Source organism: Dyella choica, assembly GCF_003977665.1.
GTDB classification, from domain to species: Bacteria; Pseudomonadota; Gammaproteobacteria; order Xanthomonadales; family Rhodanobacteraceae; genus Dyella_B; species Dyella_B choica.
Window position 1 is genome coordinate 1 of record NZ_RYYV01000009.1, and the last position, 56676, is coordinate 56676.

At 62.9% G+C, this 56676-nt stretch carries 54 protein-coding genes and 1 tRNA gene (1 of these 55 only partly in view); 19 read left to right on the plus strand and 36 right to left on the minus strand.

Annotated elements, in window-relative coordinates:
* Positions 1-190: 190 nt before the first annotated feature.
* The 5 genes from EKH80_RS12900 to EKH80_RS12920 form a co-directional block, all read right to left on the minus strand.
* Entirely contained in the window at positions 191-1477 is a 1287-nt protein-coding gene (locus EKH80_RS12900) for a sensor histidine kinase (RefSeq protein WP_126685186.1), read from the minus strand.
* Complete coding sequence (locus EKH80_RS12905) at positions 1461-2147, minus strand: response regulator transcription factor (RefSeq protein ID WP_126685187.1); 687 nt, start codon at positions 2145-2147, stop codon at positions 1461-1463. Before EKH80_RS12905 ends, EKH80_RS12900 begins: the two co-directional genes overlap by 17 nt.
* A 583-nt stretch (positions 2148-2730) precedes the next feature.
* Positions 2731-3624, minus strand: a complete 894-nt coding sequence (rimK, locus tag EKH80_RS12910) for a 30S ribosomal protein S6--L-glutamate ligase (protein ID WP_126685188.1) — start codon at positions 3622-3624, stop codon at positions 2731-2733.
* A complete protein-coding gene (locus EKH80_RS12915; RefSeq protein ID WP_126685189.1) occupies positions 3621-4079 on the minus strand; it encodes an ATP-dependent zinc protease family protein in 459 nt (152 codons plus the stop codon). Before EKH80_RS12915 ends, rimK begins: the two co-directional genes overlap by 4 nt.
* Before the next feature lie 54 nt (positions 4080-4133).
* Positions 4134-4207, minus strand: a tRNA-Gly gene (locus EKH80_RS12920).
* 214 nt (positions 4208-4421) lie between these two features.
* Here EKH80_RS12920 and EKH80_RS12925 point away from each other — a divergent pair.
* The 6 genes from EKH80_RS12925 (at position 4422) to EKH80_RS12950 (ending at position 12095) form a co-directional block, all read left to right on the plus strand.
* Positions 4422-6524, plus strand: coding sequence for a DUF6600 domain-containing protein (locus EKH80_RS12925; RefSeq protein WP_126685190.1), 2103 nt, complete (start codon positions 4422-4424; stop codon positions 6522-6524).
* A 356-nt stretch (positions 6525-6880) separates the two neighbouring features.
* Positions 6881-7081 carry a sulfur carrier protein ThiS gene (gene thiS / locus EKH80_RS12930; protein ID WP_126685191.1) on the plus strand — a complete coding sequence of 67 codons (201 nt, stop codon included), beginning with the start codon at positions 6881-6883 and terminating at the stop codon, positions 7079-7081.
* Between the two features lie 20 nt (positions 7082-7101).
* Positions 7102-7902 (plus strand): thiazole synthase, encoded by an 801-nt coding sequence (locus tag EKH80_RS12935; RefSeq protein ID WP_126685192.1) that lies wholly within the window; start codon positions 7102-7104, stop codon positions 7900-7902.
* Positions 7903-7950: 48 nt separating this feature from the next.
* Entirely contained in the window at positions 7951-8661 is a 711-nt protein-coding gene (trmB, locus tag EKH80_RS12940) for a tRNA (guanosine(46)-N7)-methyltransferase TrmB (RefSeq protein ID WP_126685193.1), read from the plus strand.
* Positions 8662-8934: 273 nt separating this feature from the next.
* Complete coding sequence (locus EKH80_RS12945) at positions 8935-10752, plus strand: SLC13 family permease (protein ID WP_126685373.1); 1818 nt, start codon at positions 8935-8937, stop codon at positions 10750-10752.
* A 59-nt stretch (positions 10753-10811) separates the two neighbouring features.
* Positions 10812-12095 carry a nucleotide sugar dehydrogenase gene (locus EKH80_RS12950; RefSeq protein ID WP_126685194.1) on the plus strand — a complete coding sequence of 428 codons (1284 nt, stop codon included), beginning with the start codon at positions 10812-10814 and terminating at the stop codon, positions 12093-12095.
* Between the two features lie 56 nt (positions 12096-12151).
* Here the strand turns inward: EKH80_RS12950 and EKH80_RS12955 are convergent, their stop codons facing one another.
* The gene (locus EKH80_RS12955) at positions 12152-12496 is read right to left on the minus strand and encodes a Rieske (2Fe-2S) protein (RefSeq protein ID WP_126685195.1); all 345 of its coding nucleotides are present in this window, start codon (positions 12494-12496) and stop codon (positions 12152-12154) included.
* A gap of 76 nt (positions 12497-12572) precedes the next feature.
* On the opposite strand from EKH80_RS12955, the gene EKH80_RS12960 reads away from it, so the two are divergent.
* The 4 genes from EKH80_RS12960 to EKH80_RS12975 all read left to right on the plus strand — a co-directional run bounded on the left by EKH80_RS12960 (position 12573) and on the right by EKH80_RS12975 (position 16337).
* Positions 12573-12848, plus strand: a complete 276-nt coding sequence (locus tag EKH80_RS12960; RefSeq protein ID WP_126685196.1) for a hypothetical protein — start codon at positions 12573-12575, stop codon at positions 12846-12848.
* A gap of 70 nt (positions 12849-12918) precedes the next feature.
* The gene (locus EKH80_RS12965) at positions 12919-13788 is read left to right on the plus strand and encodes a methylated-DNA--[protein]-cysteine S-methyltransferase (protein WP_126685197.1); all 870 of its coding nucleotides are present in this window, start codon (positions 12919-12921) and stop codon (positions 13786-13788) included.
* Positions 13789-13948: 160 nt separating this feature from the next.
* Complete coding sequence (gene yedA / locus EKH80_RS12970) at positions 13949-14833, plus strand: drug/metabolite exporter YedA (protein ID WP_230473683.1); 885 nt, start codon at positions 13949-13951, stop codon at positions 14831-14833.
* Between the two features lie 115 nt (positions 14834-14948).
* Positions 14949-16337 (plus strand): short-chain fatty acid transporter, encoded by a 1389-nt coding sequence (locus EKH80_RS12975; RefSeq protein ID WP_126685374.1) that lies wholly within the window; start codon positions 14949-14951, stop codon positions 16335-16337.
* Positions 16338-16415: 78 nt separating this feature from the next.
* Here EKH80_RS12975 and EKH80_RS12980 read toward each other — a convergent pair whose 3' ends face one another.
* The 4 genes from EKH80_RS12980 to EKH80_RS12995 form a co-directional block, all read right to left on the minus strand.
* Positions 16416-17732, minus strand: a complete 1317-nt coding sequence (locus EKH80_RS12980; protein ID WP_196240391.1) for an ABC transporter permease — start codon at positions 17730-17732, stop codon at positions 16416-16418.
* 14 nt (positions 17733-17746) lie between these two features.
* Positions 17747-18916 (minus strand): ABC transporter permease, encoded by a 1170-nt coding sequence (locus tag EKH80_RS12985; RefSeq protein WP_126685199.1) that lies wholly within the window; start codon positions 18914-18916, stop codon positions 17747-17749.
* Between the two features lie 10 nt (positions 18917-18926).
* Positions 18927-19613: an ABC transporter ATP-binding protein gene (locus EKH80_RS12990; protein ID WP_126685200.1), complete on the minus strand. Its 687-nt coding sequence runs from the start codon at positions 19611-19613 to the stop codon at positions 18927-18929.
* A gap of 70 nt (positions 19614-19683) precedes the next feature.
* A complete protein-coding gene (locus tag EKH80_RS12995) occupies positions 19684-20949 on the minus strand; it encodes an efflux RND transporter periplasmic adaptor subunit (RefSeq protein ID WP_126685201.1) in 1266 nt (421 codons plus the stop codon).
* Between the two features lie 284 nt (positions 20950-21233).
* Here EKH80_RS12995 and EKH80_RS13000 point away from each other — a divergent pair, with 284 nt between their 5' ends.
* The 3 genes from EKH80_RS13000 (at position 21234) to EKH80_RS13010 (ending at position 23945) form a co-directional block, all read left to right on the plus strand.
* Entirely contained in the window at positions 21234-21920 is a 687-nt protein-coding gene (locus EKH80_RS13000; RefSeq protein ID WP_126685202.1) for a fumarylacetoacetate hydrolase family protein, read from the plus strand.
* Between the two features lie 91 nt (positions 21921-22011).
* Positions 22012-22413, plus strand: a complete 402-nt coding sequence (mscL, locus tag EKH80_RS13005; protein WP_126685203.1) for a large-conductance mechanosensitive channel protein MscL — start codon at positions 22012-22014, stop codon at positions 22411-22413.
* A gap of 86 nt (positions 22414-22499) precedes the next feature.
* Positions 22500-23945 carry a M20/M25/M40 family metallo-hydrolase gene (locus EKH80_RS13010; protein WP_126685204.1) on the plus strand — a complete coding sequence of 482 codons (1446 nt, stop codon included), beginning with the start codon at positions 22500-22502 and terminating at the stop codon, positions 23943-23945.
* A 111-nt stretch (positions 23946-24056) separates the two neighbouring features.
* On the opposite strand, the gene EKH80_RS13015 is transcribed toward EKH80_RS13010, so the two are convergent.
* Positions 24057-24575, minus strand: a complete 519-nt coding sequence (locus EKH80_RS13015; RefSeq protein WP_126685205.1) for a MarR family winged helix-turn-helix transcriptional regulator — start codon at positions 24573-24575, stop codon at positions 24057-24059.
* Between the two features lie 44 nt (positions 24576-24619).
* On the opposite strand from EKH80_RS13015, the gene EKH80_RS13020 reads away from it, so the two are divergent.
* Positions 24620-25141, plus strand: coding sequence for an O-acetyl-ADP-ribose deacetylase (locus EKH80_RS13020; protein ID WP_126685206.1), 522 nt, complete (start codon positions 24620-24622; stop codon positions 25139-25141).
* On the opposite strand, the gene EKH80_RS13025 is transcribed toward EKH80_RS13020, so the two are convergent.
* From EKH80_RS13025 to EKH80_RS13075, 11 genes are all read right to left on the minus strand, one after another.
* The gene (locus tag EKH80_RS13025; RefSeq protein ID WP_230473666.1) at positions 25128-26864 is read right to left on the minus strand and encodes a BatD family protein; all 1737 of its coding nucleotides are present in this window, start codon (positions 26862-26864) and stop codon (positions 25128-25130) included. The two genes, EKH80_RS13020 and EKH80_RS13025, sit on opposite strands and share 14 nt — an antisense overlap.
* Positions 26861-28813: a VWA domain-containing protein gene (locus EKH80_RS13030; RefSeq protein WP_126685207.1), complete on the minus strand. Its 1953-nt coding sequence runs from the start codon at positions 28811-28813 to the stop codon at positions 26861-26863. The genes EKH80_RS13025 and EKH80_RS13030 overlap by 4 nt, the downstream gene beginning before the upstream one ends.
* Positions 28810-29787 carry a VWA domain-containing protein gene (locus EKH80_RS13035; protein ID WP_126685208.1) on the minus strand — a complete coding sequence of 326 codons (978 nt, stop codon included), beginning with the start codon at positions 29785-29787 and terminating at the stop codon, positions 28810-28812. The genes EKH80_RS13030 and EKH80_RS13035 overlap by 4 nt, the downstream gene beginning before the upstream one ends.
* Positions 29780-30280 carry a DUF4381 family protein gene (locus EKH80_RS13040; RefSeq protein WP_126685209.1) on the minus strand — a complete coding sequence of 167 codons (501 nt, stop codon included), beginning with the start codon at positions 30278-30280 and terminating at the stop codon, positions 29780-29782. The genes EKH80_RS13035 and EKH80_RS13040 overlap by 8 nt, the downstream gene beginning before the upstream one ends.
* Positions 30277-31209 (minus strand): DUF58 domain-containing protein, encoded by a 933-nt coding sequence (locus EKH80_RS13045; RefSeq protein ID WP_126685210.1) that lies wholly within the window; start codon positions 31207-31209, stop codon positions 30277-30279. Before EKH80_RS13045 ends, EKH80_RS13040 begins: the two co-directional genes overlap by 4 nt.
* On the minus strand, positions 31206-32201 hold the full coding sequence (locus EKH80_RS13050; RefSeq protein WP_126685211.1) for an AAA family ATPase: 996 nt from the start codon (positions 32199-32201) through the stop codon (positions 31206-31208). The genes EKH80_RS13045 and EKH80_RS13050 overlap by 4 nt, the downstream gene beginning before the upstream one ends.
* 129 nt (positions 32202-32330) lie before the next feature.
* Positions 32331-34502, minus strand: a complete 2172-nt coding sequence (locus EKH80_RS13055) for a type IV pilus secretin PilQ (protein ID WP_126685212.1) — start codon at positions 34500-34502, stop codon at positions 32331-32333.
* Positions 34503-34557: 55 nt separating this feature from the next.
* Positions 34558-35091 carry a pilus assembly protein PilP gene (locus EKH80_RS13060; RefSeq protein ID WP_126685213.1) on the minus strand — a complete coding sequence of 178 codons (534 nt, stop codon included), beginning with the start codon at positions 35089-35091 and terminating at the stop codon, positions 34558-34560.
* Positions 35088-35756, minus strand: a complete 669-nt coding sequence (locus tag EKH80_RS13065; protein WP_425481147.1) for a type IV pilus inner membrane component PilO — start codon at positions 35754-35756, stop codon at positions 35088-35090. The genes EKH80_RS13060 and EKH80_RS13065 overlap by 4 nt, the downstream gene beginning before the upstream one ends.
* Positions 35753-36463, minus strand: coding sequence for a PilN domain-containing protein (locus EKH80_RS13070; protein WP_126685215.1), 711 nt, complete (start codon positions 36461-36463; stop codon positions 35753-35755). The genes EKH80_RS13065 and EKH80_RS13070 overlap by 4 nt, the downstream gene beginning before the upstream one ends.
* Positions 36463-37521: a pilus assembly protein PilM gene (locus EKH80_RS13075; RefSeq protein ID WP_126685216.1), complete on the minus strand. Its 1059-nt coding sequence runs from the start codon at positions 37519-37521 to the stop codon at positions 36463-36465. The genes EKH80_RS13070 and EKH80_RS13075 overlap by 1 nt, the downstream gene beginning before the upstream one ends.
* A gap of 251 nt (positions 37522-37772) precedes the next feature.
* Here EKH80_RS13075 and EKH80_RS13080 point away from each other — a divergent pair, with 251 nt between their 5' ends.
* Positions 37773-40304, plus strand: coding sequence for a penicillin-binding protein 1A (locus tag EKH80_RS13080; RefSeq protein WP_126685217.1), 2532 nt, complete (start codon positions 37773-37775; stop codon positions 40302-40304).
* Positions 40305-40359: 55 nt separating this feature from the next.
* Complete coding sequence (locus EKH80_RS13085) at positions 40360-41037, plus strand: hypothetical protein (protein WP_126685218.1); 678 nt, start codon at positions 40360-40362, stop codon at positions 41035-41037.
* Positions 41038-41100: 63 nt separating this feature from the next.
* Here the strand turns inward: EKH80_RS13085 and EKH80_RS13090 are convergent, their stop codons facing one another.
* The 7 genes from EKH80_RS13090 to rpoZ form a co-directional block, all read right to left on the minus strand.
* A complete protein-coding gene (locus tag EKH80_RS13090) occupies positions 41101-42396 on the minus strand; it encodes a citrate synthase (protein WP_126685219.1) in 1296 nt (431 codons plus the stop codon).
* 239 nt (positions 42397-42635) lie between these two features.
* Positions 42636-42881 carry a type B 50S ribosomal protein L31 gene (locus tag EKH80_RS13095; protein WP_126685220.1) on the minus strand — a complete coding sequence of 82 codons (246 nt, stop codon included), beginning with the start codon at positions 42879-42881 and terminating at the stop codon, positions 42636-42638.
* Positions 42882-42991: 110 nt separating this feature from the next.
* A complete protein-coding gene (locus EKH80_RS13100; RefSeq protein WP_126685221.1) occupies positions 42992-43924 on the minus strand; it encodes a nucleoside hydrolase in 933 nt (310 codons plus the stop codon).
* A gap of 46 nt (positions 43925-43970) precedes the next feature.
* Positions 43971-46085, minus strand: a complete 2115-nt coding sequence (gene recG / locus EKH80_RS13105; RefSeq protein WP_126685222.1) for an ATP-dependent DNA helicase RecG — start codon at positions 46083-46085, stop codon at positions 43971-43973.
* 59 nt (positions 46086-46144) lie between these two features.
* Complete coding sequence (locus tag EKH80_RS13110; RefSeq protein ID WP_126685223.1) at positions 46145-46528, minus strand: RidA family protein; 384 nt, start codon at positions 46526-46528, stop codon at positions 46145-46147.
* A 267-nt stretch (positions 46529-46795) separates the two neighbouring features.
* Positions 46796-48988 (minus strand): RelA/SpoT family protein, encoded by a 2193-nt coding sequence (locus EKH80_RS13115; RefSeq protein ID WP_425481148.1) that lies wholly within the window; start codon positions 48986-48988, stop codon positions 46796-46798.
* A 112-nt stretch (positions 48989-49100) separates the two neighbouring features.
* Positions 49101-49391, minus strand: coding sequence for a DNA-directed RNA polymerase subunit omega (rpoZ, locus tag EKH80_RS13120; RefSeq protein WP_126685225.1), 291 nt, complete (start codon positions 49389-49391; stop codon positions 49101-49103).
* Positions 49392-49740: 349 nt separating this feature from the next.
* Here rpoZ and EKH80_RS13125 point away from each other — a divergent pair, with 349 nt between their 5' ends.
* Positions 49741-50610, plus strand: coding sequence for an MlaA family lipoprotein (locus tag EKH80_RS13125; protein WP_126685226.1), 870 nt, complete (start codon positions 49741-49743; stop codon positions 50608-50610).
* 78 nt (positions 50611-50688) lie between these two features.
* Here the strand turns inward: EKH80_RS13125 and EKH80_RS13130 are convergent, their stop codons facing one another.
* The 7 genes from EKH80_RS13130 to EKH80_RS13160 form a co-directional block, all read right to left on the minus strand.
* Complete coding sequence (locus EKH80_RS13130; protein ID WP_126685227.1) at positions 50689-50997, minus strand: STAS domain-containing protein; 309 nt, start codon at positions 50995-50997, stop codon at positions 50689-50691.
* The gene (locus tag EKH80_RS13135; RefSeq protein ID WP_126685228.1) at positions 50984-51676 is read right to left on the minus strand and encodes an MlaC/ttg2D family ABC transporter substrate-binding protein; all 693 of its coding nucleotides are present in this window, start codon (positions 51674-51676) and stop codon (positions 50984-50986) included. The genes EKH80_RS13130 and EKH80_RS13135 overlap by 14 nt, the downstream gene beginning before the upstream one ends.
* A 23-nt stretch (positions 51677-51699) precedes the next feature.
* Positions 51700-52569 (minus strand): outer membrane lipid asymmetry maintenance protein MlaD, encoded by an 870-nt coding sequence (mlaD, locus tag EKH80_RS13140; protein ID WP_126685229.1) that lies wholly within the window; start codon positions 52567-52569, stop codon positions 51700-51702.
* A 37-nt stretch (positions 52570-52606) separates the two neighbouring features.
* The gene (gene mlaE / locus EKH80_RS13145) at positions 52607-53380 is read right to left on the minus strand and encodes a lipid asymmetry maintenance ABC transporter permease subunit MlaE (protein WP_126685230.1); all 774 of its coding nucleotides are present in this window, start codon (positions 53378-53380) and stop codon (positions 52607-52609) included.
* Positions 53377-54213, minus strand: a complete 837-nt coding sequence (locus tag EKH80_RS13150; RefSeq protein WP_126685231.1) for an ABC transporter ATP-binding protein — start codon at positions 54211-54213, stop codon at positions 53377-53379. The genes mlaE and EKH80_RS13150 overlap by 4 nt, the downstream gene beginning before the upstream one ends.
* An 88-nt stretch (positions 54214-54301) precedes the next feature.
* A complete protein-coding gene (gmk, locus tag EKH80_RS13155) occupies positions 54302-54949 on the minus strand; it encodes a guanylate kinase (RefSeq protein ID WP_230473668.1) in 648 nt (215 codons plus the stop codon).
* Positions 54946-55803: a YicC/YloC family endoribonuclease gene (locus EKH80_RS13160; protein ID WP_126685232.1), complete on the minus strand. Its 858-nt coding sequence runs from the start codon at positions 55801-55803 to the stop codon at positions 54946-54948. The genes gmk and EKH80_RS13160 overlap by 4 nt, the downstream gene beginning before the upstream one ends.
* Before the next feature lie 71 nt (positions 55804-55874).
* Here EKH80_RS13160 and rph point away from each other — a divergent pair, with 71 nt between their 5' ends.
* Positions 55875-56603, plus strand: a complete 729-nt coding sequence (rph, locus tag EKH80_RS13165; protein ID WP_126685233.1) for a ribonuclease PH — start codon at positions 55875-55877, stop codon at positions 56601-56603.
* On the plus strand, positions 56603-56676 hold the beginning of the coding sequence (rdgB, locus tag EKH80_RS13170) for an RdgB/HAM1 family non-canonical purine NTP pyrophosphatase (protein ID WP_126685234.1). 526 nt of this gene lie beyond the right edge of the window; 74 of the gene's 600 nt are visible here — the first part of the coding sequence; the start codon lies at positions 56603-56605; the stop codon falls past the right edge of the window. The genes rph and rdgB overlap by 1 nt, the downstream gene beginning before the upstream one ends.

The following is a 56676-nucleotide window of genomic DNA, read 5'->3' on the forward strand; positions in this document are numbered from 1 at the left end:
CATCAAGGCTCGCGATGGCCTCGCTCCGGCTGATGCACTTGGAGGTTGAATCTGCCGTTACTTTTCTTTGGGCCAGCAAAGAAAAGTGACTCGGTCGCTTGCGACCGAAAGCGCCGCAGGCAATGTAGCCATCAGCGAAATGCAGCAATCGTGCGATTAGGGGGGTGTTGGGGCACACCCCAACCTGCTTTCAGCGCTCGAAGACGATACTGGCAATTGCCCCATTGGCATCCGTGCGCGGCCTGATCGAAACATCCCAGCCGTAGAGTTCGCACAGGCGCCTCACGATCGCCAGTCCCAAACCGGCGCCGCTGCCGCCGGCACCTTCACCACGGACGCCGCGCTGGAACAAACGTTCGGCATCCTCGGGCTTGATGCCCGGGCCGGTGTCGATCACCTCGATGCGCCCTTTTTCCACCTGTACGGTTACCCGGCCCTCCAGCGTGTACTTGATCGCATTGCCGATCAGATTGGTGAGCGCCACCGACAATACGGACGCGGGTGCATTGACGGTGACCGGAGCGTTCTGCGCCAACTCCACCTCGATAGGTTTGTCGCGGATCTGCGGACGCTGGCTTTCGATCACGTCGGCAGCGACCTTGGCGACCTCGGTGGTTTCGCCACGAGTCGGACCGCGGCGCTCGGCACGCGACAGCAGCAAGAGCGCTTCGATCAGTTCCGTCGCCTGGCGCGACGCGCGTTCGATGCGCTTCAGGCGCTCGCGCAGCTTTTCAGTGAGGTCCGGCGAACCTTGCAGCAGCTCGGTGGTGCTGGAAATCACTGCCAAAGGGGTGCGCAGTTCGTGGCTGACATCGGAATTGAATTCGCGGTCGCGCTCGACCATCGCCGTGAGGCGCGTGGAGTATTCGTCCAGCGCCAAGGCGAGTTCCCCCACCTCGTCGTCGGCAAAATGGGCTGCCAGCGGCTCGGCGCGCCCGGTCTTGCGGAAATCTCGCAAGCGCCGCGCCAGTTCGGTGACCGGCTTCAATACCTTGCGCGACAGCCACAGGCCGATCGCCAGCGACAAAAGGCTGAACAAGATGACGGATGCGACCAGCGACGTGACGAGCTGACGCTTGCCCAGATCCTCGCGGCTGATGTCGTAACTGATGAAGCCGATCAGACCGTACTTGCGTGAAACAGCCAGCTTGTAATGCCTGGCGCGGCCATCCTTGTCCACGTCGTGCATGTCATACACGCCGGGGGCGAGGTTTTGCCAGCCAAGCGGTGCCCGGTAAACGGTACGGTCGCTAAACATCCAGGCATCGATCAGCCTGGAGCCAACCGGTTTGCTGGGGTCCGCGTGCGTGGACTCCACCGCCTGGTTGACGTCGCTTTGCAGGCTGGCATTGACCAGCTGATTCTCGACCTTGGCCCGCACGTACAACGACGCCATGGCAAACAGCGCGCTGAGGCCGAAACCGAACAGCGCGAAGGAAATCAACAGGCGGAACCGCAGCTTACGCCGGGACTGCATCCGGATCGACCATGCGGTAACCGATGCCGTGCCTGGTATGGATCAGGGCTTTTTCGAACGGCTTGTCGATCGCCGCGCGTAGGCCGTGGATGTGCACACGCAGGCTGTCGCTGTCGGGCAACTCCTCGCCCCATACTTTCTGTTCCAGGTCCTGGCGCGTGACCACCGAGGGACTGGCTTCCATCAGCGCCTGCAGCAGCTTCAGGCCGATTGGATTGAGCTGGATGGATTTGCCGTCGCGGGTCACCGTGAGGGTGTCCAGGTTGTAGGTCAGGTCAGCCACCTTCAGCACCCGGCTCTGCGGGCCCTTGCCGCGGCGTGCCAGCACCTCCAGGCGTGCCGCCAGCTCCTGCAAGGCGAAGGGCTTGGTCATGTAGTCGTCCGCCCCGGACTCGAAGCCAGTGAGCTTCTGTTCAAGGGCATCGCGGGCCGTCAGCATCAGCACCGGGGTCTGCTTGTGGGCTTCGTGGCGCAGCTTGCGGGCCACGTCCAGCCCGTCCATGCCCGGCAGGGTCAGATCGAGCACGATGACGTCGAAGTCATGCACCACGGCCAGATGCAGTCCGGTAACGCCATCTCCTGCAAAATCCACGACATGGCCACGATCTTCCAAATAATCGCCAATATTGGTCGCGATGTCGCTGTTGTCTTCAATCACTAGAACGCGCATGCGTCTCTCCGCTACGCAACCGGCACACAGGCCGGGGATGGGGCCAAGCTTAACGAGTGCGCGGCGCAATTGTTAAGCGCCAGGCTGAACGTCGGCCTGCGGGAGGGGATGGGATGGGGCTCAAACCCAAGAAAAAGCCCGGATACGGCGACTGGACGTCGCTGCATCCGGGCTGAAGCTACTGCCCCGATACCGTCGTCTGCTGTCGCACTTGCGATTTGAAGTGGCGAGCAAACGAACAGTGACGCCTTTATAGGGGCGAGGCGGTTACGCGGTAGTTAACGGGCTGTTGAGAAAACAGCCCGTTAATGCAGGCCATGGATGGCCTGCCGCGAATCAAGCACTGCAAGTGCTTGATTTAAGCGTAGCCGCGTTCGGACAAATCCGCATGGAGCGGATTTGGACAGCCGTAGGCTGGCCCGCAGGGCTTGCTCCAGGGATGGAGCAAGCACATGTGCCGAACGCGGCGCGTTGAGAATGTGCAGGACAGCACTTTCTCAAAACCTAAATACCGTCCCAGCACTCACAGCTTGCTTAATGGCGATACGCATCGTGACTTTGTATTCGCTACGTGAAAAGACGGCTACGCGCGTTTCGATGTCTTGGCGACATGCCGCTCCAGATGACGAATGATGTGCTCGGCCACGTTCACGCTCGAAGCCGCCTCGATGCCTTCCAGCCCCGGCGATGCATTGACTTCCAGCACCAGCGGACCGCGCTTGGAGCGCAGCAGGTCGACCCCCGCGATACCCAGCCCCAGGGCCTCGGCGGCATCTACCGAGATGCGCTTCTCGGCCGCGGTCAGTTTGGCCGCCACGGCGGTGCCGCCACGGTGCAGGTTGGCGCGGAATTCGCCAGCCACCGCTTCGCGCTGCATGGCCGCCACCACCTGTCCACCCACCACGAAGCAGCGCAGATCGCTGCCCTTGGCTTCGGCGATGAACTCCTGCACCAGGAAGTTGGCGTACAGGCCACGGAATGCCTCCACCACGCTTTGCGAGGCGCTGCGTTTTTCCGCCAACACCACGCCGGTACCCTGGCTGCCTTCGTTGAGCTTGATCACGTGCGGCGGATCACCCAGCAGATCCAGCACATCAGTGGTGTCATCCGGGTTGTCCCCAAACACCGTCACCGGCATGTCCAAACCTTTCGCGGCAAGAATCTGCAAGCAGCGCAACTTGTCGCGAGCCCGCAACACCGCGTCGGAGGAATTGGGCGTATACACCCCCATCATCTCGAGCTGGCGCAGCACCGCCGTACCATAGAACGTACTCGACGTGCCGATGCGCGGGATCGCCGCATCGATATCGTGCAAAGCCTTGCCTTTGTGGCGGATCTCCACCTCGCCCGGCGCAATGCGCACATAGCAGCGCAGCGGATCGAGCACGCGCACTACGTGTCCGCGCTCGCGTGCCACCTCGACCAGTCGCTGGGTGGAATACAAGCGCGCATTGCGCGAGAGGATCGCGATTTTCATGGCTTGGGCACCATCGTTTGCGTATGCGCAGGTTTGGGCAGGGTGTAGGAAAGCGCCGGATCGACCTTGAAGCGCCCGACCAGGGCGGTGCGCCCCAACAGCATGGGAAACAGCATGTGCCGACGATCCGTCAGGTTTATGTCAACTTCGAAACGCTCACCAGCCAGCATTACTTCGGTGCGGATGAACCAGCGTTCGCTGCGTCCACCGCCGGTATCGACTACCACCCGCCGGTCGCACGCCTGTGCCTCACACCGCACCTGTCGTATCGAGCGACGGCCGAGTCCGACCACGAAACGCAGCCAGGTGTGCCCATCGCGGGTGAAGGCCTCCAGCTCGTCCACGTGCAACGAGCTGCTGCGCGCGCCGGTGTCGAGCTTGACCTTGAGCGAGGCAATACCGAACTGCGGCAATGCCAAGCGTTCCCGCCAACCGAGGGTGATCACGTCCGCCATGTCAGCTCACGCTGTCGGGTTAGGAAAGTCTCGGAGGGAACCGGAGAGGGGGGATGGAGCGGGTGAAGGGAATCGAACCCTCGTCAGTAGCTTGGGAAGCTACAGCTCTACCATTGAGCTACACCCGCAGCGCCGGGCGATGGTAACCGGCGAATGCGGCTTTGGGAATCCTGGGCAGCGCCCCGCGTGCTTTTCATCGATACCAGCGACCTCGCAGTTAAACCGCAGGCAACGGCCGTTCCCGCCCTAAGCGGGCGCTCATAATCCATGCGCAAGATGATCCCCACATACAGGGATGACGGCGGGCGCGACCGTTTCGCGTGCAGCGGCCTGGAGTGATTTATGCGTAGGCTCAATGGTGTCGTGTCATCGGTGCGCGGCTGGCGCGCGCTCATGGGTGTTTTATTGCTGTTGTGGACCGGACTGGCCCTCGCCCAGTCCGACGATGGCCAAGGCAGCGATAGCGCGGACCCGCCGGCGCGGGTGGCGCGGCTTTCCTACACTTCCGGCGACCTGGGGCTGATGCCGGCGGGCGGTACCGAATGGGCTGCCGCCGACATGAACCGGCCGTTGACCAATGGCGACAAGCTGTCCAGCGGACCCGACGCGCGCGCCGAGCTGGAACTGGGCGGGGCCGCGTTGCGGATCAGCAACCAGACCGACATCGGGGTGCTCAATCTCAGCGACCAGATCGGTCAGTTCGAGTTGACGCAGGGTACGCTCAGCATCACGGTGCGCAACATCGATCAGGGCGCGAGCTACGAAATCGATACGCCAACCCTTGCGTTGGTGATCAATCAGCCCGGCACATTCCGCGTCGACGTCGGTGCCAACGGCAACGGCACCTCGCTCACCGTGATCGACGGAGGCGGCATTGTCTACGGCGAAAACAACGCCCAGCGGGAAGTTTTCAGCGGACGCAGCTATCAGTTTGGCGATTCCTCGTTGAACGACATGACGGTAAGCGACATCGAGGGACGCGACGAATTCGACGCCTGGTGCAACGATCGTGATGCGCAATACGCCAATACCGCCGGCACGCAGTACGTGTCGCCCGACGTGGTCGGTTCGCAGGACCTGAACCAATACGGCGATTGGCAACAGGACGAGGATTACGGCACCGTCTGGTATCCCACAACGGTGGTCGCCGGCTGGGCCCCGTATCGCCTTGGCCACTGGGTATGGATCGGTCCCTGGGGCTGGACCTGGGTGGATCAGATGCCGTGGGGTTTCGCGCCCTACCACTATGGCCGCTGGGTGTATCTGCACGAGCGGTGGGGCTGGGTCCCGTGCGCGCCACGCGTACGGCCGGTCTATGCACCGGCACTGGTTGCCTTCGTCGGTATCGGCACCGGCGGTCCGGTGGGCTGGTTTCCGCTCGGTCCGCATGAGGTCTACAACCCGTGGTATCGCGCGTCACGCAACTATTACACCAACGTCAACGTCACCAATATCCAGGTCACTCGCAACATCAACCAGGTGACGGTGATCAACAACATCCACAACCAGTACGACCTCTATCGCGCAGGCCGGCCGATGACCGGTGTGAACTATGTCAACCGCGCCGCGCCGCATGCCTTCACTGCCGTCTCCGCGCAGGACTTCGCCAGCGCACGGAACGTGCAAGCCAACCAAGTGCGCGTGGACCCGCAACAGCTCGCACGCGCGCCAGTAATGGCGGCCGCGCCGCTGCAGCGCCCCTCGTCGGCCAGCTTCGGCCAGCCGCGTGGCGAGAACGCGCGCCCGTTGCCGGCTGCCGGGTTCAATCGGCCGGTGGTGGCGGTACGTGCGCCAGCCGCAGGCGTCGCATTCCATTCAGCCCCGCCCTCCAATGTGAGGGTACTGAATGTGCAACCGCAGAACGCGCCCCGGGTGGTCTCGGGACAATCGTTCCCGCGCTATGGCACGCCGGCCCAGCCACCCATTGCTCCGCGACCGGCCGCACCGGCTCTGCCGCAGGTGCCGCACTTCGCTCCGGCCCAGCAAATGCAGCAAGTCCAACAAGCGCCGCACTACCCGCCTGAACAGCCCGAGGTGCGGCAGGCTCCGCGTTCGCAACAGCCTGTCGTGCAGCAAGCGCCGCGCTACGAACCACAGCAGCCCACAATGCAGCAGGCGCCACGCTACATGCCACCGCAGCCGTCCGTGCAGCAGCAGCAAGAGCGCGAGCGGCAGGCGATCCTCGAACAGGAACAACAACGCTTTGAGGCTGCGCAACGCACCCACCAATACGTACCGGAACAGCAAGCGCCACGCCAGTACGCGCCGGCGCCTCGCGAGATGCCGTCCCAGCCGGCCTACCAGCCGCAGCCGTATCGCTATCAGCCGCCGGAGCAGTACGCGCGACCGGAGATGGCTCGCCCCGTCGAGCAGCAGCCTCACCCGCAGGCTGCACCGCATCCACAGCATGCGCCCCCGCCCAGGAGCGATAACCAGCAGCACTAGGGATGCTCTGATCTATTCCACGTACCCGTCACCGCACTGTATGCGCGTCTGGCTGCGCCCCAGGGGCGAAGGCAGACTGGCTGTCTGTCTAGGCGCTGGGGCGCAGCCAGACGCGCATACAGTGCCGCCCGAAAGCGTGCGGCCCCAACATTTGGAATTTAAAGACGGGGTGACGTCCAGAAGGCCCGCAGGCCGTGCCCCGCGGCTTGAACAGACGGCCAGTCTGCCCTGTGCCGCGCGACACACCCTGCGGGCCTTCTGGACGTCATGCCGGGTGCGCGGAATAGATCAGAGCATCCCTAGAGATGCTCTGATCCGGGCGGGATAAAGCGCAGGCCCGGCGCTACAATAGGTCGATGCAGATCACCCTCAACGGCCACCCGCACGACTGCGGCGACACCCTCACCCTCACCGAACTGCTGCACGAGGCCGGCTACGCCGGCCGACGTGTAGCCGTGGAGGTGAATCAGGAGATCGTGCCACGCAGCCAGCACGGCGCCTACTCGCTGCGCCAAGGCGACAAGGTGGAAATCGTCCATGCCATTGGCGGCGGCTGAGCGCGCCCCCATCCCCAACCATGAATATCAAGACTCAAGACACCGTCGACACCCTGGTCATTGCCGGCAAAAGCTATCGCTCCCGCCTGCTTACCGGCACCGGCAAATACAGGGATCTGGAAGAAACGCGCAGCGCCACCCTGGCCGCCGGTGCGCAAATCGTCACCGCCGCGATCCGCCGCGTGAACCTGGGCCAGGATCCCAACGCCCCCAGTCTGCTCGATGCCCTGCCACCCAGCGAGTTCACCCTGCTGCCCAACACCGCCGGCTGCTACAACGCAGTGGATGCGGTGCGCACCTGCCGACTGGCACGCGAACTGCTGGACGGCCACAAGCTGGTGAAACTGGAAGTGCTGGGCGACGAGCGCACACTGTTTCCAGACGTGGTGGAAACCCTCAAGGCCGCCGAGCAGTTGGTGGCCGACGGCTTCGAGGTGATGGTCTACACCAGTGACGATCCCATCCTGGCCAAGAAGCTGGAACAGATCGGCTGCGTAGCGGTGATGCCGCTGGCGGCGCCGATCGGCTCGGGACTGGGCATCCAGAACAAGTACAACCTGCTGGAGATCGTCGAGAACGCGAAGGTGCCGGTCATCGTCGACGCCGGCGTAGGTACCGCCTCCGACGCAGCCATCGCCATGGAGCTGGGTTGCGACGGCGTGCTGATGAATACCGCCATCGCCGGGGCAAAGGATCCGGTGCTGATGGCGCACGCCATGCGGCTGGCGGTCGAAGCCGGGCGTGCGGCGTTCCGTGCGGGACGGATTCCACGCAAGCGCTTTGCGTCCGCATCGAGCCCGATCGACGGAACGATTGGCTGACCCATTTGGCTTCCTCTCCCCTCCCGGGAGGGGAGTAGAGCGCTCTGCATGACTGATTCCCCCGACCACGACAGCCACCACCTCCGCCGCATTCGCAGTTTCGTCCTGCGCGAAGGCCGCATGACCCCCGCCCAGCAGCGGGCTTTCGAAACGCATTGGGCGCGGTTCGGCATCACCTACAGCGGCAAGCCGCAGGACTTCGACGCCCATTTCGGCCGCCGCGCGCCACGCGTGCTGGAGATCGGCTTCGGCAACGGCGAGGCGCTGGCCTGGGCGAGCGAGCACGACCTGGCGCGCGACTACCTCGGCGTGGAAGTGCATGGCCCGGGGGTGGGCCGGCTGATGAATGCCCTGGCGGCGAGGGACGCCGGCAACGTACGCCTCTACAAGCACGATGCCGTAGAAGTGCTGGAGAACGAGATCCCTCCCGGCGCACTGGCCGAGGTGCGCATCTGGTTCCCCGACCCTTGGCACAAGAAGCGCCACAATAAGCGCCGCATCGTGCAGTCCGATTTCGTAGCCCTGCTCGCCTCGCGCGTAGCTCCGGGTGGGTTACTGCATCTGGCTACCGATTGGGAGCCGTACGCCCAGCACATGCTGGAAGTGATGGAAGCCGCCCCAGCCTGGCGCAACCCGCTTGGACCCGGCCAGTTTGCCGAGAAACCGGCCTGGCGCATCGAGACACACTTCGAACGGCGCGGCTTGAAACTCGGCCACGGTGTGTGGGATTTGCTCTATAGACATCAACCTCGCGCGTAGGCTGGGATGGCAATCCCAGCATTGCCATGCATGCAACGGGCGATGCTGGGGTTGCCATCCCGGCCTACGCTGTGGCGCTGGCCGGAGCATAGAGGGTGTGATTGACGCTCCCAGAGTGCGGCAACGGTTAACCAGCGCCCCCGCACGCACGCTTATACTTCCTCGTTAAACAGGGATGAGTCACCGCGTGAAGCCACTGCCGCCCCATCGCATTCGGTCTTGCCAGGCGTCCGCCAGGGATGTTCTACAGTGGCGCTGACCCTTACCCCCGAAATGATCCTGGTGCTGGGGCTGGTGGGCTTCACCATGGTCATGTTGGTGCTGGAGTGGGTCCGCGCCGACATGGTGGCGCTGCTGGTGGTGGTGGTGATCGGCCTAACCGGCCTGATTCCGTCGGAAAAGGTCTTCCAGGGCTTCGCCGGCAACGCCGTGATCGCCATCATCGCGATCATGATCATGGGCGCCGGGCTGGACCGTGCCGGCGTGCTCGGCCTTACCGCGCAGTTCGTGATGCGCATGGCGCGCGGCAAGGAGTCGCGGCTCGGCGTGGTGATCAACTCCGTCACCAGCCTGTTCAGCGCGGTAATCCCTAGCCAGGCGCTGGCCGCACTGATGATTCCCGTCACCAGCCGCCTGTCCGCACGTACCGGCGTGCCGATCTCGCGCCTGCTGCTGCCGATGGCGTTCTGCATCCTCACCGCCACCAACACCACGCTGATCGCGAACTCGCCGCTGATCGTGCTCAACGACCTGATCGCGAGCGCCAACGCGAACCTGCCGCCCGGCGCGCAGACGGTGCCGAAGTTCGGGCTCTTCAGCGTGACGCCGGTGGGCCTCGCGCTGGCGGTGGCCGGCGTTCTGTTCTTTTACCTCTACACCAGCAAACTGCTGCCGGAGCGCGAGGACGAACGCCAGAAGGTGACGCCCGGCCGTACCGAAAGCTACTTCGCCGAGACCTATGGGATCGTGGGCGAAACGGCGGAGCTGACCGTGACCGCCGAAAGCCCGCTGGTCGGCATGAGCATCGGCGAGGTGGAACAACTGCATGGCGCACCGCTGATCCTGGCGATCAGGAGCGGCAACGAAGCGCGCATGGCGCCTCCGGCAGACCAGGTGATCTGGGTGGGCTCGGTGCTCGGCGTGCTCGGGCCGCGCGAGGAACTGAACCGCTTCGCCAACAATCAGCTTTGCCGCGTGTCGCCGCGCATGCGCCAGTTGGGCGAGCTGTTCAATCCCACACGCGCGGGCATTTCCGAAGCGGTGATTCCGCCCAGCTCGCGCTTCCTCAAGCAATCGGTCGGCGAGCTGCGTTTGCGCAAGCGTTACGGCATCTCGGTGCTGGCGGTAACCCGCGGCGACCAGGTTTACCGCGACGATTTGCGTTCCGTGAGCTTGCGCACCGGCGATACGCTGGTGCTGCATTCCAGCTGGAAAGCCCTGCAGGACGCCACCGAGGACAAAGACCTGGTGGTCGTCACCGACATTCCCCGCGAAGAACAGCGTCCAAACAAGATCTGGCAGGCGGTAGGCTTCTTTCTGCTGGCGAAGGGACTGGCGCTGTTCACCAACCTCGATTTGTCCATCGCGATGATGACCGGTGCCATCGGCATGCTGCTGTCCGGGGTGCTGAACATGGACGAGGCCTACAAGGCGGTGAACTGGAAGACCATCTTCGTCACCGCGTGCCTGATTCCGCTGGGCTGGTCGATGGATTCCACCGGCACTGCCGCCTGGCTGGCGCAGGAAGTGCTGCTGCACCTGGGTCGTGCCTCACCGTGGATCCTGCAGCTTTCGTTGGCGATCCTGACCTTGTTGTTCTCACAAGTGATGTCGAACGTGGGCGCCACGGTGATGATGGTGCCGGTGGCGATCAGCGTCGCGGTGGCTACGGGCGGCAATCCTTCCGCCTACGCGCTGATCGTGGCGGTGTCGTCGTCCAACACCTTCCTGCTGAGTTCCGGCCACCCTGCCTTGATGATGGTTACCGGCCCGGGCGACTACAGCAGCCGGGACTTCCTGCGCGCGGGCGTGCCGCTGACCTTTATCGTGCTGGTGATCACGCTGGTAGCGATCAATCTTATGTACCGTTGATGGAATGCGTCCTGGCGGTACCATCAGCGCCGTCCTTCTAGCGACCTAAGCAGACACCTGTGACCAGCTATCCTCACGCCCCTCGCCTTGCCGTGATCGGACTCGGTTATGTCGGCCTGCCGCTTGCGGTGGAATTCGGGCGACTGTTCGACACGCTCGGCTACGACATCGATGCCGCTCGCGTGGACGCCCTGCGACGGGGCACGGATGGCAACCAGGAATCCTCTGCGGAGGAACTTTCGGCCGCGACGAAATTGCACTTCACCACCGAGGTGGAGGCGTTGCGTGATCGCAACGTATTCATCATCACCGTGCCCACGCCGGTGGATGAGCACAAGCGTCCCGACTTCACGCCGCTGGTCCGCGCCAGCCAGATGGTCGGCAGTGTGCTCAAGCAGGGCGACGTGGTGATCTACGAATCCACCGTGTATCCGGGTGCGACCGAGGAAATCTGCGTGCCGGAACTGGAGCGCGCTTCCCGGCTGCGCTTCAACCTCGACTTCACCGTCGGCTACAGCCCCGAGCGCATCAATCCCGGTGACAAGCTGCGCCGTCTCACCACGATTCCGAAGATTACCTCCGGTTCCACGCCGGAAGCGGCGGATTTCGTCGATGCGCTGTATGCGCGCATCATCACCGCCGGCACGCACAAGGCACCGAGCCTGAAAGTGGCTGAGGCCGCCAAGGTGATCGAGAACACACAGCGCGACGCCAACATCGCCCTGATCAACGAGTTCGCGCTGATCTTCCATCGCCTGGGGATCGACACGCAGGATGTACTCGATGCCGCACGCACGAAGTGGAACTTTCTACCCTTCCAACCCGGACTGGTCGGCGGCCACTGCATTGGCGTCGATCCGTATTACCTCATACAAAAAGCCCAATCGACCGGCTATTACCCGGACATCCTGCTGGCCTGCCGCCGTATCAACGATGCGATGGGCCAGCATGTGGCCGCCGAAGTGATCAAGCTGATGGTCGGCCAGGGTCACGCGATCCGCGGCAGTCGCGTACTGGTACTGGGCCTCACTTTCAAGGAGAACTGCCCGGATCTGCGCAATACGCGCGTGGTCGACCTGGTACGGGAGCTGGAAAGCTTCGGTGCCGCCGTCGACGTGCACGATCCATGGGCGGACGCCGAGGAGGCATACCGGCATTACGGCCTGCGCTTGCTGTCAAACGTGGATGCCAAGGGAAGCTACGCGGCCGTAGTGCTCGCCGTGGCGCACCAGCAGTTCAAATCGGGCGGCGCGTATGACGTGCGTGCGCTGACCATGCCCAATGGCGTGGTTTACGACATCAAGGGCGTGCTGCCGAAAGAGCTGGTCGACGCACGCTTATAGGCTGGCGTGGCAATCCCTTCATGGGATCACGGCGAAGCTGAGATGGGCATCCCAGCCTAGCCATCCAGCAAGACCTCACCCTGCTCCACCCGGATCGGCACGGTGCGCAGGCTTTCGCCCCGGCACGGGCCACTCACGCATTCACCCGTATCCAGGCCAAAGCAGGCCCCATGCGCAGCGCACACCAGCATGCCTTTGGAAAGCAGGAACTTGCCCGGCGCCCAATCCAGCCGGCGGCCGGCGTGGGGGCAGATGTTCAGCCAGGCGTTCACGCGATCACCACGCCGCAGCAGGATCAGGCTTTCCTCACCGTCCGGCAGCCTCACGTCCAGCGCCATGGCCTCGCCATCGGGCATATCGTTGAGTCGGCAGAGGTGGCGGGGCGGGATGGCTGTTTCCATGGGCACTTGCCTTATGGGCCTTATGGCCTCATCGTTACGCGCGTAAGTCCTTGATTTTACCATACGGATTTTTAACATGCGCGTCGTTCTACCGCTCCTGCACCGCCGCCGCCATCCACTCGCCCAGGCCCTGTCCGTGGTGCTTGGCCTGATCGTGGTCGGCGTGCTGATGGTGTTCGGGCTGGTCGTGGCTGGCGTGCTGGCCGTCGGTGGTGTCTTTTGGCTGGTATGGCGGCAGTGGAAACGCGGTCGCGTTGCCGTATCGGGCGCCGCCCGGAAAGCGCACCAGCCGGAAGTGCTCGAGGGCGAGTACGTGGTGATCCATAGCTCGCGTCCGGTAACCCATCACTGAGCAAATTCCGGATAGCTGCCGATCAGGTGGCGCCCTAAGCTGCCGGCAACGTTCCTTTCCGGGTACTGCCATGCGTAACACCTTTGCCACCCTTGAAGCCCCGCTGGAACACGTCCGAGCGATGATCGAGCGTGCGACGGAAGCGCCGACGCTCACCACTCTGGCCGATGCCGCCAAGCTCAGCCCCAGCCATCTGCAGCGGGCATTTCGCCGCCGCTATGGCATGAGCCCGGCCGAATACCACCGCGCACGCCGCTTCGGCCAATTCAAGACGGCCTTGCGCAAAGGTGCCGCGGTGACTGACGCGGTGTACGACGCTGGCTTCGGCTCCGGCAGCCGCGTGTACGAACACACCAATCGATTGCTCGGCATGACACCGGCCAGCTACCGCGCCGGCGGCGCCGGCGCGCATATCCGCTACACCACTACCAGCACGCCCCTGGGACAATTGCTGGTGGCGGCGACGGCCAAGGGCATCTGTGCCGTCACGCTGGGTGCAAACGAAAAGGAGTTGGAGCAGCGGCTGCGGGATGAATTCCCGCAAGCCAGTCGTGAGCGCGTCGACAACGGCCGGGAGGAATGGCTCGACGCCGTGATCGCCCGTATCTCCAGCGAACTGGGCTGGAGCGAACAGGAGGCACCGGACATGCCGCCGCTCGATATTGCCGCCACGGCGTTCCAATGGCGCGTGTGGGAAGCGCTCACGCGCATTCCTGCCGGTACTACCAAGAGCTATGGCGAACTCGCCGCAGAGCTGGGCAAGCCAGGTGCAGCACAGGCCATCGGGCAGGCTTGCGGCAGCAATCGCCTGGCCTTGATCGTCCCCTGCCATCGCATCGTGCGCGAGGATGGTTCGCTCGGCGGCTGGCGCTGGGGAGTGGAGCGCAAACGTGCCTTGTTAGAGCGGGAAGAACGGCGCAGCGCGAACAGCGCTGCGTAAGCCCCTGCGGGGAAGGGAAGTGGGCCGCGAGCCCAGGTTGACTCCCGATCAACGCCACCTTGCAAGGCTTTCGCTACTGGAACGGCGGCTGTGCAGGTATCGTTAGCATTGCCATCCCGCAGACTTATCCATGAACGATTCCGCAGACCACACGCTTGCCATGGCAGGCGACGAGAGCCGTGCCGGCAAGTGGGTGCCACTAGCGATGTTCGCGCTGTACATCGTCTGGGGTTCCACCTATTTGGCCATACGCGTCGCCCTCGAAAGCTACCCGCCGTTTTTGCTGGCTGGCGTGCGCTTCGCCATCGCAGGCTGCCTGCTGTTCGGCTATCTGCGCTTGCGCGGCACCGCCATGCCGACCCCACTCCAATGGAGGAATGCGGCATTCACGGGCGTGCTGCTGCTGGGCTTCGGCAATGGCCTGGTGTGCTACGCGGAACAGAGCGTTAGCTCGGGCATCTCGGCGGTGGCGGTAGCGAGCCTGCCTTTATTCGCGGCCATATTTGCCGGCCTTTACAAGGACTGGCCGACACGCCGCGAATCGATCGGGTTGATCATTGGCTTCCTCGGGGTGATCGTCTTGAATCTCGGCAATGCGTTGTCCGGCTCGCACGTTGGCGCGGCGGCATTGCTGGTGGCGGCGATGGCGTGGGCTTTTGGCTCGGTGTGGAGCAAGCACCAGGAGATGCCGCAAGGCATGATGAATACCGCCGCACAAATGCTGTGCGGAAGCGTTGCCCTGCTCGCTGCAGGGTTCCTTGGCGGCGAAAAACTGCCCGCCCATCCCATGCTGCACGCCAACTTGGCGGCAGCTTACCTGGTGGTGTTTGGCTCGCTGGTGGCATTCAGTGCCTATCTCTACGCGCTCAAGCACGCACGCCCCGCGTTCGCAACCAGCTATGCCTATGTCAATCCGCCGGTGGCAGTGCTGTTCGGCGTGTTGCTGCTGGGGGAGAAGGTAGGCCCTTACGATGTGGCGGGTATGGCGGTGATCCTGTTCGGCGTGGTGATCATCACCCTGGCCAAGCAGCGCCGCGCGCGTTGATTGTCATAGAAGCGACACACGCACGGTCTCTTGCCGTTGCGCTCATTGGCGCATCACCATAGCTGCACTGCTGGCGTAGGGGCATGCACGCATGGGCAAGGTAAGCGATGGCTGGATGGCACGTGCGGCCTTGCGCAGTGCCGCATGGGCGGAGCGCTGGTTTCCCGATGCATGGGTCTTCGCGGCCTTGGGCGTGATGGTTGTTGCCGCTGCGGTATTGGGTTTCGGCTGCCCGCCGGCTGTGACGGTCAATGCATTCGGTGACGGTTTCTGGAGCCTGATTCCCTTCACCATGCAGATGGCCTTCGTGGTGATTGGTGGTTATGTGGTGGCCAGCGCCCCGATCGTGGCGCGTTTCATCGATTTGCTTGCGCGCGTGCCGCGCACGGGCCGCAGCGCGATTTGCCTGGTGGGAATGATCAGCATGCTCGCCTCGCTGTTGTCGTGGGGCTTTTCGCTGGTATTCGGAGGTTTGCTGGTGCGCGCGCTGGCGCGCCGCGAAGCCTTGCGCATGGATTATCGCGCAGCGGGTGCGGCAGCTTATCTCGGCCTGGGCGCGGTATGGGCGATGGGCCTTTCTTCCTCGGCCGCGCAATTGCAGGCGAATCCCCAAAGCATGCCGCCGGGATTGCTAAATATCTCCGGTGTGCTGCCTTTCAGCCAGACGATTTTTCTGTGGCAGTCGGTCCTTCTCACCGCCACGCTGATCGCGGTGTCGCTGGTGGTTTGCTGGTTCACGGCACCTTCCGGCACACAGGCGCGTACCGCGCGAGACTTCGGTGTTGTGGACACGTCCACACCTGTCCTGCAAGCACGCAGCCGCCCCGGCGAATGGCTCGAATATAGCCCTCTGCTGTCCATCCTGATCGGCGTGCTCGGTCTGGGCTGGCTCGCTTATGAGTTCACCAGCAAGCCGGTTGTCACTGCGATCGCCAACCTCAATACGTATAACTTCCTGTTCCTCACTGTCGGCCTGTTGCTGCATTGGCGTCCGCGCAGCTTTCTCAACGCGGTGACTCGCGCCGTGCCGAGCACCGCGGGCGTAATGATCCAGTTTCCGCTGTATGGCGGCATTGCCGCACTGATGACGCACGCGGCGGGGACGGATGGACAAACGCTCGCCCATCGCTTGTCCGGCCTGTTCGTGCATATCGCTTCCACCGGCACCTTCCCGTTGGTCATGGGAGCCTACTCGGCCGTGCTTGGTTTCTTTGTCCCTTCAGGCGGCGGCAAGTGGTTGATCGAAGCGCCGTACGTGATGCAGGCGGCCAATGATCTGCACGTCCATCTAGGTTGGGCAGTGCAGGTCTATAACGCCGCCGAAGCGCTGCCGAATCTGATCAATCCGTTCTGGATGCTGCCGCTGCTCGGCGTGCTGGGCCTGAAGGCCCGCGACGTAGTCGGCTTTACCTTCATCCAGTTGGCGGTGCATGCACCGCTCGTCCTGGGCTTGCTGTGGCTGCTCGGGCTTAGCCTGCCCTACGTGCCGCCAATACATCCTTGATAGTGCAGGTGGGATGACAACCCCAGCATCGCCATGCATCGCGACGCCGGGGTTTGCGCTTCAGGCTACGTCGCAGGTTCAGAGCTCGCGCAAAGCCGTTGTTACCGGCAAACGTGCCGCGCGCAGGGCCGGGAACAAGCCGCCGACAAAGCCGATCGCCAGCGCCCACTTCAAGCCTTCCCACAGCAATTGCGGCGTCACTTTGAAGGTAAACGCAAGTTGCCCGGTTGTACCGGCGGCCAGGGTGGAAGCGGTGAATCCGTTGAAGATCAGCCAGGCCAACAGACCGCCAACCAAGCCGCCAATCAGGGCCAACAGCATGGTTTCCAGCATCACCGCCACCACCACCGGCACGCCGCGAAAACCGATGGCGCGCAAGGTAGCTATTTCACGTGCACGCACGGCTACCGCGGCGAACATGGTATTGAGCGCACCGAAGATGGCGCCGATCGCCATGATCGTACCGACGGTGAGTCCCATACGTCGCATCACAATGCTCATACCCTCGGATTGCTTGCTGAAATAATTGAGCGTGGTGTCCACATCCACTTGTAGACGCGGATCGCCCGCAAGTGCCGCCTTGAAGGTATCGAGCGCCTTGGCATCGGTAAGCTTCACGAACACCGAAGTGCGGCTGCTGCCACGACGGTAGGTGTCGGCGACGACACTCTCGTCTCCCCAGATCTCCGAATCGTAGGCATCACCGGAAGCGAACACGCCGACAACCTTCCACGTTTGCGTGCCAAGCTTTACTTCGTGCCCTGGCTGCAAGCCGATGAATTGCCGCTGCGCACCCTGCCCTACCACCAGCTCGCGCATGCCGGGCTGGAAAGTGCGGCCGGCGATGATCTTGGCATTCGGGCGCAGTACCCACGCCTGCTCCCCTACCCCACGCACCTGTACGCTGCCTTCATCATCCGCAGCGCCGCCTTTCACCGGCAGATTGGCCGCCACCACAATTTCGCCCGAAGTGAGGGGCTTGCCCTGCTTGTCACGGGCAATACCTGTTGCTTGCTCGATGACCACGATACCGTCGCGGTTCAGCACGGAACTGACCTCACTGGCCGAGCCGCCGCGCATCACGATGGCTGTATCCGCGCTACCGGTCTTGCTCAGGGTCTCGGTGTAGCCCTCGCCCATCGCGAGCAGAGCTACAAGTACACCAACCACGCCGGCAATGCCGATCACCACCACCGATGACGAGCCCAGGCGCTGCCTAAGTGTACTGATACCCACGCCGGTCACGGATGCAGCCTGTTGACCGCGTCGACTGAGCAGCATCCATCCGGCAAATACCATGGCGAGTGCGAGTACCGCGGACCATGGCAATAGCGCCCATACCGCCAGCGCCAGGATTAACAGGAACAGCACGCGAAGATTGAATAGGAAATTCATGATCCAGACTCCTGTCAGCGGCCAGCGAAGGCATCGACGATATTCAAGCGCATGGCCTGCCATGCGGGAATGGCTCCTACCACCAGACCAATGGCTAGCATCAGCCCGATACCCAGCGCCCAACTGTCCGCTCCAACCGTCGGCAGATTCAGCATGCCTCCGGTGCTGGCGCTGACAAGAGGAATAAGTACCGCCGCTATTCCGATGCCAACCAGACCACCTATCAACACCATCAACACGGATTCGGCCAGCACTGTGGCCAGTACGCTTTGGTCGGAAAATCCCAGCGTCTTCATCACTGCCAATTCTGATGTACGTTCGCGCACAGCCTGCATCATGGTGTTACCTGTCAGCAGCAGTAATGTGAAGAACACCGCTCCCATGATCGAGCCTACGATCAACCCGATATCAGCCATCTGCTTCATCCATGATGCGGTAGCGGCCGCCTCAGTTTGTGTGCGCGTCTCATGATCGGAATTGGCCGACACCGCGTCGATGGCCTTGGCCACCTGATCGGCCTGGCTCACATCTTTGACGCGTATGACATACCAGCCCACCTGGCCGTTGTTGTAGCCCTTCATCACGCCATCGTCGAAATACTTCCAATGCATCAGGATGATCTGGCCATAGAAGGCCACGCTCTGGTCCGTGGGATGCAGCACGCCGACAATGTCGAAGGTCCAGTTCTTGCTGCCGTTTTGCTGCGGAAAGATGTTCGATTGCAGCGGAATCTGTTGACCCACCTTCCAGTGGTATTTCTGCAGCAGGTTTTCGCCCACCAGAATCCCGGTGCGAGTGTTCGTGAACGCCTTGCGCGCATCATCGCCGACCTGCACCTCCGGAAACTGGTCGATGTAGTTGTCGCTCACTGCGAACGTGAACACCTGGTTGTGCGGGTCCTGGTACGCGCCGCCGAACCAGTTGGCGTACGCCACCGACTTCACGCCGGGCACGATGGCGATCTTCTCGCCCAGGCCTTGCGGCAGCGGCTGGATGAACGACAGCTTGGAGCCGGTCTGCAGGCGCTGTGCGCCATTGGCGCTCTTGCCAGCCTGGTCGAACGAGATGCGTACCGCATCCAGCATGCCGAATAGCAGGAACGCCGCTGTGATCGACACCAGCGTCAGGAAGGTGCGGGTCTTGCGCCGGAACAGCGCCGCCCAGATCAGATGAAAGTATTTCATCGCCAGTTCCTCACGCCGTAGCCTGCTCGACCAGCGTGCCCTTGTCGAGGTGCAGAGTGTGGTCGGCGTATTCGGCCGCTTTGGGATCGTGCGTGACCATCACGATGGTCTTGCCGTGTTCGCGGTTGAGCTGGCGCAGCAGGCCCAGCACCTCTTCCGCCGAATGACGATCCAGGTCGCCGGTAGGTTCGTCGCACACCAGCAAGGCCGGATCGGACACGATGGCGCGCGCAATGGCCACGCGCTGCTGCTGGCCGCCGGAGAGCTCGGTCGGCTTGTGCGAGGCGCGTTCGGCCAACCCCACCAGCTGCAGGGCGATGGCTGCGTTCTTGCGTCGCTGCGCAGCCGAAAGTTTGGTCAGCAGCAGCGGCAGTTCCACATTCTTCTGCGCGCTCAAGGTCGGCATCAGGTTATAGAACTGGAACACGAAGCCGACGTTCGAAGCACGCCAGCGCGCCAGCGAACCTGCGCTCAACTGGTCGATCCGCTGGCCGGCCACGCTGATGCTGCCGCCGGTTGGCGTATCCAGGCCGCCAACCAGGTTCAGCAGAGTGGTCTTGCCCGAACCGGACGGCCCCATCAGGGCGAGGAAGTCACCTTCGGCGATGTCGAGGTTGATGTGATGCAACACCTCGACTTTCTGCCGGCCGCGTTCGTAGACCTTGGAAAGATCGCGAATCTCGATCAACGTACCCATTGCTACATCCTCCTGATTGGAACTGTTTTGGTCGCGCATAAGTGGAGCGCTCCGCTGGTCCTGTAACTGGTTATTGGGCTTGCACGCTTACGGCCGAGCCGTCGTGCAGATCATCGGGCGGCGATATCACCACGCTGTCACCCGCATTGACCGACGCGGGAATCAGACGCATGTCACCAAGCTGTTGCGTCGCTGGCTGCACCGCCTGCCGGCGTGCCTGGCCGTCCGCCACGACAAACACGCTATCGCTACCGTCACGCTTCACGATGGCCTTGGCTGGCACCAGCACGCCCTTAGGCGCCTGTTGCGTGGCGACGGCCGGTTTCGCTTCGAGGAAGGATACGCGCACGCCCATGTCGGGCACGACGCGGCCATCCTTCTTTTCGATGGCAACGCGCACTTTCACTGTCGCTTTGCCGCGGTCGGCCGCCGGCACGATGGCGATCACATGTGCAGGAATGCGCCAATCCGGGTAGGCATCCAGCACAGCTTCCGCGGGCATGTTCGGTGTGACGCGACCGATGTAGGCCTCATTGACATCCACGTCCACTTCCAGCGAATCCATGTCCACGATGGTGCCGATGCCAGTGCGCGTGAAGCCGCCGCCGGCAGAGAACGGTGAAACCACTTCACCCACCTGCGCATCCTTGGTGGTGATCACGCCGTCGAAGGGTGCGCGGATGAGGCAATAGCCATAGTTGACCTGCGCCTGCACCACCAGCGCGTCGGCGGCCATCGCTTGCTTTTCTTGCGATGCCAGCTGTGCACGCGTGCTGCTGGCCAGGGTGTGTGACTGCTCGGCGGCCTGCTTGGACATCAGCCCACGCGTGGCCAGCTCCTCGTTGCGCGTCGCATCGCGCTGGTTCTGCGCCAATTGCGCCTGGTATTGGTTGATCAGCGCATGGGCAGCCTTGGCTTGCGCGGCGGCGGTGTCGAGCGCAGCCTTGTATTGACTGTCGTCCAGCTTGGCCAGGATCTGGCCGAGCTTGACGCGATCGCCTTCTTCGATCAGCACGGCCGTCAAGGTGCCGGTGATCTGCGCGGAGACCGTCGCTTGGCGACGCGCGGTCACGTAGCCTGTAGCCTGCAACACCGCACCCGCTGATGGGTCGCTGCTCGCTGCGACGGCTTGCGCGACGTGGACAGGTATGGGCCGATGGGCGAACCACCACCAGCCGCCGGTGCCGAGCGCCAGCAGCACCAGCACGGCACCGCCGACGATCCATGGCCAAGGCCCTGGCCCTCCACCCACCCTCGAGGCCGAACTCGAACCCGAATGGTGTTCGCGCTGATGACGCTCGATCTTCAGTTCCTTAAGTAGATCGGTATTGCTCACGCTTGTGTCCTATTGTCCCCGACGTATGCACGATAACGACCCGGGCTATGCCCCGCCACGTGCGCCCATCAACCTATGCCAATGACAGCTGTCATGTCCTAACGACGTGCGGGCGGCCACGGAATCGACAATGCCGATGGCACCCGCAAAAGTTGCATAGGGTCTACATTCTTGCTTGTGTACCGCTAACTTCGCATCGAAACCGGCGCGGACTGCTGACGAAATGGAGATACCTGTCATGTCCACCTTCTTGCCAGGTGCATGAAGCTGCTACCCTTTTTGCCATGCGCTACCTCATCGATCCTCCTGCCACTCCCAGCCTACCGGTCGTCGGCCGCGAAGAGCGTTTCCCGATCCGCCGCGTGTTCTGCATCGGCCGCAACTATGCCGAGCATGCGCGCGAAATGGGCGCCATGGTAGACGCTTCAGCTCCCATGTTCTTCTGTAAACCTGCTGACGCGGTAGTGGCTGATGGCGCGGACGTACCCTATCCGACAGCCACCCATGAATTGCATCACGAAGTGGAGATGGTGGTGGCTTTGCAGGCGGGCGGTCACGACCTGGACGCGGTGCAAGCAGCCCATGCGATCTTCGGCTATGGCGTGGGACTGGACCTCACCCGCCGTGACCTGCAGGCCGCCGCCAAGGCCAAGAGCCATCCCTGGGACGTGGCCAAGGCCTTCGACCACTCCGCGCCCGTTTCGGCCTTGATGCCGGCGCATGCGGCCTCGCCGCATGCGGATACGCGCATCAGCCTTCAAGTGAATGGCCAGCTGCGCCAGACGGGTCGACTCGGCGAAATGGTGCATGGCGTGACAGACATCATCATGGCGCTGTCGAAGCTGTTCGAGCTGAAGCCCGGGGACCTGATTTTTACCGGCACGCCGGCTGGGGTAGCGGCACTGCAACGCGGCGATCGCTTCCACGCCGAACTGCAAGACATCGCCGTGTTGGAAGGCAGGATCGTATGAGGCTTATGGCCCTCGATTCTTGCCTCATACTCAACACACCCATGCATGACAGTCCACAACGCCATTCGGCGCAAAACCTCGGGAGACGACAATGAGCGTGCTGCAGGAATTCAAAGAATTTGCCATGCGCGGCAACGTGGTCGATATGGCGGTAGGTGTCGTCATCGGTGGCGCATTCGGCAAGATCGTCACGTCCCTGGTGAACGATGTGATCATGCCGCCCCTTGGCTGGGTCACCGGCGGCATCGATTTCTCCGCCATGAAGGTGGTCATCCGGCAAGCCGACAACAGCAATCCCGCCCACAAGATTCCTGAAATCGCCGTCGCCTATGGCAGCTTCATCAACAGTATCCTTGCCTTTCTGATCGTCGCCTTCGCGATCTTCATGCTGGTAAAGATCATCAACCGGTTCTACTCCAAAGCCGCCGCCGCTACGCCACCGGAGGTGGTGCTGCTGACGGAAATCCGCGACCTATTGAAAAACAAGCAATAGGCCATTGTCGCAACAAGCATGACTTTCGGCCTAAGCGTGCCTGGTGATGAGCCCCATAATGCGAGGTTCGTCACCAGGAGCCGCCCATGCATCGCCCCTCCCTCACCCTGCTCGCCGCCAGCCTCATGCTGGCTTCCGGACTTGTTTGCGCCAAGGATGCCGCTACCACGATTCCCGCCTCCGCCGTGCAGACAGCCGTGCAATTGCGCAGCAAGGCGATGCACGACGACACCGCCTACAAGGTGGTCGAAGGCCTGACCACGGAAGTGGGGGCGCGCCTCGCCGGCGGCACCAATGATCAGCGCGCTCGCGACTGGATGGTGGCGAAATTCAAGGCGCTGGGATTCGACAAGGTCTACACCGAACCGGTGACCTATCCGTTGTGGGTGCGCCGCAGCGAGCATGGCGCCATCGTGGCACCGTTCCCGCAACCGCTTGCGCTTATCGCACTGGGCTATTCGCCCGGCACGCCCCAGGGCGGGCTCACCGCGGAAGTGGTGCAGTTTGCCAATCTGGATGCCCTGAAGGCGGCTGATCCGGCCAGCGTGAAAGGCAAGATCGTGTACATCGGGGAGCGCATGCAACGGCACAAGGATGGCATGGACTACCCCCGCATCGGCTCGGCGATCCGCGTGGCCGGGCCGGTGATGGCCCAGGAAAAAGGCGCCGCAGGTTTCCTATTACGCTCGGCCGGTACGGATGCCGATAGCCGCACGCCACATACCGGCGTTACGGGCTTCAGGGATCCTGCCAAGGCGATTCCCGCCGCCGCGCTGTCCAATCCGGATGCCGACCAGCTTGAGCGAGTGCTTGCCCACGGCCAGCCCGTCACGGTGAAGCTCGATCTGGATTGCGGTGTCGAAGGCCAATACACCGGCGCGAACGTGATCGGCGAGATCACCGGCAGCAAGTATCCCGACCAGGTGATCCCGATCGGCGGCCACCTGGATTCCTGGGATCCGGGCACCGGCGCCATTGACGATGGGGCGGGCGTGGCGATCGCCGTCGGCGCCGCGAAGCTGATCCACGACCTGCCGCAACGTCCTGATCGCACCATCCGTGTGATCGCGTTCGCCAACGAGGAAATGGGCCTGTGGGGCGGCCGCGCCTACGCCGACAAGCACGCGGCGGACGTGGGCAAGTTCCAGCTCGGCACCGAGTCGGATTTCGGTGCCGGCCCGGTGTGGCGCATGACCGCCAGCGTGAAGCCGGAGGCACGTGGCGCGATCGAGCAAATCGCCAAGGTACTGGCGCCGATCGGCGTGAACTATGACCCGAAGCAGCCAGGCGGGGGCGGTTCGGATCTATCGCAGATGCACGGCAAGGGCATGGCCGCGCTGACCCTCACCCAGGACGGCACCCACTACTTCGACTGGCACCACACCGCCAACGACACGCTGGACAAGATCGATCCCAAGGAGCTGGCGCAGAACGTGGCGGTTTACGCCGTGTTCTCGTATATGGCAGCGCAGGCTAACGGTGATTTCGGCTCGGCACCGGGTGCGTTTGCGCATGACGGGGCCGAGGACTGAGCCTTGCGTCCCTATCCCCAAACAGGCTGTTGCGAAACAGCCTGATGGGACCGGCCACGGACGGTCTGCCGCGAATCGAGCACGGCAAGTGCTCGATTCGGCGTCGTGCTATCAGGGAGAGGGGGCCTGGCCTTCCTCGCTGAGGGGCGATGGCATGGCTGCAGCGTCCCCCTCCGGCTCGAACGGCGTTTCGGCCCCATCCAGGGCCTGCAGGTTCTCCTTCAGCCGCGTCAGCACATTCATCGCCTGCGCCATTTCCTCGTAGCTGATACCCACGGTGCATTCCCGCCGCAAGTCGCGGGCGATGCGCTCCATGTCGTCGATCACCTCGCTCGCCTGCGCGGTGGTGTAGAGGCGCCAGGCGCGACGATCCTTGGGATCCGGCCGCCGTTCCACGAAGCCCGCGGCCTGCAGGCGGTCGATGACGCGGCCGACCGCAATCGGTTCCATTTCCAGGAACTCGGCCAGTTCGGTCTGGCGCAGACCCTCGCGGTGATGCAGCATCTTGGTGGCGCGCCACTGGGCTCGCGTCAAGCCGAATTTCACCGCCCGCCGATCAAAATGCTTGCGAAACAGCAAGGTAATGTCGTTCAGCAAGTAACCGAAGGAAATATCTTCCGTCTTTGGCATGATGAAAACGCCCGGGCCCACGTTGTGCAAGCATAAGCCCAAATATGCCTATTAGCGTTGTCACTTCCGACCTGACCCGGTTGGTCCTGGACGCCATCGTGGACGCCGCCAACCCCACCCTGTTGGGCGGGGGCGGCGTGGATGGCGCTATCCACCACGCTGCCGGCCCCAGCTTGCTGGAGGCTTGCAAGGCCTTGCCGCAAGTCGCCCCCGGCGTACGCTGCCCAACGGGCGAGGCGCGCATCACGCCTGGCTTCCTGCTGCCGGCGCGCTATGTGATCCATACGGTGGGACCGGTGTGGAAGGGCGGTGATCACGGCGAGCCTCAGCTGCTGGCTCAGTGCTACCGCTCATCGATCACACTGGCTGCCAGACACGAGGTCCGCAGCGTCGGCTTTCCGGCGATCAGTTGCGGAGTGTACGGCTACCCGCCGGAACAGGCCGCAAGCGTAGCCGTCACCGCCTTGCGGGAGGTGCTCAAGGCCCACGCTGCGATAGACGTGCAGCTTTGCTGCTTCGACGAGCGTATGGCGTCGATTTGGCGAGACGCGCTCAATCGAGCTTGAACGGATAAAGCGGCGGCAACGGCAATTCCGGCTCTGCCTCGTCTTCCTGCCGCCACGCCAATCCATGGTCGAAAGCCGCAGCCAGATCGATGCGCTTTTCCACGCGAACGTCGGCATATTGCGCGCGATGCAACAGTTCAATGGCGGCACGCTGCTCGCCGGAGTCCAGAGCACTGGCGACCTGTCCCAGATTTCGTAATCCCGGCCGTTCGGCGCGCGCCCAGGCGAGCAGGCGCTGGGCCTGGACAGGACGATCTTCGCCACGCGCCGCATCAAGGAATGCCTGGCGCTGCGCTCGGGAGGAGTCGATCGATTCGACATGCTGTTTTGCCGGAGGCGGCGTCGGAGAATGCCTGCGCCGGTAAAGCCACGCGAATGCTGCCGCGCTGAGCAGCCACAAAGCGATGCTGCCCAGAGCGATCCAGCGCCAGGGCGTAGATGATCTTGCTGGCGCGGATTGTGCGTTGGCTGGCGAAGGCATACTGACAGTCGTTGTGGGCGGAGCAACCACATCAGGCTGCGTACCTGGGGCAACCGCAGCCTGGGTGCCATTCGCCGCCAGCACGGTCAGGGTGTGCGACGGAATAGTGGCGACACGCTTCTGCCCGCTTTGCACCTCGAACCAGGTAAGGGTGATTGGCGGAAGGGTCAGCGAGCCCGCATGCTGCGGGAAAATCGCAAATCCACGTTCGCTATGCCCGATCAGCCATTCGCCATCGTCATGGGTGCTGGTGCTGGGCTGATCGGGATAAACCGTGGCGCCATCGATCGCCGGCAAGCTGAGCGTAGGCAGCGCATCGCCCGACAGGCCTTGCGCATCCACGCTCAGGCGCAGGTTGAGCGGCTGCCCGGCGGAAATTTTGTCGTCGCCCGGCAGGCCTTGCAGGCTGAGCGACAACGAGCGCGCGGGAAGCCAGCTGGTTTCTCCCCAATTCGCGAGCGGTGCCTCAACGTCGATCTTTACTTGCGGCGAATCCGCGCTGACGGGCGTCGTGTTGCCGAACAGGCCACCGGGATTGAAAAAGCCGCCCGGATCGCTGGGATTGCCGCGATCGATCATCTCGCCCTGGAATTCGATGGCCGGGATGGTCAGTGCGCCGGCATGTCGCGGCGTAAGCGCATAGCGGCGCTCGACGACATGGTAGCGGCGGCCATGGCGAACTGATTCGTAGCTGATGTCGTTGCCGAGCTGGCGCAGCTCTGCGTCGCCGGCATCCGGATTGGGCAGGCTGCCGCCGTCAAGATCGCCGCTGTAAAAGAGGCGTACGGTATAAAGAATCTGCTGCCCGGCGTAGACGCGATTGGAGCTCGCGGTTGCTTCCACGAATACGTCCTTGCCCGCATCGGCGCCCGCAGAAATATCCGCTGGCCCGACATGCAAATTCAATGGATTGGTCTGGCTGCCGGCGACGGTCAAGGACGGAATCTTGAGATCGCCCTCATGCCTGGGACGCAATGCGACACCTATGATCAATTCGGCCCTCTGACGGCCGTTGATCAGGCTTAGCGAACTGTTGGTGGAAGTACGCAGCACTTCGAAATCGCGAACCAATGCGCTGAGATCGGGCGTACTGGCGCTGACGGCGTCCCCGATGTGCAAGTTGAGCGTGACCGTTTCGCCAAGATGCACGTCGGTGCGATCCAAGGTGGCCTGCACCTTGGCGGCCATGGCCATCCACGGCCACAACAGACAGAAAAGACTCAGCAACCAACGCCGCCTCACGGCCGATCTCCTTCCACCGCCTGCCCGCTCATGCGCGTGCGGTATTCCAACTCGAACTTCTTTCTCAACAATCCGCCTGGATCGTCGGGCACGCGCTGCAGGTCATGGCGCACGTCGTTGGGTAGCTTGGACAGCGGATCGTCACTATCGACGCCTCCCAGTTCATACGCGGGCGCAGCTGTGGATTTGCGTTGCGCGCCAACCAAGGCTTGATCCATTTGAGCCCGCAACCCCTGCTGTGCTTCGGCTGCGCGTGCCCGCTCGCTGGTCGACGCAGGAGCAGGGGCTTGCTTCGATGCGCTCTGTGGCGATGAAGCATTCATATCGCGCTGACTGTCTTGCATTGGCCTGCCGTTGGCTGCAGGCGACTCGTTTTGCGCGCCATTATCTTTTTGCGCATTAGCTTGTTGTTCTTGCCCTTTCCGCGCTTGCTCTTGGCTTTGCTTGTCGCCCGCTGGGGGCGGCGGCTGATCAGACTGACCATGCTGCTGGCCTGGCGATTGCCCGGCCTGGCCGCTGGAGTTGTTCCGGCCGCCCTGCCCGCCCGAGTGCTGTTGTGGCGAAGACGATTGCGCCTGCTGCTGTTGTTCGCGCATCGCTGCCTCTACCAGCTTGCGGTTAGCTTGCGCATCTGCATTGCGCGGATCAAGTTGCAACGCGTAGTCATAGGCTTTGATGGCGTCTTGATAGCGACCCAACTGGGCAAGCGAGTTGCCCAAGTTGTATTGAGCATCTGTGCCGTTGACGTGCTGCAGTGCTTCTACTGCCGCAGCGAAATCCTTGGCGCGGTAGGCCGCAGCACCTCGCAACGCTGGGTCCTGAGCGAGCCGCTGTGCCTTGCCAGCGTCCCCCTGACGCAACGCACTGGCCGCCTGCTGATCCGGGCGCTGCCACCAATCGCGCCAATCCGCCGCCCTGGCGGGAGCGGGCAGCAGCGGCAGCAAGACCAGCGGCAGCAGCAAGATCCAGCCACGCCGGAATGCCGTGGCGGTAACCAGCAGCAGCGGCAACAACAACCAAGGGCCGCGGTCTTGCCACGCGTCCGCTTGCTGCCCCTCCGCAGCAGATGCGTGCTGTGCGGGATGCAATTGAGCATGCAACGAAGTGACGTCCTCGTTGCCTGCACCCATCGTCACATAGAGGCCGCCACCCGCTTCGGCGAGGGCGCGCAAATCCTGGTCGTTGCGACGGGCGATGGCGATATTGCCCTGATCGTCGTGCACGAAGCCGCCATCGGCCTTGGAGATTGGCGCGCCTTGCATAGTACCGATGCCCAGCACAGAAACATGCACGCCGCCAGACAACGCCGCACGCGCTGCTGCTTGCGCGCCGACATCGGCATCGTCGGTCACCAAAACGATCGAGCCGCTGTCCAGCTTGGCGTCGTGCATCAGTTTCACGCCCTGGGCAATGGCTTGCGCGGCATTGTCGCCATCGACCGGCATCACGTCCGGCGACATGGCCTCAAGCAATGCATCCAAGCTGTGGGCATCGCTGGTCAGTGGCGCCACCACGAAGGATTGGCCGGCGTAGCCAATCAGTGCGTTCAAACCATTTGGGTTGGCCGCCAGCAGATCGCGTGCCTTGTAGCGCGCACGGTCAATGCGGTTCGGCAACACGTCGCGCGCCAGCATATGTTGCGATAGGGACAGCGCGACAACCTGCGCAGCGCGATCATTCAACATCGGCTCCGTCATCCGGCTCCAGCTCGGCCCTGCCAAAGCCAGTACGCCCAATGTCCACCCAAGGGCGAGCAAACCCGAGGGTGCTCGGCTGTAACGCTCGCGGCCGCTGAGCAAGTGCGGCAGCAGTGCTGGATCGGCCAGTCGACCAAGCGCACGCTGAGCAACGTCACCACGCGTGCCGAGCCACACCAACAGCGGCAACGCCAGCAGTCCCAACAACCATAACGGCTGCAGGAAATGAAATTGGTGCAGCGCCTCGCTCATACGCCCGCCTCTCTCCAGCGAGACCAAAGCAACCCGAACAGCAAACAGGCGCCGGCCAACACCAACGGCAAGCGAAACAATTCATGATGCAAGCGGAACTCGCGTCCCTGCTGGGGCATGGGTTCCAGGGCGTCGATGGCACGATAAGCATCGGCGAGCTGGTTGCCATCGGTAGCGCGATAGAACTGGCCGCTGGTTTCATGCGCGATGTAAGTGAGCATGTCCGCATCCAGGTCGGCCGAAGGATTGATCACCCGATCGCCTAACAACCCTGGAACGACCATGCGGTTTGCACCAATGCCGATGGTATAGATGCGTACCCCGGCGGCTTTGGCGGCACGTGCGGCATCCTGCGGCGAGATGCTGCCGGAGTTGTTCACGCCATCGGTCAGCAGGATCAGTATGCGGGCCTGTTCCGGCAAGCCGGCCAAGCGCTTCACCGCCACGGCGATCGCATCGCCGATGGCGGTCTCGGTACCTGGCAGTCCCACCTCGGCGCCCTCTAGCTGCGCACGTACTGCGCCGAGGTCGTAGGTCAGTGGCGTCACCAGAAATGCACGAGTACCGAACAGCACCAGGCCGAGTTCGTCCCCGCTACGGCGTGAAATGAAATCGCCCGCAATCGCCTCCACCGCACCAAAACGGCTGAGCTGCTGGCCACCCAGCACCATGTCTGGCGTCTGCATGCTGCCGGAAAGATCGAGCGCAAGCATCATCGCTCGGCCGCTACGCGTTTGCGCTTGCGGTGGCCCCACGATCTGCGGCCTCGCAGCGGCAACGAGCAAACTCAACCAACCGAGCGCCAGCAGCCAGGGGGCTAAGCTGCGCGTAGAGACTTGGCCGCCTGCGTTCCATGACAGTGATGCATACGGCAGGCGTAGCGCCAGCCCCGGCGCGACCGGCCCCAGGATGCGCCATACCAGCCACGGCAGCGGCAGCAGTGCGAATACCCAGGGCCATGCGAACTCAGGCATCTCCGCTCTCCATCGGCTTCACGTGCCGCCATGCTGCCTGCAGCCAGCGCTGTACCGCAGTTTCGGCGGCAACCCGATCGAATCCCGCACGAGGTTGATACATGCACGCTTCAAGGGTCATCAGCGTATCGAGCGTAGCGTTGTCGACCGGCACCCGTGCCAACACTCTTCGCCAGGGTTCGCCCTGCAAATGGTGGGAGTCAGCTGCGTAACACCGCGCGGCCCGACGTAGAAGCTGATGCAACGCTGTGGCGTGTGCAACATCATCGCTGGCGTGACGGCCCGCCAGTTGCCTGATTTGGGCCAGCACGCGTGCCCGCCAGATCCGCGCCCTGCGCACCCGGCGAAAGAACAGATAGCCGGTCGCCACAGCCAGGCATATCCCGCCAAACAATAGCCACCATCCCGGTGCAGGCGGCCACCATGGCGGGGCGGCTGGCAGATGGATGTCGCGCAGCGGCAAGCTGTCCTGCTGCGGGAACCACGTACTCATCGCCGCCCCCCCGCATTGCGCAGCAGCGCACTGATCGCATCCAGTGGATCGGCGGCAGTATCGATGACGCGATGAGGAATCCCGAGCGATGCCGCCATCGCTGCAAGCCTCGCCTGCCCTTCGCCCAGACTTTGCTGGAACGCCAGTCGTTGCGGCTCGGATTGTAGGTTCAGCCGCTGCCGCAGGCCTCCATGTTCAATGGGATAGCTGCCCGCCGGTGCCGGCTGCAGTTCCAGCGCGTCGGCGACGATCAAAATACGTATTGCCGTATGGCGAAGCATTTCCAGCAGACGATCGCGCGACGCTGGATCGCTGCTCTGCCCGTCGCTGATGAGCAACACGCGATTGGCGCCATGCTGCAGTTTGATCACGTGCTGCAACGCCTGCGATAGCGGCTCGCTCTGGCCGGATGTCACGGCATCAGATGTTGCCAATGCGCCACAGACATCCAACGCTCCACGCAAACCCGCACGGGGACGTTGCAGGTGGCTGCTCTCGCCGAACACCATCATTCCCACACGCTCACCGGCCTTGACCGCATGCCATGCGGCCAAGCCCGCAGCACGGGCGGCCTGCACGGACTTGAAGCGCACGCGTGTACCAAAGCGCATGCCTGGATGCTGATCGAACAAAATCAGCAATTGCCCCTCGCGCTCCTCCTGAAACAACTTGGTGTGCAGACGGCCGCTGCGCGCGGTCAGGCGCCAATCCAGCCGGCGCACGTCATCGCCGGGCTGGTAGGCGCGGGATTCGGCGTAGTCCATGCCTCGACCATATAAACGGCTGGTTTGTGTGCCCACTCGTGTTGCGCGACTATCCTGCGGCGGCATGCGCAAACGTGCCACACGACCGCGCAGGGCGATCAGTTCCGCCAGGGAAACGCGGACGCGCCCGTCGCCATCCACTTGATTGGCTGCGACAATGTTCACGGCAACGGAACGAGATCCAGCAAGCGATCGATGACCTTGTCGCTGCGGATGCCTTCGGCTTCCGCTTCATAGCTGAGCAGCACGCGGTGACGCAGCACTTCATGGACGATGGCGTGCACGTCTTCCGGCAGCGCAAAGTCACGTCCGGCCAGCCACGCGTGAGCGCGAGCACCGCGGTCCAAGGCAATGGTGGCGCGCGGACTCGCGCCCCAGGCGATCCAGCGTTTGAGTTCGGGGCCGTATTGACCAGCATCTCGCGTGGCCAGCACCAATTGCGCGAGGTATTGCTCCAGGGCGGGCGCCACGTGCACCCCCAATACGGCTTGGCGCGCGGCAAAGACATCTTCCTGCGACAGCAATGGCGTGGTGGCAACGGATGTGCATGCCGGCTTGGCAGCCTGCTCGCGCGCCAGGCGCAGTATCGCCAACTCGGCCGCCGCATCGGGATAGCCGATCGTCACATGCAGCAGGAAGCGGTCGAGCTGTGCCTCGGGCAACGCGAAAGTACCTTCCTGCTCGATCGGGTTCTGGGTCGCCATCACCATGAACAGTTCCGGCAGGCGCCAGGTGTTGCGTCCCACGGTGATTTGCCGCTCCGCCATCGCCTCCAGCAGCGCCGACTGCACCTTGGCAGGCGCGCGATTGATTTCGTCGGCGAGCACGATGTTGTGAAACAGCGGCCCGCGTTCGAACTCGAAGGTAGCGGACTGCGGGCGGAATACATCGGTGCCGGTGAGGTCGGCGGGCAGCAGGTCCGGGGTGAATTGCACGCGATGGAAATCGGCGTCGATACGCGTGGCCAGAGCCTTCACCGCGGTGGTCTTGGCCAGGCCCGGCGCGCCTTCAACCAGCAGGTGGCCATCCGCCAGCAGGGCGATCAGCAGGCAATCGATAAGCCGCGGCTGGCCGATGATCTGTTGCCGCAATCCGTCGCGGAGACGGGAAAACACTGTTTGCAGATGCCCGAGGGTGGGGGCGTGGGGCATGTCCATCCGAAAATCCTGTACCGCTGGGTGGGGTTTGAGACCACGCTGCCGTAGGAAAGTTTGGCCGCTTGCCTGTTGCAAAGCAAAAGGGGCGGCACACAGGCCGCCCCTTTTCGCTTTAAGTGAATCCCACGCTTATTGCAGGCTGTCGCTGAGGATGCGCGGGGTCACGAAGATCAGCAGTTCGCCCTTGTTGTTGACGCGCTGAGTACTGCGGAACAGGAAACCTACCCCGGGAATGTCGCCCAGCCACGGCACCTTGTTCAGGTTGTCGGTCTTGCTGATTTCGTAGATACCGCCCAGCACCACTGTCTGCCCGTTGTCCACCAGCACCGAGGTATTGAGCGAGCGAGTATCGATCACCGGCACCTGGCCACTACCCGGCACGGTGATGTAGTTGTGCAGCGAATCCTTGTTCACGTTGATGGCCAGGAAGACGCGGTTGTCGGCGGTAATGGTCGGCGTGACCTTGAGCTCCAGCACCGCATCCTTGAATGCCACCGTGGCCGTACCGCTGCCGCCACCGCCACCCACGCTGTTCTGGAAGGTGACGTAGCCGATTTCCTGACCCTGGCGAATATCGGCTTCCTGCTGGTTGGCAGTGATCACGCGCGGACTGGAGACCAGCTGGCTGCGCCCTTCGGACTGTGCGGCAGACAACTCCAGATCCAACGCGTAATTCTTGCCAAGGATCGCGGCGGCGATGGTCGAGGCGGTGCCGGTACTCGGCGTAGCCGGCAGATTGACTGACTGGTAATTCTGCAAACCGTTGTAAGTGGTGGTGGTGGTGCCGCTGGTCGTCGCCGGCAGCAAGCCGCTGCCCAGTGACAGTGTCTGGCCGCTCGGGTTGATGTGCCGGCCGTTGATACCCCATTGAACACCCAGGTCACGCTCGAAGTCGTCGGTCGCGATCACGATGCGCGACTCGATCAGCACCTGCTGCACCGGACGATCCAGCTGCGCGACGATCGCACGGACCTCGGCGGTTTTTTCGGCCGTATCGTTGAGCAGCAAGGTATTGGTGCGCTGATCGAAGGTCACGCTACCGCGCGGCGAGAGGAAGCCACGATGCTGGGTAGCCGCACCGCCCGCTCCACCGCTACTGCCACCCTGGCTTTGCTGGGCACCGGTGGTCAGCAGCTTGGTAATCTCCTGAGCCTTGCCATAACTGATCGGAATGTAAGTGGTGATCAGCGGCGCGTTGTCTTGCGCCTTGAAGCGCGCGTCGGCAAGGCTCTGCTCGTAATCGGCCAGCTCCTTCTGCGGCGCAATCCAGATCACGTTGCCGTCGCGGCGCTTGTCCAGATCCTTGGCGCGCAGCACCACATCCAGCGCCTGATCCCACGGCACGTTGACCAGACGCAGTGTCACACTGCCGCCCACGGTATCGGAAGCAACCAGATTCACGCCCGACACGTCAGCCAGCAATTGCAGAGCCGAACGCACCGGGATGTCCTGGAAGTTGAAGGTCACGCGGTTGCCCGTGTAGACCGGCTGCGCTTCGGAAGCAGGATTGGTGTTCTTCGCTTCCTGTTTCTTCGGCATCACCTCTATGACGTACTGGTTGCCGGTCTGGTAGGAGGAAGTTTCCACGTCGCCACTATAGGCGATGTCGATATGCGCACCGCTCGGCGTGGCCTTCGGCGAAATCGACTGCACCGGCGTGGCGAAGTCGAGCACATTCAAGCGCTGCGCATGGTCCGCTGGGAGCTGTGCGTTGACGACATCGACGGTGATGTTGCCGTTTTCGCGATGCATGTTCGCATTCGCGCCGCTACCGTTGAAATTGATCAGCACGCGGCCGGAACCGTTGGCACCGCGCTGGAAGTCGATGTTGCTGATCGCCGGCCCATTCTGCGCCGACGGCAACGCCTTGGAAGGATCGATGCTGGCCGCCGTGGTCACCGGCTGCGACTGCGTGCCGTTGTTGACCACCAACACCAGGCTGTTGCCTTCCACTCGCGACTTGTACGTGGATGCCTGCATCAGTTCGACCACGACGCGCGTACGTCCGCCGGCCGCAATGGCCGACACGCCGGTCGTGGTGCCCACGCCGATGTCCTGATGGCGTGCAGCGTCATTGGTGGTATCCGGAAAGTCGATCGCGATACGCGGCGGGGTTTCCGTCGTGAAGATGTTGGGCTGCGGCAGCTGGTTGCTGTCGAAGTTCATACGCACTTCGACCTTACCGCCGGACAAAGGCTTGTAGGTGATGTTTTGCAGCGTGCTGGTTGCTGCAGCGGTGGTCGCCCAGGCTGCAGCGCCCAGCACCATCACGGTCATCAGGCAACGGCTGGCCAGGTGCATGGCGCGACTCCGGACTGTTTGGTTGGGATTGGTCATGGCATCAGCCCCTGTATTCCTATTTCGCCTCAAGCGCGATGCTGGCCGGACGTTCCATCCAGCCGCCATTGCCGTTGGAAACCAATTCGACCAGCTCGACGTGGTCACCGCTGATGGCGGAGACGCGGCCGTAGTTCTGGCCCATGTATTCATTGATGTGCACGCGATGGATCACGCCGCCCGGGTCCTTGATGAGTGCCTCCGTGCCGGATCCGGCACCGATCGTGCCAACCATCCTCAAGCTATCCAGCGCGTAGGCCTCGAGCGGCTGGCGCGGGCGGCCTTCGTCCGGTCGCGGACCGTTGCCCTGATTCAACTCGTCCTGGCTGGGGCTGAACGGATCGCGCTTGTCCTGATCGTTGTAGGTGAAACTCTCGAAAGTCTTGATCACCGGCAAGGCCGGGATCGGAGCACCACGCTTGGCTTTTTCCTGCGCAACCCAGTCACGCAGATCGGACATGCCGCGCGTGCAACCGCTCAGGACGAGCGCGGTTGCGACCACCAGCGACAGCTTCGCCAGGCGGGCCGGCTTCATGGCAGTCATGGCTCTCATTTCTGCCCCCCGGGCTTCTTCGCCTTGTTGCCGGCCTCGCTGGTTTCGGAGTCTTCGAGGTAGCGATAGGTCTTCACCGTACCCTGCAGCACGAGCAACTGGTTGGAAGCGGGCTCGGCGCCCTTGCCCGGCGGATTGAGCGGTGTCAGCGAAACGTCATGCATGGTGAGAATCACCACACGCGGCAATGACGCTACACCGCTGATGAAGGAGCCGAATTGGTGGTAGGTGCCGACCATTTTCAGCTGGATGGGTTTTTCCGCGTAGAAATCCTTTGGAATTTCGGTACCCGGCTGGAACAGCTCCTGCTGCAGGCCTGCCGACAGTGCCGTCTGCGATACATCCACCAGCAGTTCGGGCATTTCGGTCTTGCTGGGCAGCTGGCGCAGCAGCTGGCGCAGCATGTCCTTCATTTCATCCAACTGCTGTTGCAGGGCTTCGAGATTGACCGATTTGGCCTGCTTGTCGGAGAACTCCCGCTTGAGACCCTCCTCCTTGCCGGCAAGGTTCTGCAGCGTGTCCTGCTGATCGCTGATCACCATGTACCAGCCGATCAGCATGATCACCAGGAACAGCAGCACCGTGAAAAACGTCTTGACTGACTTCGGCCAGCCGCCGATGTTGTTGCGGTCGAGACTGCGCAGATCGTCGAAGAGTTTCATCAGTGAGCCCCTCCCTTGGCTGGCGCGGCGCTCGGCTTGGCCGGGACGGGCGCAGGTGCAGGGGGTGTTGTAACAGGAGGCTTGGCGGCGACTGGCGTGGTCGGGGTGGCGCTCGTGCTCGCCGAGGCCGGTGCAGCGCCGGACGCACTCTGCCCGGTGCTCTCTTCCTTGGGCTTGGAGAGCGCCACCGTCAGGCCAAAACCAAACGGCATGCGCGTGGCATCATGCGTGTTCTCGGTCTTGCTAAGGTCGGACTGCCCCATCCACGGTGACGTCTCGATATTGCGCATGTACTCGGCAACGCTGGCGTTGGATTGCGCCACTCCACCCAACACCATCTGGTCGCCGTTTTGCTTGATGGAGTCCAGGCGCACACTGCCGGGAATGGTCTTCACCAGTTCGTCGAACAGATGCACCATCTGCGCGCGATTGGCCTGCAACTGCTCGATGATTTGCTTGCGCGCCAGCAATTGGGCGCGCACCTTTTCCAGATCCTTGATTTTTTCCAGGCGCACATCCACCTGCTTGATCTGGTCCTGCAGGTAGGTGTTGCGCTCGTTCTGATTGTCGATGCGCATGTCCATCCAGAACCACCACAGGAGCATCACGCCTATCCCGGCGAGTGCTGCGGCGCCCAGCTGCATGAAGAACTCGCGCTGGCGGATCTTGCGGCGCTCGGCGCGCCAGGGAAGTAAGTTGATGCGTGCCATCAGTCGAAACTCCTCATGGCAAGCCCGACCGCAATCATCAGCGCCGGCGCATCCTGGGTCAGCGACTGCGCCTGCACCCTACTAGAGAGCGACATGCGCGCCAGCGGATTGGCCACCACGCACGGCAAACCGAGCTGCTCCTCGAGCATCGCGTTGATGCCCTCGATGGAGGCGCAACCGCCGGCCAATACCACCTGGTCGACCTTGCTGAACTCGCTGCCGGCGTAGAAGAACTGCAGCAGGCGGCTGATTTGCTGCACCAGCGATTCCTTGAAAGGCTGCAGCGCTTCGGTCTCGTAGGATTCCGGCAGGCCGCCCTTGCGCTTGGCGCGGCCGGCTTCCTCGTAGGAAAGGCCGTAGCGGCGCATGATTTCATCCGTGAGCTGCTTGCCGCCGAAGACCTGCTCGCGCGAGTAGATCGTGCGCTGGTTCTTCAGCACCGAGAGCGTGGTCATGGTCGCGCCGATATCAATCACCGCCACTAGTGCGTCACGCCCGACGTTCAACTGGTCGGCGATCAGCGTGAAGGCGTTCTCCATCGCGAAGGCCTCGACGTCGATCACCTGGGCGGTTAGCCCGCCCAGGTCGAGCGCGGCCACGCGCATGTCCACGTTTTCCGTGCGCGAAGCGGCCAGCAGCACGTTGTTCATTTCGGGGTTGTCGCGGACCGGACCGAGTACCTCGAAGTCGAGGCTTACTTCCTCGATCGGGTACGGGATGTACTGGTTCGCCTCGACATGGATCTGGCCATCCAGGTCCTCATCCGACAGTTCCGCCGGCATCGGCACGATGCGGGTGATCACTGCGGAACCTGCCACTGCCGCGGCGGCGTGCTTGACCCTCGCTCCGGATCGGGAGAGCGCGCGGCGTACCGCCTCGCCCACCGCCTCGACCTCGACGATGTTCTTTTCGACCACCGCGTTGGGGGGCAGCGGCTCGATCGCGTAGTGTTCCACGCGGTAGCGGCCTCCTGCTTGGCTGAGCTGCAGCAGCTTGACGGCGGTCGAGCTGATGTCGACGCCGACCAGCGGCGGCTTCTTGGGTGTAAAGAGCCCCACGATGACTTCCCCCTTGACCCCTGGCGCTTCCGCCAGTTACTGGCAGGATTGCCGGGCCATTAAAACCAAAAATTAATGCAATAGCAACGGCCTACGCGATGTTCTTCGAGACTTTTGGCGTGATGTCCTGCACATTTGGACCAACCCGCCGGTGCCGAGATTAAGGATTTGCTAACCCGCTGCTGCTGGCACACATACTGCTACATCTATACTTTGGTCTGTTTTGACTCAGGTCTCGCTACAACAACCACATGTCGCGATTTTTTAAAGCCCTTCTGCGCTGGCTGCTGATCCTGGGCTTCAGCGGACTCCTGCTGATCGCCGCCGCCATCGGGGTAGCCTACTGGCTGGTCTCCCCACGCATTCCGTCGGTGGACGTGCTCAAGGATTACCACATGCAAGTTCCGCTCCGTGTGGTGAGCACGGACGGCCAGTTGATCGCAACCTTCGGTGAGACGCGCCGCGTCCCGGTCTCGATGGACCAGGTACCGGACATGCTCAAGCATGCGGTGCTATCGGCCGAAGACGCCGACTTCTACCAGCATCCGGGGGTGGATTGGCGCGGCGTGATGCGCGCCGGGTTGCACGTACTGGCCTCCGGCGGCAACAAGACCCAGGGCGGCTCCACCATCACCCAGCAGGTGGCGCGCAATTTCTTCCTGAGCCCGGAAAAACTCTACTCGCGCAAGCTGATCGAAATGTTCATTGCCCTGCGCATGGAGAGCACCCTGAGCAAGGATCAGATCCTTGAGCTGTACCTCAATAAGATGTTCCTGGGTCACCGGTCCTATGGGGTGGCGGCAGCGGCGGAGTACTACTACGGCAAGCGGCTGGACCAGCTCGACGTAGCCCAATGTGCCGCCATCGCCTCCACCTTCCAGTTGCCTTCTGCGGTCAACCCGCTCACCAACACCCAGCGCCTGGTGGCCCGGCGCAACTGGGTGCTGGGCCAGATGCTGGAGCACCGTTACATCAACCGGGCACAGTACGACCAGGCGATCAATGCGCCGGACAACGCCACCCCGCACGAACAGCCGATCCAGGTGGATGCCCCCTACCTGGCAGAAATGGCGCGCCTGCAGGCACTGGATCGCCTCGGCAACGATGCCTTGACCGAGGGTTACGTGGTCAAGACCACGTTGGTCAGTACCCGACAAACTGCGGCAGTTGCGGCCGTGCGCGATGGCCTGGCGATTTACGACCATCGCCACGGCTGGCGTGGCCCGGAAGCGCATGAGCAGCTACCCCCGAACGCCGGTGATGCCGATTATGTCAACCTGCTCTCCAGTTATATGGAAGTGGCGGGGCTCACCCCGGGCCTGGTCATTGCTTCCTCCGCCACCGAAGCCTCGGTTTTCCTGCCGGGCAAGCTGGTGATCAAGCTTGACCTCAAGGCCATGGACTGGGCACGCCCTTATGTCAATGAGAGCCGGACCGGTGCCGCCCCGACCAAGGTCGACACCGTCCTCAAGCCCGGCGACGTCATTCGCGTGGTTCGCGATGACAAGGGCGTATGGCAGCTTACGCAGATACCGAAGGCGCAGGTCGCGCTGGTATCGCTCGATCCGGAAAGCGGAGCGATCCAGTCACTGATCGGCGGCTTCAACTTCCAGCGCAGCAAGTTCAACCGCGCGGTGATGGCCGCCAGGCAGCCCGGCTCGAGCTTCAAGCCCTTCATCTATTCGGCAGCCTTCGAGCGCGGCTATACGCCGGCCTCCATCATCAACGATACGCCGATCGCCCTGCCCGATCCCTCGCAGCCGAACGGACTGTGGACGCCAAGCAACGACGACGGCAAGTTCTCGGGCCCGATCCGCCTGCGCGAGGCCCTGATCGAATCGAAGAACCTCGTATCGGTGCGATTGCTCGATGCCATCGGCGTGCGCTACACGCGCGACTACGCCACACGCTTCGGTTTCCCGCCCGATGCGCTGCCGAACAATCTTTCGATGGCACTGGGAACAGCCTCCGTATCGCCGTTGAGCATGGCGCGCGGCTTCGCGGTGTTTGCCAATGGCGGCTATCTGGTCACGCCGTATTTCATCAGCGAAATCGATGACCGTAGCGGCAAGCCGGTGTACGTGGCCAACCCGGCCCGTGCCTGTGCGGACTGCTCGGAGCGCTTGCTGCAGAACAGCCCGCCAGCCCCGCCGCCGGCGAACATGCTGACCAATGGCGTATCGGCCAGCTCGTCGAACGCACCTGCCCCCGCCGCGAGTGTGGCCATGGCAGGCGAAACGGCCCTGCCTGCCGACGTGCACAACGGCGGCAAGGCGCCGCCGGTGCTGGCGCCGCACGTGATCGATATCCGCAACGACTACCTGGTCACTTCGCTGATGAAGGACGTCATCCAGTCGCCCATGGGCACGGGCTATGCGGCGAAAGCACTCAACCGCAACGACCTGGCCGGCAAGACCGGCTCGACCAACGACCATCGCGATGCCTGGTTCGTCGGCTTCAACGGCGACCAGTCGACCGCCGTGTGGGTTGGCTTCGACGATTTCAGCTCATTGGGCAAGGGTGAATTCGGGGCCAAGGCGGCCCTGCCGATCTGGATCGACTACGAGGGCGAGGTACTGAAGGGTGCGCCCGAAAAGAGCTTGCCGATGCCGCCAGGCATCACCAGCATGGCGATCAGCCGCGAAAATGGTCTGCCGACCGCTCAGGTAGACCCGGATGCCATGCAGGAAATCTTCAAGGTGGAAGATATCGACCGCCTGCACAACCAGGCCACACAGCAGCAACAGAGCCAGGATCAGCAGCAGACTAACGACATCTTTTGATAATTTTTGATCATTTCCGGTAGTCTTGCCTTGCACTTCGCAAGAGGGTTGCAGCATGGCACGAGGTGAACACCACCGCATCCACGCGCAAGACCGTGTGCAGCGCAACCGGCTACGCGTCGCCCAGGAGGCGGCGCGCCTGATGAGCGAGCACGGCATCCGCGACTTCCAACGCGCCAAGCGCAAGGCCGCCGAACGTCTCGGCGTGCAAGACGAGCAGGCGCTTCCCCGCAACCATGAAATCGAAGAGGCGCTGCGCGAGCATCAGCGCCTGTTTCTATCGGAAAGCCAGCCCAAGTTGTTAAGGGCAAGGCGCGAGGCTGCGGTCGAAGCCATGCGCTTCCTGCAGCGCTTTGAACCGCGCCTGGTCGGTGCAGTGCTCGAAGGCACCGCTGATACGCATTCGGCCGTGTGCCTGCACGTCTTCAGCGACGATCCTGAAGCCGTGGGCATTTATCTGCGTGAACACGGCGTGCCGTTCGAAATGCAGACGCGTCGCTTACGCATCACGCGTGACGAACAGGTCGAATATCCGGTATTGCTGTTCGCCGCCGACAATCTTCCGTTCGACCTTACCGTGCTGCCCCACAACGCCCTGCGCCAGGCGCCGCTCGACCGCGTCGACGAAAAGCCGATGCGACGCGCATCGCAGGCTTCGGTGGAGATCATGCTGGCGGAGGAAGAGGACGCGCAGGATGATTTCGAGCGCAAATTGGCTGCCGCGCTCAAATAACCGATGCAAACAAAAACGCCCGGAATGACCGGGCGTTTTCATGAGAATGCTCTAACGCGTCGATCAGCGCTTGTCCATCGCCACGTAATCGCGATTGGTCGCACCCACGTAGAGCTGGCGCGGACGGCCGATGCGTGAGCCTGGGGTTTCGTGCTGCTCGATCCAGTGCGCGATCCAGCCGGCCGTACGAGCGATGGCGAACATCACAGTGAACATTTCGGTGGGAATGCCCAAGGCCTTGTAGATGATGCCGGAATAGAAATCGACGTTCGGGTATAGCTTGCGCTCGACGAAGTAGTCGTCCTTCAACGCGGCTTCTTCCAGCTTCATCGCGACGTCCAGCAGCGGGTCGTTCACGCCCAGCTCGGCCAGCACCTTGTGGCACATCTCGCGAATGATCTTCGCGCGCGGGTCGAAGTTTTTGTAGACGCGATGGCCGAAGCCCATCAGGCGGAAGTTGTCGTTCTTGTCCTTGGCGCGCTTGACCGCGGTTTCCACCTTGTCGGGCGAACCAATCTCTTCGAGCATCTTCAGCACGGCTTCGTTGGCGCCGCCATGTGCCGGGCCCCACAGCGCAGTGATGCCAGCGGCAATCGACGCATACGGATTGGCACCGGTGGAGCCGACCAGGCGCACCGTGGAGGTCGAGGCATTCTGCTCGTGATCGGCATGCAGGATGAACAGCAGGTCCAAGGCCTTCGCAAACACCGGGCTGAGCTCCAGCGGCTCGCTCGGCACCTCGAACATCATGTGCAGGAAGCGGTTGACGTATTCGAGGTTGTTGCGCGGGTAGCGGAACGGCCAGCCGATCGAGTAACGATAGCAGGCGGCGGAGATGGTCGGCATCTTCGCCAGCAGGCGGATGGCAGCGAGTTGGCGGTCTTCCGGATTATCGACGTCCAGGTCGTCGTGGTAGAAGGCCGACAATGACGCTACCGAAGCGGCCAGCATGGCCATCGGGTGGGCGTCGTGGTGAAACCCCTGGAAAAAGTTCTTGTGCGACTCGTGCATCATCGTGTGATGCGTGATGTCGTTTTCGAACGAAGCAAACTGGGTCTGATTCGGCAGCTCCCCGTGCAGCAGCAGATACGCCACTTCGAGGAAACTGGACTTCTCAGCCAGTTGCTCGATGGGATAGCCGCGATACATCAGCACGCCCTGATCGCCATCGATGTAGGTGATGGCGCTCTTGGTGCTGGCGGTGCTGCCGTAACCGGGGTCGTAGGTGAAATGCCCGGTGTCCTTGTACAGCGGCGCGATGTCGATGCAGGCGGGGCCCATCGTGCCGCTCAGCAGAGGGAGCTCGCTGCTGCGGCCATTGGACTCATCAACCAGCTTGACGGACTTGGGATCGGACACGGAAACCTCCTACGCATGGGTCGCCACCGGGGCAACCGCAAAACGGCAACCAGCCGGCGAGGGAAAGGCACATCGTTTTGGGGAAAATTAGCGATGTATCCGAACCATTATCGCACATCATCCTCGTGACATCCGAGGCCGCATGGTCCGATTGACAGACACAAACAGACAGGGCAGGCGCCTGGCCTGCCCTGTCTGGCATCGCTGTCCCCGCCCCGTAGGGCAGGTTGACGGAATGATTACTTCTGCGCGTAACGGCGACGGAACTTGTCCACGCGGCCGCCGGCGTCAACCACCTTCTGCTTGCCGGTGTAGAACGGGTGCGAATGGCTGGAGATATCCACCTTGATCAGCGGGTACTCGTTGCCGTCTTCCCACTTGATGGATTCCTTGCTGGCAATCGTCGAACGCGTCAGAAACGCGAAGTCGGACGAAAGGTCCTGGAACACCACCTGGCGGTAATTCGGATGGATATCGGGCTTCATGACGGACTCAAAGCGTGCGTGAAAAGAGCGGTATTGTATCGACAGCGGCAAGGATGGGTCAAGCTGCTCCAGTTGGCGCGCATGGGCCAGTGAAGAGTGCCGCAGGACGATCAGAGGCTCCCCAGGGCTCGCCGCACCATGGCTGCGAACTTCGCTTGATCGAGCTCCAGCACCAGGTTGGCCTGGGCCCGCTGACCCAGCCGACCGCCCCAGTCCACCACGGTAGCGCCGCGGGTCAGGCGGCCATCCAGTTCCACGCCAACCCGACGGCGCTCGCTGCGCACCACCACGGAGGGGTCGATGGCCACCGCCATCGCCAGGGCATCGGCGGCAATGATGCCGCGCCGTCCGCGCTCGCTATTGGTCTGGCGGGCCACCTGGAACACGCGGCCGAAGAATTCCGCCCGATGATCACCAGCAGCCAGCCACTGGTCGAATTCATCCTCGTCGAAGGCATGCCGCAAGGTGATTTCCCAGTCGACCAGATCGAAGTCGGGAAAGCTCTCGAACACGACATGCGCCGCCTCGGGGTCGAAACCGACATTGAACTCGGCCGGCACGCGACCGGTATTGCCATGCCCGGTGACTGCACCGCCCATGACCACCAGCCGCTTCACGCGCTGCGGCAGCGAAGGATCCAGCCGCAACGCCAGCGCAAGATTGGTCAGCGGCGCCAGCGCCACCAGGGTGATCTCGCCCGGGTGCTCGCGCGTCAGTCGCAGTATCGCAAACGCCGCGTGCTCATCGGTCGCTGCGGCGGCAGGCTCCGAAAAACCAACATCGCCCAGACCATCATGACCATGCACGAATGCCGCGTCTTCCTCGGGCAAACGCACCAACGGCGTAGGGCAGCCGGCAAACACCGGCGTGGATGCACCGAGCAGATCCACCAAGGTGCGCGCATTACGGGTGGTATGAGCAAGGCCGACATTGCCGGCCGCGATGCTGAGGCCGAGTACATCCGCATGGGCGTGTGCCATCAGGATCGCCAGGGCATCGTCCACGCCGGGATCGGTGTCGATCAGGAGTTGCGGTCTGGTCATCTAAGCATCAATGCTGCAGTTGGATTTCTTTCAAGCTACCTGCTTCTCAGGCGCCTGCATAGCGCGCCGCGCCACCGATCCAGCGCTCGATCAGACGCACCGCCTGCTCCGCATGGTGCGTCAGCATGTATTCCCCCACCTGCTGCACCGTCGGCAGCAGGTGGGCATCGCGTGCCAGGTCGGCCATGCGGAAACTCAGCTGGCCAGTCTGGCGCGTACCCAGCACTTCGCCGGGGCCGCGCAATGCCAGGTCCTTTTCGGCGATACGGAAACCATCGTTGGTTTCACGCATCACCTGTAGGCGTTCGCGCGCGAGCTGCCCCAGCGGCGGCTGGTAAAGCAGCACACAGTTGGAGGCAACTGCACCGCGCCCTACTCGCCCACGCAACTGATGCAGTTGCGCCAGCCCGAGGCGCTCGCTGTTCTCGATCACCATCAAGCTGGCATTGGGCACATCCACGCCCACCTCGATGACCGTAGTCGCCACCAGCAACGAAAGCTCGCCGGTCTTGAACGCATCCATCACCGCCTGCTTTTCTTTCGGCTTCATGCGTCCGTGAATCAGCCCCACCTGGAGCTCGGCCAGCGCATGCGAAAGCTCCGCATGGGCCGCCTCAGCGGCCTGCGCGCGAAGTTGCTCGGATTCTTCGATCAGGGTGCACACCCAGTAGGCCTGGCGTCCCTCCACGCAAGCCGCCCGAATTCGTTCTATGACCTCGTTGCGGCGTGCATTGGAAATGGCAATCGTCTGCACCGGCGTGCGGCCCGGCGGCAGCTCATCGATGGCGGATATATCCAGATCGGCATAGGCGCTCATCGCCAATGTGCGCGGGATGGGTGTTGCCGTGAGCACCAGCTGATGCGGCACAAGCTCCCCCTCCAAGCCCTTGTCACGCAAGGCCAGCCGTTGCTGCACGCCGAAGCGGTGCTGCTCATCGACAATCACCAAGCCGAGCCGCGCAAACGCCACGCCTTCCTGCATCAAGGCATGGGTACCGATCACGATCGCCGCGCCCTCGGCCACGCGCCGCAAGGCGTGCTGGCGCGCCTTGCCTTGCTGCTTGCCGGCCAGCCATTCGACCTGTATGCCCAGCGGCTCCAGCCAATGACGAAAATTGCGCAGATGCTGTTCCGCGAGCAATTCCGTCGGTGCCATCAGAGCGACCTGGAAGCCCGCCTCGACCGCCGCCAGCGCCGCGGCGCAGGCCACCGCCGTCTTGCCGGAGCCGACATCGCCTTGCACCAAGCGAAGCATGGGGCGCGGCTGCGAGATGTCTGCAGCGACTTCCTTGACGACACGCTGTTGCGCTTTCGTCAGTTGGAAGGGCAGTGATCGAAGCCAACGCTCTCGTAGCGTGCCGTCACCACCCAAGACGGGCGCGCGGCGCTCGCGCACGGCCGCGCGCAAGCGCTTCAAGCTCATGTGCTGGGTGAGCAATTCCTCGAACGCCAGGCGCTGCTGCGCGGGATGGTGGCCTTGAATCAGCTGGTCGATGCGCGCATCGGGCGGAGGTCGATGTACGTACAACAGTGCCTCGCGCAGCGAGGTCAAGCCGAATTTCGCGCACAACCCGGGCGGGATCAGCTCCAACTCGGCTTCGTCCGGCAGGCGCTGCAGGGCCTTCTCGATGACGCCACCCAAACGCTTCTGCCCAAGCCCTTCGGTGGCTGGATAGACCGGCGTAAGGCGTTCATCGAGCACGACTGGAGCATCTTCCGTAAGGCGCCGATACTGCGGGTGCACCATCTCCAGGCTGCCATTGCCTTGGCGCACCTCGCCGTAGCAAAGCACACGCGTGCCCACGCGGAACTGCTCTGCCTGCACCCGGTTGAAATGAAAAAAACGCAGCAGCAGCGTTTGCATCGCATCGTCGCCGATCGCCACCTTGAGTTGCGGGCGGTAGCGAAAACCTTTCTCCACGGCTTCCACCGTGCCGGCCACTTGCGCACGCATGCCCGGACGCAAATCCGCCAGCGGCGTCAGATGCGTACGATCTTCGTAGCGTAACGGCAGGTGAAACCATAGATCCTGCGCACGATGCAAACCGAGCCGCCCCAGCGACTCGAGCAAAGCGGGCCCGATACCACCGAGCACCGTTACCGGCAGCTTGCCTACGTCTTCGGTCGTCACTACGGCAGTTTGGGGTTTCGGAGCGGCCATTGCGGTAAGGCTAACTGAGCACGCCGGCGCAGAATGTCAGCAGTCTTCGCCGGAAAGCTTCAGTCGAGCACCATGATAACGTCCACCTCGACCTGCGCGCCTTTGGGCAGACCGGAGACTTCGATGGTGGAGCGGGCGGGATACGGCTGCTGGAAATACTCGCTCATCACGGCATTGACTGCTGCGAAGTTCGCCAGATCGGTCAAGTAGATGCCGACGCGCACGACCTGCGCCAGCGAACCGCCGGCGGCTTCGGCCACCGCCTTGAGATTGTCGAACACACGACGCGCCTGCGTGCTGATATCACCCTCCACCAGCGCGCCGCTGGACGGATCGAGCGGAATTTGGCCGGAGAAGTACACCGTATTGCCGGAACGTACGGCCTGCGAGTACGGGCCGATGGCAGCGGGGGCTTTGTCGGTGGCGATGATGGTGCGGGGCATGGCGCAACCTCGTGAGATAGTCGCGACAGTCTAACTAGAAAGAGAAACGAGGCGTAGGCTGGGGAGCAAGCGCCAATATTGCCATGCACGCACATCGCGATGCTGGGTTTGCACCCCAACTTAAGGATGGTCCAAAAAAATCCGTCATGGTTTTTTTCAGACGCGGCGCATGTCCGCACGCGACTACCACGAATCAAGCACTCACGTGCTTGCTTTGTGGGCGGTGCATCCTTGCACCGCGGAAGCCCTGAATAGATCAGAGCTTCCCTAAAGCGGATAGCGATAGGCTCCGCTCACCACACCCGTTCGCCGCACGCGCCGGATCACTTCGGCCAGATGCTTGCGGTTCCTCACCTCGATAGTGAACAGCAAGGTGGCGGCGGACATGTCCCGTTCGACGTATTCCACGTTTTCGATATTGGAATCGGCAGCTGCGATCGCAGCCGCCACCGTGGCGAGCACGCCCGGACGGTTGATCACCTCGATGCGCAGTTCGGCCCGGTAGTCGCCCTGCACGTCGCGATCCCACTCGATGTCCACGCAACGCTCCGGCGACGACTTGCTCAGCTCGGTCATGTTCGGGCACTCGGTGCGATGCACGACGATGCCTTTGCCCGGCGACAGGTAGCCGACGATCTCATCGCCCGGCAGCGGATGACAGCAGTTGGCAAAGCTCAGCACACCGCGTTCGGCGCCGGTGATATGGATCTTTTCCGTCGGATGCGTGATCGGCGCGCCACGCGCGGAGCTGCTACCCCGCGCGGCCACCAACTGGCTGGCGACCTGGTCAGGCATGCGGTTGCCCAGCGCGATATCGGCCAGCAGCTCCTCCAGGCGCTTGAGCTTGGCTTTGTGCAGGAATTTTTCCAGCGCCGCCGACTGGATCGAGTCCAGGCTGGTGCCCAGTGCATCCAGCGCGCGGTCGAGCATGCGATGGCCGAAATCCACCGCATCCTCATGCTGCAGATGCTTCAGGTACTGGCGGATCGCGGTACGTGCCTTGCCGGTGACCACGAATTCCAGCCAGGCCGGATTGGGCATCGCCGAAGGCGCGGTAATGATTTCGACCAGCTGCCCGGACTCCAGTCGGGTACGCAGCGGCAACAGCTTCTTGTCGACGCGCGCAGCGACCGCGTGGTCGCCCACGTCGGTATGCACGGCATAGGCAAAATCCAGTGCCGTCGCGTTGCGCGGCAGCGAAAGAATGTCGCCGCGCGGCGTAAACAGATAGGTCTCGTCCGGGAACAGATCGATCTTGACGTTCTCGATGAATTCCGCCGCCGACGGCGTGTTCGCCTGGCTGTCGGCCAGCGCGGAAAGCCATTCGCGCGCACGCGCCTGTGCACTGTTGGCGGGGCCGCTTTCCGTCTTGTAGGCCCAGTGCGCCGCTACCCCGCGTTCGGCCACCGAGTCCATCTCTTCGGTACGGACCTGTACTTCAATGGGCGCCCCGAAGGGCCCAAGCAATACGGTGTGCAGCGACTGGTAGCCATTCGCCTTCGGAATGGCGATAAAGTCCTTGAAGCGGCGGTCGACCGGCTTGTAGAGCGCGTGCACGACGCCCAGCGCCATGTAGCAGCTCATCGCGGTATCGGTCACCACCCGGAAACCGTACACGTCCATCAACTGGGCAAAGCTCTTGTGCTCGCTGCGCATCTTGGAATAGATGCTCCACGGCGACTTGATGCGTCCGACCACACGCACCGGAATGCGCTCCTCGACCAGGCGCGCAGTGAGCGCGCCTTCGATGCGGCTCATCGCTTCGCGGCGATTGCCCAGCGCCGCGCGAATGCGCTCGCTGATCACGCGATACCGGTCCGGGTGCCAAGCGCGAAAGCCCAGGTCCTGCAGCTCCGCCTTGATCTTGTTCATGCCAAGCCGTTGCGCGATCGGTGCATAGATTTCCAGCGTCTCGCGCGCGATGCGGCGGCGTGACTCGGGATCTTTCGCGCCGAGCGTGCGCATATTGTGCAGACGATCGGCCAGCTTGATCAGGATCACACGCAGATCGCGCGCCATCGCGAGCAGCATCTTGCGGAAGCTTTCCGCGTCGGCCTCCTGGCGGCTGGAGAAGCGCATCTTGTCCAGCTTGGTGACACCGTCGACCAGCTCCGCCACCGGCTCGCCGAATTCGCCGGCCAACTCGGTACGGGTCAGTTCGGTGTCTTCCAGCGTGTCGTGCAGAATCGCCGCGATGATGGTTTCCGCATCCATGCCGAACTCGGCCAGGATGCCGGCCACGGCGATCGGATGGGTGATATAGGGCTCACCGCTTTTGCGTGTCTGCCCCTCGTGCGCCACCGCGCCTACCTGGTAGGCGCGCAACACGCGGGCTACCTGCTGCTCGGGCAAGTAGGCAAGACGCTCTTTCAGCGCCAGCACGTAGGGGGGCATGGCGGACGTATCCTCGGAAGCCGGATGCGTGGCCGCGGTCGTCATGGCGTCACGACGCCCGTTCAGGCAGTCGCCCCGCTGGGTCGGGTAAGCAGGGAGCTCAGGCGCGACCCGCGGCCTTCCGCTCCGGTGCGGCCGGTTCGACGCTTACTGCGCTGTCGACAGCCGCCCCCATCCATTAGTCGTCTCCGCCCTTGGACAGATCGTCGTCCACTTCCTGCGCAGCCCATTCCAGGGCTTCGCGTTCAGCGCGCTCGCGCTCGGAACGATCGATCTCGTCGATGGTGACCTGGTCGATGCGGCGGTCGGCGATTTCACGCAACGCCAGCACGGTGGGCTTATCGTTGTCGGGGTTGACCGCCGGTTCGGCGCCTTTGGCGAGCTGGCGGGCGCGCTTGGTCGCCATCAAAACCAGTTCAAAACGGTTGTCGACCACCTCGAGGCAGTCTTCCACGGTAATTCGAGCCATGGGAAATCCTTGAACTATGAACTTCGGAAGGTCTGAAAAAATCCGTCCTGGATTTTTTCAGACTCGCTACGTGCGGCATATATCCGCACGTAGCTCTCATGAATCAAGCACTTACATGCTTGATTCGTGGGCGGTGCATCCGTGCACCCCGGAAGCTCTGACCAAGTCAGAGCTTCCCTTATACGGCCTCACAGTTTATCGGCCGGGCACTTGGCTGGCAATGCGAGTCACTCTTATCATGCCCGATCGTCGCACGCCAGCTCGAAACTAGGGGGGAATACGTGCACAATATAGAACTAGAAAGTACACATTTATCGTCCTCAACCTATTGCAGCGGACCCCTCCCCTGATGCCTTCCCTGCCCCGTCTTGCCGCACTCAGCCGTCTTGTACCTGCGCTGGCCATGCTCGCCCTGCTGGCGGGCTGCTCCATCGCCCCGCCTCGTACCGACGACCCGCTGGAGAAGTTCAACCGCAAGAGCTACGCCTTCAACATGGCGCTGGACAAGCACGTGCTGCGGCCGGTGGCGGTGGGCTACACCAAGGTCACGCCCAAGCCGGTGCAGACCTCGGTCAGCAACTTCTTCACCAACATCAAGCTGCCGATCAGCATCGCCAACAACCTGCTGCAGGCCCGTCCCAGCGATGCGATGGCGGACACCGGCCGCTTCCTGATCAATATGACCGTGGGCCTGGCCGGCTTCCTCGACCCGGCGACGAAGATGCAGATACCGAACAAGGAAACCGATTTCGGCATCACCCTGGCCCGCTGGGGCGTGCCAGAGGGCGACTTCGTGATGGTCCCCTTGCTGGGCCCGTCGACTTTCCGCGACGTCTTGCAGTACCCGGTGGACGGCTATCTGTTCGACCCAATCAGCTATTTCGAGCGCAACCACAAGTTCCACTGGGGCCAGTACTACATTCCCGAGGTGGTCTACTTCATCCAGATGCGCGCGGAGTTGCTCGACGCCGACAGCTTTTTGCAGACCGCCTACGACCCTTACGCCTTCGTACGCGATGCCTGGCGCCAAAACCGCTTGAACAAGATTTACGACGGCAACCCGCCCGCGGACGTCATGCTGAAGCTGCAGCAGGGTCAAGGCTCGAACAATCAGGACCAGAACTTCGATCCCGCCGAACTGTTGAAGGAACAGCAGCAGTGGGAGCAGAAGCAGAAGCAGCAGAACAACTCGGGCAACCCGCCCAGCGGCAATCAATAGACAGCCGTCGAGTTCTGGCCATAAAAAAAACGGGGCCGCGAGCCCCGTTTTTTTGGCCAGAAGCTGCAAACACCGGTGTCAACGCAATAGCGGCTCCACACCGCAAACCTGCGCCAGCGCCGTCATGCCTGCCGGTACGTGACGCACCGCCACTCGGCGTCCGCCTTGATCAGCTTCAGACAGCGCCGCCAGCACGCAGGCCAGACCGGCGCTATCGCAACTGTCCACGCCGGCCAGGTCCAGCGTATTGCGGTCACTGCTCGCGAACGCATCCCGCATCGCCACCAGCGCATTGGCGGCGGTGGCAAAATTCAGGGTGCCGGCTACGGATACCGTACCCGGCCCTTCGGCCGTCACCCGAAACTCGCCTGCCTTAACCGGCGCCATTGGCCTTGTTGCCCTTGTCCTGCTGTTCCATCTGCTGCAGCGCCTTGTCGCCTTGCGTTTCCAGGTCGGCGATCAGCTTGTCGAGGCCTTCCTTCTTGATCTCGGCATCGACCTGGTTGCGGTAGTTGGTGATGTAGGAGATGCCTTCGATGATCACGTCATACGCCTTCCACTGACCATCGTTGGTCTGGTGGAACACGTAGTTCACCGCGATCTGCTTGTTTTCGTCGGTGGTCACCTGGGTCTTTACGACCGTGTACTTCGGATTGACCTCGCCATTGAACGGCAGGACCTTCACCGTGCCCTTGGTGTAGCTCAGCAGTCCTTCCGCATAGCGGTTGGTCAGCGAGGTGTAGAACGCCTTGGCGAAGCGCGAGCGCTGGTCGGGCGACGCTTCACGCGCATGCATGCCCAGCACCAGGATCGACGCCCAGTCGGTGTCGAAATGCGGCAGGAAGATCTGGTTGATCACGGCGACCAGCTTGGGCTTGTTGTTCTGCAGTTGCGCCTTGTGATCGGCGATCTGCGTGTCGAGCTGGTGGGTGATGTCCTCCACGACCGCTTGCGGCGTCGATGCGCTGGAGGGCTGCGCGCTGGATGCGCTCTGCGCGAAAGCCGGCGCGACGGTTACTACGCTGCCCAGAGCGATGGCGGTGGCAATAGCCAGATGACGCAACATGGATGACTCCTAGTAAAGCCGGCTCAGTGCTTGCCGGCGGGCTGATTGGATGAACCGTTGCCACCGGCGTTGTTGCCGCTGGACGAACCATTGACCAGAAACTTGCCGATCAGATCCTCCAGCTGCATGGCCGACTGGGTCAGCACGAGCTGGTCGCCATCCTTGAGCGAATTCGGCGAGCCGCCGGGCTGGATCGCAACATACTGGCTGCCGATCAAACCACTGGTGAATATGGCGGCGGCCGAATCGTCCGGTATCTGGTTGTATTTGCCGTTGATGAGCATCGTGACGGTGGCGTCCAGCTTGACCGGATCGGCTTTCACGTCGGACACGCTGCCGATGGCCACGCCCGCCATCCTGACCGGCGCACCTACCGATAGCGTGCCTACGTTGGTGAAGTGCGCGTTCACCTTATAGCTGCCGCCGAAGGCATCGGCCGTACCGCCCGCGCCGAAGAACTTGCCGAGCATTTCTTCCAGCGGCTGCGTCGATTTGGTCAGCACCAGATGCCCGCCGTCGGCCAGATAGCTCTTGGCGTTACCGAATTGCAGGCCCACGTATTGATCGCCCAGCAGACCGCTGGTGTAGATCACCGCGGTCGAATCGGCCGGAACCTGGTCGAACTTCCGGTCGATCGAGAGCCTGACCTGAGCCACGTCCTTGCCCGGCAGCAGCGTGATCGACTGTACCTGCCCGACGCGCACACCCGCCACCTTCACCGGCGCACGCTCCTTCAGCTGGCCGACGTTGGCGAATTGCGCCTCGACGGTGTAGCTCGCACCCTGGTGGCTGTTGACGACCGAGGTCGTCTGCGTAGCGAGGTAAACCAGTGCAGCGAAACCGAGCACGATGAACAGGCCGGTGCCGGCGGCATAGGATTTTCTCTGGCTCACGGCAAAGTCCTCAACAAGAAGCAATGGGTCATAAAAGTCACATCAGGAAAGCAGTGAGCACGAAATCCAGCGCAAGGATGGCGATCGACGAAGCCACCACGGTACGGGTGGTGGCATAGGCCACGCCTTCGCTGGTTGGCGGCGTGGTGTAGCCCTGGAATACGGCGATCAGCGAGATCACCGCGCCGAACACCAGGCTCTTCCAGATCAGGCCGTTGATCACGTCGTCCCAGACGTTCACGTTGGCCGTCATGTTCGACCAGAACGTTCCGTTGTCCACGCCCAGCCAATCCACCGCAACCAGGTGGCCGCCGAAAATACTCAGGCCGCAGAACACGCAGCACAGCAGCGGCATCGCGATCAAGCCGGCCAGGAAGCGCGGCGCCACGACATAGGCGATCGGATCCACCGCCATCATTTCCATCGCCGCGATCTGGTCGGTCGCGCGCATCAAGCCGATTTCGGCGGTGACCGAAGTACCCGCACGCCCTGCAAACAGCAGTGCGGTCACCACCGGCCCCAGCTCGCGATACACCGCCAGCGCCACGACCGAACCGGTGGCCGAGGTACCGCCGAAAATGGACAGTACGTGGTACAGCTGCAGCCCCAGCACCATGCCGATGAACAGTCCGCAGGTCATGATGATGGTGAGGCTCATGGCGCCGACGAACCAAAGCTGGCGCACCGTCTCACGCACATGCTGGAAGCTGCGTGGGACGGCGGAAAGAATGCGCAGCAGAAACAGGCCGCAGCGGCCGATCTGGGCCAGCGAGCCGATCACGACGTTTTCGTGCCCTAGTCGCGCACTCATACAGCACCTTGCTTGAAACCGAGGGCCTCGGCGTAATCGTCGGCCGGATATTGGAACGGCACCGGGCCGTCCGCCTCGCCGCCGAAGAACTGGCGGGTCCAGGGCGAACCGTTGCCGGCAATGGTCTTGGGGTCGCCCTGAGCCACCACTTTGCCGTTGGCGATCAGGTAGATCACGTCAGCCACCTGCTTGATCGCCTCCAGCTCGTGCGCCACCAGCACACTGGTCAACCCCAGCGTTTCGTTCAGCGTGCGAATCAGCTTCAGCACCTGGTTGAGCGCGATCGGGTCCAGGCCCACGAACGGTTCGTCGTAGAGGATCAGCATAGGATCGAACACGATCGCACGCGCCAGCGCCACGCGCCTGGCCATGCCGCCGGACAGCTCGCTGGGCATCAGCGAAGCCGCACCCCGCAGGCCCACAGCCTGCAGCTTGGTCAGCACGATGTTGCGGATCAGCACCTCCGGCAGCCGGGTGTGCTGGCGCAGCGGAAATGCCACATTTTCGAACACGTCAAAATCGGTCAGCAGCGCGGAGTTCTGGAACAGGTAGCCGATCCGCTCCCGCAGCCCGAACAGCGCGTCCCGCGACAGCTCCGCCACGTTCTGTCCATCCACCCATACTTCGCCTGCATTGCCGAACATCTGCCCGGTGATGTGCTTGAGCAGGGTGGTCTTGCCGGTGCCGCTGGGACCCATGATGGCGGTGACCTTGCCACGCGGGATATCCAGGTCCAGTTGGTCGAACACGGTCTTGCCGTTGAGCCTGGTGGTCAGGCCACGGACACGCACCAGTGCACGATCCTCAGTTTGGGCTTGGACGGTATCGATCATGGCCTGGGCGACGGCGTGAAAAGGGAGAAGTTAACTGAACTGACGTTCCAATGCTATCCTACCCGGTACAGTAATCCCGGGTTGGCGTTCAGCTTTCGATCAAGAGTTCCCGGAGCAGGCCCTCGTGGCGCTGGCACTGCAAAGTGCTGCGCTGGCGTACCGCCCGCACGATGGCCTGCAAGCCGTCCAGGGCGTCCTCGAACCGGTCGTTGACGATGATGTAGTCAAATTCGTGGGCATGCGCAATCTCCCCGCGGGAATTGCGCAGCCGCCGCTCGATCACTTCTTCGCTGTCCGAGCCGCGTCCGCGCAGGCGGCGCTCCAGTTCTGCCCGAGACGGCGGCAGGATGAACACGCTCACCACGTCCGGCTTGGCCTTGCGCACCTGAGCGGCGCCCTGCCAGTCGATCTCCAACAAGACATCGCGCCCCTGCCCAAGCAGGTCCTGCACGGTCTCGCGCGAGGTGCCATAGAAATTGCCATGCACCTCGGCGTGCTCGAGAAAGATGCCCTCGGCCACTTCGCGCTGGAAGTCGGTGCGCTCGACGAAATAGTAGTGGCGCCCGTATTGCTCGCCAGGACGAGGCGGGCGGGTGGTATGGGAGATCGACAGCGAGATGCCCGGCTCGCGCCCGAGCAGCGCGTTCACCAGGGTTGATTTGCCCGCGCCGGAGGGGGCCGCCACGATAAATAGCGTGCCCATGGCGCTTTCCGTACCGAAGGTATGCGCGCTCATTCGATGTTCTGCACCTGTTCGCGCATCTGTTCGATCAGCACTTTCAATTCCACCGCGGCATTGGTGGTGCGTGCATCCACGGACTTGGAGCCCAGGGTATTCGCCTCGCGGTTGAATTCCTGCATCAGGAAATCCAGACGCCGGCCGACCGGCTCCTTCAAGCCCAGCACACGGCGCGTTTCGGCGATATGCGTGCTCAAGCGGTCCAGTTCCTCGTCCACATCCGAGCGCGTCACCTGCAGTACCAGCTCCTGCTCCAGCCGTCCCGGATCGGCGGGCTGCTTCAGATCGGCCAGGCGCGCATCCAACCGCGCGCGCAAGGCGGTACGGATCTCCGGCATCCAGCTGCGCACGTCGGCCACGATCCGCTCGATCGCGTCCAGCCGTTCGCGCAGGATGTCGGCGAGCTTGGCGCCTTCACGCTCGCGCGTGGCGGTCAGCACCTGCAAGGCGCGGTCAAGCACTCCCAGCAAGGCGACCTGCTGTGCCTCCTGATCCACTTCGGCGTGCTGGAGCACACCCGGAAAACGCAACAGCTCGGTGAATTCGATGCTCATGCGCGGGAACCGGGCTTCCAGGTCCAGCGCCAGCTCGGACAGGCGGCTCACCAGCGCGCCGTCGACCTGCAGTGATTCACCACGCGACTCCCCTCTGCGCACGATCACATCCACCTTGCCGCGCGACAATCGCCCCGCAATGGATTCGCGCAGCGCGGATTCGAAGGCGCGCATGTCTTCCGGCAAACGCGGGCTCAGCTCCAGATAGCGATGATTGACCGCGCGCAGTTCGCACGTCAGCGTCCCGGCGGTGGTGACGGCTTCGGCGGAAGCATAGGCGGTCATGCTGCGGATCATGGAGAACCTTGGGGGAGGAGATGAAAGGGGCCAATGGTAAACTGTCCTGCCTCCCGTTGCCCAAAGAACCTATGCCAGTGTCCCGTCCAAGCGGCCGCGCCAGTGACCAGTTGCGCAAGGTCACCATCGAGCGCCACTACACCCGCCATGCCGAAGGTTCCGTGCTGATCGCCTTTGGCGATACGCGCGTGCTGTGTACCGCCAGCATCGAAGACCGGGTGCCGCCCTGGCTGCGCGGCAAAGGTGAGGGCTGGGTCACCGCCGAATACGGCATGCTGCCGCGTGCCACCTCCACCCGCACCCAGCGCGAAGCCACGCGTGGCAGCCAGGGCGGGCGCACCATGGAGATCCAGCGCCTGATCGGCCGCAGCTTGCGTGCCTGCGTGGATCGCCAGGCGCTGGGCGAGCGCGTGATCACGCTGGATTGCGACGTGATCCAGGCCGATGGCGGCACGCGCACTGCCGCCATCACCGGTGCCTACGTGGCGCTGGTCGATGCGGTGAACGTGCTGATGAAGCGTGAAAACCTGCGGCGCAACCCCATCATCGGCGCGGTCGCCGCGGTCTCGGTCGGCGTTTACCAGGGCATGCCGGTGCTCGACCTCGACTACGATGAAGACTCCCACTGCGATACCGACATGAACGTAGTGATGAACGACGGCGGCGGCATAATCGAAGTGCAAGGCACGGCCGAAGGCCACGCGTTCCGCCGCAGCGAGATGGACGCGATGCTGGACCTTGCCGAAAAAGGCATCGCCGAACTCGTCGGCCTGCAGCGTGCCGCGCTGGAACTGTCCTAATGCAGCGCATCGTTCTCGCCAGCAGCAACCGCGGCAAGCTTGCCGAATTCAACACCTTGCTCGCCGACAGCCA

Excerpts from the sequence above, each read along its gene's own strand:
- EKH80_RS12900 (WP_126685186.1), bottom strand. The coding sequence starts at position 1,477 with ATGCAGTCCCGGCGTAAGCTGCGGTTCCGCCTGTTGATTTCCTTCGCG.
- EKH80_RS12905 (WP_126685187.1), bottom strand. The coding sequence starts at position 2,147 with ATGCGCGTTCTAGTGATTGAAGACAACAGCGACATCGCGACCAATATT.
- rimK (WP_126685188.1), bottom strand. The coding sequence starts at position 3,624 with ATGAAAATCGCGATCCTCTCGCGCAATGCGCGCTTGTATTCCACCCAG.
- EKH80_RS12915 (WP_126685189.1), bottom strand. The coding sequence starts at position 4,079 with ATGGCGGACGTGATCACCCTCGGTTGGCGGGAACGCTTGGCATTGCCG.
- EKH80_RS12925 (WP_126685190.1), top strand. The coding sequence starts at position 4,422 with ATGCGTAGGCTCAATGGTGTCGTGTCATCGGTGCGCGGCTGGCGCGCG.
- thiS (WP_126685191.1), top strand. The coding sequence starts at position 6,881 with ATGCAGATCACCCTCAACGGCCACCCGCACGACTGCGGCGACACCCTC.
- EKH80_RS12935 (WP_126685192.1), top strand. The coding sequence starts at position 7,102 with ATGAATATCAAGACTCAAGACACCGTCGACACCCTGGTCATTGCCGGC.
- trmB (WP_126685193.1), top strand. The coding sequence starts at position 7,951 with ATGACTGATTCCCCCGACCACGACAGCCACCACCTCCGCCGCATTCGC.
- EKH80_RS12945 (WP_126685373.1), top strand. The coding sequence starts at position 8,935 with ATGATCCTGGTGCTGGGGCTGGTGGGCTTCACCATGGTCATGTTGGTG.
- EKH80_RS12955 (WP_126685195.1), bottom strand. The coding sequence starts at position 12,496 with ATGGAAACAGCCATCCCGCCCCGCCACCTCTGCCGACTCAACGATATG.
- EKH80_RS12960 (WP_126685196.1), top strand. The coding sequence starts at position 12,573 with ATGCGCGTCGTTCTACCGCTCCTGCACCGCCGCCGCCATCCACTCGCC.
- EKH80_RS12965 (WP_126685197.1), top strand. The coding sequence starts at position 12,919 with ATGCGTAACACCTTTGCCACCCTTGAAGCCCCGCTGGAACACGTCCGA.
- yedA (WP_230473683.1), top strand. The coding sequence starts at position 13,949 with ATGGCAGGCGACGAGAGCCGTGCCGGCAAGTGGGTGCCACTAGCGATG.
- EKH80_RS12975 (WP_126685374.1), top strand. The coding sequence starts at position 14,949 with ATGGCACGTGCGGCCTTGCGCAGTGCCGCATGGGCGGAGCGCTGGTTT.
- EKH80_RS12980 (WP_196240391.1), bottom strand. The coding sequence starts at position 17,732 with ATGAATTTCCTATTCAATCTTCGCGTGCTGTTCCTGTTAATCCTGGCG.
- EKH80_RS12985 (WP_126685199.1), bottom strand. The coding sequence starts at position 18,916 with ATGAAATACTTTCATCTGATCTGGGCGGCGCTGTTCCGGCGCAAGACC.
- EKH80_RS12990 (WP_126685200.1), bottom strand. The coding sequence starts at position 19,613 with ATGGGTACGTTGATCGAGATTCGCGATCTTTCCAAGGTCTACGAACGC.
- EKH80_RS13000 (WP_126685202.1), top strand. The coding sequence starts at position 21,234 with ATGCGCTACCTCATCGATCCTCCTGCCACTCCCAGCCTACCGGTCGTC.
- mscL (WP_126685203.1), top strand. The coding sequence starts at position 22,012 with ATGAGCGTGCTGCAGGAATTCAAAGAATTTGCCATGCGCGGCAACGTG.
- EKH80_RS13010 (WP_126685204.1), top strand. The coding sequence starts at position 22,500 with ATGCATCGCCCCTCCCTCACCCTGCTCGCCGCCAGCCTCATGCTGGCT.
- EKH80_RS13015 (WP_126685205.1), bottom strand. The coding sequence starts at position 24,575 with ATGCCAAAGACGGAAGATATTTCCTTCGGTTACTTGCTGAACGACATT.
- EKH80_RS13020 (WP_126685206.1), top strand. The coding sequence starts at position 24,620 with ATGCCTATTAGCGTTGTCACTTCCGACCTGACCCGGTTGGTCCTGGAC.
- EKH80_RS13030 (WP_126685207.1), bottom strand. The coding sequence starts at position 28,813 with ATGAGCGAGGCGCTGCACCAATTTCATTTCCTGCAGCCGTTATGGTTG.
- EKH80_RS13035 (WP_126685208.1), bottom strand. The coding sequence starts at position 29,787 with ATGCCTGAGTTCGCATGGCCCTGGGTATTCGCACTGCTGCCGCTGCCG.
- EKH80_RS13040 (WP_126685209.1), bottom strand. The coding sequence starts at position 30,280 with ATGAGTACGTGGTTCCCGCAGCAGGACAGCTTGCCGCTGCGCGACATC.
- EKH80_RS13050 (WP_126685211.1), bottom strand. The coding sequence starts at position 32,201 with ATGGACATGCCCCACGCCCCCACCCTCGGGCATCTGCAAACAGTGTTT.
- EKH80_RS13055 (WP_126685212.1), bottom strand. The coding sequence starts at position 34,502 with ATGCACCTGGCCAGCCGTTGCCTGATGACCGTGATGGTGCTGGGCGCT.
- EKH80_RS13060 (WP_126685213.1), bottom strand. The coding sequence starts at position 35,091 with ATGAGAGCCATGACTGCCATGAAGCCGGCCCGCCTGGCGAAGCTGTCG.
- EKH80_RS13070 (WP_126685215.1), bottom strand. The coding sequence starts at position 36,463 with ATGGCACGCATCAACTTACTTCCCTGGCGCGCCGAGCGCCGCAAGATC.
- EKH80_RS13080 (WP_126685217.1), top strand. The coding sequence starts at position 37,773 with ATGTCGCGATTTTTTAAAGCCCTTCTGCGCTGGCTGCTGATCCTGGGC.
- EKH80_RS13085 (WP_126685218.1), top strand. The coding sequence starts at position 40,360 with ATGGCACGAGGTGAACACCACCGCATCCACGCGCAAGACCGTGTGCAG.
- EKH80_RS13095 (WP_126685220.1), bottom strand. The coding sequence starts at position 42,881 with ATGAAGCCCGATATCCATCCGAATTACCGCCAGGTGGTGTTCCAGGAC.
- EKH80_RS13100 (WP_126685221.1), bottom strand. The coding sequence starts at position 43,924 with ATGACCAGACCGCAACTCCTGATCGACACCGATCCCGGCGTGGACGAT.
- recG (WP_126685222.1), bottom strand. The coding sequence starts at position 46,085 with ATGGCCGCTCCGAAACCCCAAACTGCCGTAGTGACGACCGAAGACGTA.
- EKH80_RS13110 (WP_126685223.1), bottom strand. The coding sequence starts at position 46,528 with ATGCCCCGCACCATCATCGCCACCGACAAAGCCCCCGCTGCCATCGGC.
- rpoZ (WP_126685225.1), bottom strand. The coding sequence starts at position 49,391 with ATGGCTCGAATTACCGTGGAAGACTGCCTCGAGGTGGTCGACAACCGT.
- EKH80_RS13125 (WP_126685226.1), top strand. The coding sequence starts at position 49,741 with ATGCCTTCCCTGCCCCGTCTTGCCGCACTCAGCCGTCTTGTACCTGCG.
- EKH80_RS13130 (WP_126685227.1), bottom strand. The coding sequence starts at position 50,997 with ATGGCGCCGGTTAAGGCAGGCGAGTTTCGGGTGACGGCCGAAGGGCCG.
- EKH80_RS13135 (WP_126685228.1), bottom strand. The coding sequence starts at position 51,676 with ATGTTGCGTCATCTGGCTATTGCCACCGCCATCGCTCTGGGCAGCGTA.
- mlaE (WP_126685230.1), bottom strand. The coding sequence starts at position 53,380 with ATGAGTGCGCGACTAGGGCACGAAAACGTCGTGATCGGCTCGCTGGCC.
- EKH80_RS13150 (WP_126685231.1), bottom strand. The coding sequence starts at position 54,213 with ATGATCGATACCGTCCAAGCCCAAACTGAGGATCGTGCACTGGTGCGT.
- gmk (WP_230473668.1), bottom strand. The coding sequence starts at position 54,949 with ATGAGCGCGCATACCTTCGGTACGGAAAGCGCCATGGGCACGCTATTT.
- EKH80_RS13160 (WP_126685232.1), bottom strand. The coding sequence starts at position 55,803 with ATGATCCGCAGCATGACCGCCTATGCTTCCGCCGAAGCCGTCACCACC.
- rph (WP_126685233.1), top strand. The coding sequence starts at position 55,875 with ATGCCAGTGTCCCGTCCAAGCGGCCGCGCCAGTGACCAGTTGCGCAAG.